The 55,905-nt window shown below is 67.0% G+C and carries 57 protein-coding genes, 4 tRNA genes and 1 pseudogene (1 of these 62 only partly in view); 41 read left to right on the top strand and 21 right to left on the bottom strand.

The annotated features are described in order from the left end of the window. From OSB52_RS14765 to OSB52_RS14730, 8 genes are all read left to right on the top strand, one after another. A protein-coding gene (locus OSB52_RS14765; RefSeq protein ID WP_266062483.1) for a class I SAM-dependent methyltransferase crosses the window boundary here: on the top strand, positions 1-322 show its end. Its footprint begins 932 nt before the window's first position; the window shows 322 of its 1,254 coding nt (coding positions 933-1,254); its start codon lies beyond the left edge, outside the window; its stop codon occupies positions 320-322. 13 nt (positions 323-335) lie between these two features. After that, complete coding sequence (locus OSB52_RS14760) at positions 336-1,265, top strand: 2OG-Fe(II) oxygenase family protein (RefSeq protein ID WP_266062481.1); 930 nt, start codon at positions 336-338, stop codon at positions 1,263-1,265. Between the two features lie 58 nt (positions 1,266-1,323). Next, positions 1,324-2,838, top strand: coding sequence for a lipopolysaccharide biosynthesis protein (locus OSB52_RS14755; RefSeq protein WP_266062480.1), 1,515 nt, complete (start codon positions 1,324-1,326; stop codon positions 2,836-2,838). Positions 2,839-2,907: 69 nt separating this feature from the next. Next, a complete protein-coding gene (locus OSB52_RS14750) occupies positions 2,908-3,669 on the top strand; it encodes a YveK family protein (protein ID WP_266062479.1) in 762 nt (253 codons plus the stop codon). Next, on the top strand, positions 3,666-5,417 hold the full coding sequence (locus OSB52_RS14745; RefSeq protein WP_266062478.1) for a WecB/TagA/CpsF family glycosyltransferase: 1,752 nt from the start codon (positions 3,666-3,668) through the stop codon (positions 5,415-5,417). Before OSB52_RS14750 ends, OSB52_RS14745 begins: the two co-directional genes overlap by 4 nt. Continuing rightward, positions 5,414-6,922 (top strand): O-antigen ligase family protein, encoded by a 1,509-nt coding sequence (locus OSB52_RS14740; protein WP_266062477.1) that lies wholly within the window; start codon positions 5,414-5,416, stop codon positions 6,920-6,922. Before OSB52_RS14745 ends, OSB52_RS14740 begins: the two co-directional genes overlap by 4 nt. Beyond that, positions 6,919-8,562, top strand: a complete 1,644-nt coding sequence (locus OSB52_RS14735) for a LamG domain-containing protein (protein WP_266062475.1) — start codon at positions 6,919-6,921, stop codon at positions 8,560-8,562. Before OSB52_RS14740 ends, OSB52_RS14735 begins: the two co-directional genes overlap by 4 nt. Then, positions 8,562-10,679 (top strand): glycosyltransferase, encoded by a 2,118-nt coding sequence (locus OSB52_RS14730; protein ID WP_266062474.1) that lies wholly within the window; start codon positions 8,562-8,564, stop codon positions 10,677-10,679. Before OSB52_RS14735 ends, OSB52_RS14730 begins: the two co-directional genes overlap by 1 nt. Positions 10,680-10,685: 6 nt before the next feature. On the opposite strand, the gene OSB52_RS14725 is transcribed toward OSB52_RS14730, so the two are convergent. Next, positions 10,686-11,600: a glycosyltransferase family 2 protein gene (locus OSB52_RS14725; RefSeq protein WP_266062472.1), complete on the bottom strand. Its 915-nt coding sequence runs from the start codon at positions 11,598-11,600 to the stop codon at positions 10,686-10,688. Positions 11,601-11,878: 278 nt separating this feature from the next. Between OSB52_RS14725 and OSB52_RS14720 the strand changes: the two genes are divergently transcribed. Then, a complete protein-coding gene (locus tag OSB52_RS14720; protein WP_266062469.1) occupies positions 11,879-13,036 on the top strand; it encodes an EAL domain-containing protein in 1,158 nt (385 codons plus the stop codon). Between the two features lie 41 nt (positions 13,037-13,077). On the opposite strand, the gene OSB52_RS14715 is transcribed toward OSB52_RS14720, so the two are convergent. Next, entirely contained in the window at positions 13,078-14,046 is a 969-nt protein-coding gene (locus OSB52_RS14715; protein WP_266062467.1) for a 1,4-dihydroxy-2-naphthoyl-CoA synthase, read from the bottom strand. 129 nt (positions 14,047-14,175) lie between these two features. Here OSB52_RS14715 and OSB52_RS14710 point away from each other — a divergent pair, with 129 nt between their 5' ends. The 3 genes from OSB52_RS14710 to OSB52_RS14700 are packed head-to-tail and all read left to right on the top strand — an operon-like array spanning position 14,176 to position 16,884. Then, positions 14,176-14,334 carry a hypothetical protein gene (locus OSB52_RS14710; protein ID WP_235724893.1) on the top strand — a complete coding sequence of 53 codons (159 nt, stop codon included), beginning with the start codon at positions 14,176-14,178 and terminating at the stop codon, positions 14,332-14,334. 24 nt (positions 14,335-14,358) lie between these two features. Further along, positions 14,359-15,015: a PaaI family thioesterase gene (locus OSB52_RS14705; RefSeq protein WP_266062464.1), complete on the top strand. Its 657-nt coding sequence runs from the start codon at positions 14,359-14,361 to the stop codon at positions 15,013-15,015. A gap of 42 nt (positions 15,016-15,057) precedes the next feature. Continuing rightward, positions 15,058-16,884, top strand: coding sequence for a hypothetical protein (locus OSB52_RS14700; protein ID WP_266062461.1), 1,827 nt, complete (start codon positions 15,058-15,060; stop codon positions 16,882-16,884). 147 nt (positions 16,885-17,031) lie between these two features. Here the strand turns inward: OSB52_RS14700 and OSB52_RS14695 are convergent, their stop codons facing one another. From OSB52_RS14695 to OSB52_RS14685, 3 genes are all read right to left on the bottom strand, one after another. Continuing rightward, positions 17,032-18,303, bottom strand: coding sequence for a saccharopine dehydrogenase family protein (locus OSB52_RS14695; RefSeq protein ID WP_235724890.1), 1,272 nt, complete (start codon positions 18,301-18,303; stop codon positions 17,032-17,034). Between the two features lie 124 nt (positions 18,304-18,427). Continuing rightward, complete coding sequence (locus tag OSB52_RS14690; protein ID WP_235724889.1) at positions 18,428-19,519, bottom strand: AbrB family transcriptional regulator; 1,092 nt, start codon at positions 19,517-19,519, stop codon at positions 18,428-18,430. A gap of 220 nt (positions 19,520-19,739) precedes the next feature. Next, positions 19,740-20,357: a class I SAM-dependent methyltransferase gene (locus tag OSB52_RS14685; protein ID WP_266062458.1), complete on the bottom strand. Its 618-nt coding sequence runs from the start codon at positions 20,355-20,357 to the stop codon at positions 19,740-19,742. An 84-nt stretch (positions 20,358-20,441) separates the two neighbouring features. On the opposite strand from OSB52_RS14685, the gene menD reads away from it, so the two are divergent. Then, entirely contained in the window at positions 20,442-22,106 is a 1,665-nt protein-coding gene (gene menD / locus OSB52_RS14680; RefSeq protein WP_266062457.1) for a 2-succinyl-5-enolpyruvyl-6-hydroxy-3-cyclohexene-1-carboxylic-acid synthase, read from the top strand. Positions 22,107-22,178: 72 nt separating this feature from the next. Here the strand turns inward: menD and OSB52_RS14675 are convergent, their stop codons facing one another. From OSB52_RS14675 to OSB52_RS14665, 3 genes are all read right to left on the bottom strand, one after another. Then, entirely contained in the window at positions 22,179-22,520 is a 342-nt protein-coding gene (locus OSB52_RS14675) for a hypothetical protein (RefSeq protein WP_266062454.1), read from the bottom strand. Positions 22,521-22,548: 28 nt separating this feature from the next. Next, positions 22,549-22,959: a hypothetical protein gene (locus OSB52_RS14670; protein ID WP_266062452.1), complete on the bottom strand. Its 411-nt coding sequence runs from the start codon at positions 22,957-22,959 to the stop codon at positions 22,549-22,551. 142 nt (positions 22,960-23,101) lie between these two features. Continuing rightward, the gene (locus OSB52_RS14665) at positions 23,102-24,046 is read right to left on the bottom strand and encodes a hypothetical protein (protein WP_266062450.1); all 945 of its coding nucleotides are present in this window, start codon (positions 24,044-24,046) and stop codon (positions 23,102-23,104) included. A 101-nt stretch (positions 24,047-24,147) separates the two neighbouring features. Between OSB52_RS14665 and OSB52_RS14660 the strand changes: the two genes are divergently transcribed. Then, positions 24,148-24,654 carry a DUF3592 domain-containing protein gene (locus OSB52_RS14660; RefSeq protein ID WP_266062449.1) on the top strand — a complete coding sequence of 169 codons (507 nt, stop codon included), beginning with the start codon at positions 24,148-24,150 and terminating at the stop codon, positions 24,652-24,654. Here OSB52_RS14660 and OSB52_RS14655 read toward each other — a convergent pair. Beyond that, a complete protein-coding gene (locus OSB52_RS14655; RefSeq protein ID WP_266062447.1) occupies positions 24,606-25,214 on the bottom strand; it encodes a Type 1 glutamine amidotransferase-like domain-containing protein in 609 nt (202 codons plus the stop codon). The genes OSB52_RS14660 and OSB52_RS14655 overlap by 49 nt on opposite strands. Positions 25,215-25,340: 126 nt before the next feature. Between OSB52_RS14655 and OSB52_RS14650 the strand changes: the two genes are divergently transcribed. Both OSB52_RS14650 and OSB52_RS14645 read left to right on the top strand, forming a co-directional pair. Beyond that, a complete protein-coding gene (locus OSB52_RS14650; RefSeq protein ID WP_266062446.1) occupies positions 25,341-26,483 on the top strand; it encodes a glycosyltransferase family 4 protein in 1,143 nt (380 codons plus the stop codon). A gap of 24 nt (positions 26,484-26,507) precedes the next feature. Then, entirely contained in the window at positions 26,508-27,206 is a 699-nt protein-coding gene (locus tag OSB52_RS14645; protein ID WP_235726325.1) for a demethylmenaquinone methyltransferase, read from the top strand. Here the strand turns inward: OSB52_RS14645 and OSB52_RS14640 are convergent. Together OSB52_RS14640 and OSB52_RS14635 are read right to left on the bottom strand one after the other, a co-directional pair. Continuing rightward, entirely contained in the window at positions 27,188-28,159 is a 972-nt protein-coding gene (locus OSB52_RS14640) for an oxygenase MpaB family protein (RefSeq protein ID WP_266062443.1), read from the bottom strand. The genes OSB52_RS14645 and OSB52_RS14640 overlap by 19 nt on opposite strands. 275 nt (positions 28,160-28,434) lie before the next feature. Beyond that, a complete protein-coding gene (locus tag OSB52_RS14635) occupies positions 28,435-29,736 on the bottom strand; it encodes a geranylgeranyl reductase family protein (RefSeq protein ID WP_266062442.1) in 1,302 nt (433 codons plus the stop codon). Positions 29,737-29,838: 102 nt separating this feature from the next. Here OSB52_RS14635 and OSB52_RS14630 point away from each other — a divergent pair, with 102 nt between their 5' ends. Beyond that, positions 29,839-30,858: a polyprenyl synthetase family protein gene (locus tag OSB52_RS14630; protein ID WP_266062440.1), complete on the top strand. Its 1,020-nt coding sequence runs from the start codon at positions 29,839-29,841 to the stop codon at positions 30,856-30,858. 121 nt (positions 30,859-30,979) lie between these two features. Here OSB52_RS14630 and OSB52_RS14625 read toward each other — a convergent pair whose 3' ends face one another. The 3 genes and pseudogenes from OSB52_RS14625 to OSB52_RS14620 form a co-directional block, all read right to left on the bottom strand. Next, on the bottom strand, positions 30,980-31,438 hold the full coding sequence (locus OSB52_RS14625) for a peroxidase family protein (RefSeq protein WP_266062438.1): 459 nt from the start codon (positions 31,436-31,438) through the stop codon (positions 30,980-30,982). A 215-nt stretch (positions 31,439-31,653) separates the two neighbouring features. Then, positions 31,654-32,052: pseudogene (locus OSB52_RS25160) on the bottom strand (peroxidase family protein); the annotation flags it as partial. 24 nt (positions 32,053-32,076) lie between these two features. Further along, a complete protein-coding gene (locus OSB52_RS14620; RefSeq protein ID WP_266062436.1) occupies positions 32,077-32,508 on the bottom strand; it encodes a peroxidase family protein in 432 nt (143 codons plus the stop codon). 207 nt (positions 32,509-32,715) lie between these two features. Here OSB52_RS14620 and htpX point away from each other — a divergent pair, with 207 nt between their 5' ends. The 3 genes from htpX to OSB52_RS14605 are packed head-to-tail and all read left to right on the top strand — an operon-like array spanning position 32,716 to position 34,261. Then, a complete protein-coding gene (htpX, locus tag OSB52_RS14615) occupies positions 32,716-33,579 on the top strand; it encodes a zinc metalloprotease HtpX (RefSeq protein WP_235723588.1) in 864 nt (287 codons plus the stop codon). A gap of 30 nt (positions 33,580-33,609) precedes the next feature. Further along, a complete protein-coding gene (locus tag OSB52_RS14610) occupies positions 33,610-33,840 on the top strand; it encodes a hypothetical protein (protein ID WP_235723441.1) in 231 nt (76 codons plus the stop codon). Beyond that, positions 33,833-34,261: a TA system VapC family ribonuclease toxin gene (locus tag OSB52_RS14605; RefSeq protein ID WP_235723442.1), complete on the top strand. Its 429-nt coding sequence runs from the start codon at positions 33,833-33,835 to the stop codon at positions 34,259-34,261. Before OSB52_RS14610 ends, OSB52_RS14605 begins: the two co-directional genes overlap by 8 nt. A gap of 56 nt (positions 34,262-34,317) precedes the next feature. Here OSB52_RS14605 and OSB52_RS14600 read toward each other — a convergent pair whose 3' ends face one another. Then, entirely contained in the window at positions 34,318-35,241 is a 924-nt protein-coding gene (locus tag OSB52_RS14600; RefSeq protein ID WP_266062434.1) for an oxidoreductase, read from the bottom strand. A 96-nt stretch (positions 35,242-35,337) separates the two neighbouring features. Between OSB52_RS14600 and OSB52_RS14595 the strand changes: the two genes are divergently transcribed. Further along, positions 35,338-36,000: a helix-turn-helix domain-containing protein gene (locus OSB52_RS14595; protein ID WP_266062433.1), complete on the top strand. Its 663-nt coding sequence runs from the start codon at positions 35,338-35,340 to the stop codon at positions 35,998-36,000. A 107-nt stretch (positions 36,001-36,107) separates the two neighbouring features. On the opposite strand, the gene OSB52_RS14590 is transcribed toward OSB52_RS14595, so the two are convergent. Next, positions 36,108-36,599, bottom strand: coding sequence for a YajQ family cyclic di-GMP-binding protein (locus OSB52_RS14590; protein WP_160900477.1), 492 nt, complete (start codon positions 36,597-36,599; stop codon positions 36,108-36,110). A 147-nt stretch (positions 36,600-36,746) separates the two neighbouring features. Here OSB52_RS14590 and OSB52_RS14585 point away from each other — a divergent pair. The 5 genes from OSB52_RS14585 (at position 36,747) to OSB52_RS14565 (ending at position 38,630) form a co-directional block, all read left to right on the top strand. Continuing rightward, positions 36,747-36,827: transfer RNA gene (locus tag OSB52_RS14585), tRNA-Tyr, on the top strand. Positions 36,828-36,955: 128 nt separating this feature from the next. Beyond that, a tRNA-Thr gene (locus OSB52_RS14580) sits at positions 36,956-37,028 on the top strand. 20 nt (positions 37,029-37,048) lie between these two features. Continuing rightward, positions 37,049-37,122, top strand: a tRNA-Met gene (locus OSB52_RS14575). Between the two features lie 82 nt (positions 37,123-37,204). After that, positions 37,205-37,372: a 50S ribosomal protein L33 gene (rpmG, locus tag OSB52_RS14570; RefSeq protein ID WP_003929651.1), complete on the top strand. Its 168-nt coding sequence runs from the start codon at positions 37,205-37,207 to the stop codon at positions 37,370-37,372. Between the two features lie 175 nt (positions 37,373-37,547). Further along, the gene (locus OSB52_RS14565) at positions 37,548-38,630 is read left to right on the top strand and encodes a fused (3R)-hydroxyacyl-ACP dehydratase subunits HadA/HadB (RefSeq protein WP_235723445.1); all 1,083 of its coding nucleotides are present in this window, start codon (positions 37,548-37,550) and stop codon (positions 38,628-38,630) included. A gap of 54 nt (positions 38,631-38,684) precedes the next feature. Here the strand turns inward: OSB52_RS14565 and OSB52_RS14560 are convergent, their stop codons facing one another. After that, the gene (locus OSB52_RS14560; protein ID WP_266062419.1) at positions 38,685-39,605 is read right to left on the bottom strand and encodes a putative endonuclease domain-containing protein; all 921 of its coding nucleotides are present in this window, start codon (positions 39,603-39,605) and stop codon (positions 38,685-38,687) included. Positions 39,606-39,947: 342 nt separating this feature from the next. On the opposite strand from OSB52_RS14560, the gene OSB52_RS14555 reads away from it, so the two are divergent. From OSB52_RS14555 to OSB52_RS14510, 10 genes are all read left to right on the top strand, one after another. Beyond that, positions 39,948-40,020: transfer RNA gene (locus OSB52_RS14555), tRNA-Trp, on the top strand. 38 nt (positions 40,021-40,058) lie between these two features. Beyond that, on the top strand, positions 40,059-40,505 hold the full coding sequence (secE, locus tag OSB52_RS25020; protein ID WP_266062418.1) for a preprotein translocase subunit SecE: 447 nt from the start codon (positions 40,059-40,061) through the stop codon (positions 40,503-40,505). Between the two features lie 66 nt (positions 40,506-40,571). Next, entirely contained in the window at positions 40,572-41,450 is an 879-nt protein-coding gene (gene nusG / locus OSB52_RS14545) for a transcription termination/antitermination protein NusG (protein ID WP_235723448.1), read from the top strand. A gap of 116 nt (positions 41,451-41,566) precedes the next feature. Then, a complete protein-coding gene (gene rplK, locus OSB52_RS14540; protein WP_235723449.1) occupies positions 41,567-42,001 on the top strand; it encodes a 50S ribosomal protein L11 in 435 nt (144 codons plus the stop codon). A 207-nt stretch (positions 42,002-42,208) separates the two neighbouring features. Further along, positions 42,209-42,925 (top strand): 50S ribosomal protein L1, encoded by a 717-nt coding sequence (rplA, locus tag OSB52_RS14535; protein WP_235723450.1) that lies wholly within the window; start codon positions 42,209-42,211, stop codon positions 42,923-42,925. Between the two features lie 134 nt (positions 42,926-43,059). Next, a complete protein-coding gene (locus OSB52_RS14530; RefSeq protein WP_266062416.1) occupies positions 43,060-44,013 on the top strand; it encodes an L-lactate dehydrogenase in 954 nt (317 codons plus the stop codon). A gap of 113 nt (positions 44,014-44,126) precedes the next feature. Continuing rightward, positions 44,127-44,402 (top strand): excalibur calcium-binding domain-containing protein, encoded by a 276-nt coding sequence (locus OSB52_RS14525; RefSeq protein ID WP_235723452.1) that lies wholly within the window; start codon positions 44,127-44,129, stop codon positions 44,400-44,402. 20 nt (positions 44,403-44,422) lie between these two features. Further along, a complete protein-coding gene (locus OSB52_RS14520; RefSeq protein ID WP_266062415.1) occupies positions 44,423-44,887 on the top strand; it encodes a helix-turn-helix domain-containing protein in 465 nt (154 codons plus the stop codon). Continuing rightward, entirely contained in the window at positions 44,884-45,336 is a 453-nt protein-coding gene (locus OSB52_RS14515) for a VOC family protein (RefSeq protein WP_235723454.1), read from the top strand. The genes OSB52_RS14520 and OSB52_RS14515 overlap by 4 nt, the downstream gene beginning before the upstream one ends. Before the next feature lie 119 nt (positions 45,337-45,455). Continuing rightward, a complete protein-coding gene (locus tag OSB52_RS14510) occupies positions 45,456-46,283 on the top strand; it encodes a DUF2786 domain-containing protein (protein WP_266062414.1) in 828 nt (275 codons plus the stop codon). Between the two features lie 5 nt (positions 46,284-46,288). Here OSB52_RS14510 and OSB52_RS14505 read toward each other — a convergent pair whose 3' ends face one another. Next, positions 46,289-47,239 carry a YhjD/YihY/BrkB family envelope integrity protein gene (locus OSB52_RS14505; RefSeq protein ID WP_235723456.1) on the bottom strand — a complete coding sequence of 317 codons (951 nt, stop codon included), beginning with the start codon at positions 47,237-47,239 and terminating at the stop codon, positions 46,289-46,291. A gap of 179 nt (positions 47,240-47,418) precedes the next feature. Between OSB52_RS14505 and OSB52_RS14500 the strand changes: the two genes are divergently transcribed. Beyond that, a complete protein-coding gene (locus OSB52_RS14500; RefSeq protein WP_235723589.1) occupies positions 47,419-47,859 on the top strand; it encodes a TIGR04338 family metallohydrolase in 441 nt (146 codons plus the stop codon). Here OSB52_RS14500 and OSB52_RS14495 read toward each other — a convergent pair. Then, the gene (locus OSB52_RS14495; protein WP_235723457.1) at positions 47,823-48,446 is read right to left on the bottom strand and encodes a TetR/AcrR family transcriptional regulator; all 624 of its coding nucleotides are present in this window, start codon (positions 48,444-48,446) and stop codon (positions 47,823-47,825) included. The two genes, OSB52_RS14500 and OSB52_RS14495, sit on opposite strands and share 37 nt — an antisense overlap. A gap of 72 nt (positions 48,447-48,518) precedes the next feature. On the opposite strand from OSB52_RS14495, the gene OSB52_RS14490 reads away from it, so the two are divergent. Further along, positions 48,519-49,454 carry an ABC transporter ATP-binding protein gene (locus OSB52_RS14490; RefSeq protein ID WP_235723458.1) on the top strand — a complete coding sequence of 312 codons (936 nt, stop codon included), beginning with the start codon at positions 48,519-48,521 and terminating at the stop codon, positions 49,452-49,454. Continuing rightward, positions 49,451-51,085, top strand: a complete 1,635-nt coding sequence (locus OSB52_RS14485; RefSeq protein WP_266062410.1) for an ABC transporter permease — start codon at positions 49,451-49,453, stop codon at positions 51,083-51,085. Before OSB52_RS14490 ends, OSB52_RS14485 begins: the two co-directional genes overlap by 4 nt. A 36-nt stretch (positions 51,086-51,121) precedes the next feature. Here OSB52_RS14485 and OSB52_RS14480 read toward each other — a convergent pair whose 3' ends face one another. Beyond that, positions 51,122-53,140 (bottom strand): CocE/NonD family hydrolase, encoded by a 2,019-nt coding sequence (locus tag OSB52_RS14480; RefSeq protein ID WP_266062408.1) that lies wholly within the window; start codon positions 53,138-53,140, stop codon positions 51,122-51,124. A gap of 173 nt (positions 53,141-53,313) precedes the next feature. Continuing rightward, entirely contained in the window at positions 53,314-54,504 is a 1,191-nt protein-coding gene (locus OSB52_RS14475) for a glycoside hydrolase family 76 protein (RefSeq protein WP_372512436.1), read from the bottom strand. Positions 54,505-54,799: 295 nt separating this feature from the next. On the opposite strand from OSB52_RS14475, the gene rplJ reads away from it, so the two are divergent. Beyond that, positions 54,800-55,330, top strand: a complete 531-nt coding sequence (gene rplJ / locus OSB52_RS14470) for a 50S ribosomal protein L10 (RefSeq protein WP_235723461.1) — start codon at positions 54,800-54,802, stop codon at positions 55,328-55,330. An 85-nt stretch (positions 55,331-55,415) separates the two neighbouring features. Further along, the gene (rplL, locus tag OSB52_RS14465; protein ID WP_235723462.1) at positions 55,416-55,808 is read left to right on the top strand and encodes a 50S ribosomal protein L7/L12; all 393 of its coding nucleotides are present in this window, start codon (positions 55,416-55,418) and stop codon (positions 55,806-55,808) included. The last annotated feature ends 97 nt before the right edge of the window (positions 55,809-55,905 follow it).

Raw genomic sequence — 55,905 nt, 5'->3', positions numbered from 1 at the left:
ACGCAACGAGCGGGTGATGGCCTACGGTGCGCCCGCCAAAGGGAACACGCTGCTCAACTACTGCGGCGTGGGGCGCGACCTCATCGACTGCACCGTCGATCGCAACCCGCACAAGCAGGGGCGGCACCTTCCCGGAACCCGGCTACCCATCAAGGATCCCGCGTACATCGCGACGGCGAAGCCCGACTATGTGCTGATCCTGCCCTGGAACCTACGCGACGAGATCGTCGAGGATCTCGCGTTCATCCGCGAGTGGGGCGGCCAGTTCGTCACACCCGTACCGCATCTCGAGGTCTTCGGCCCCGACGCCGTCGACCACTAGTGGAGGAGCTGTCATGTCATTTGTCGTATCCACCGAAGCGGGTCTGCCCGACCATCTCCGCCGTCGACAACTCTATGCCGGGACGGTGTTCTGCCTGCCGCCGCGCGATTCGATCACGGCCTTGGCCGAGTTCGCCTTGGAGATGGTGTCGCAGGCGTTCGACGGCCGGGACCCGCTGACCGCCCATCAAGACATGGGGGTCGAGGAGTATGTCGGCGTCCTCGCCGCCCTGAAGCCGGCGTTCACCCACCACCGGCGCTGCAAGGAATTGCTGCGAGAGATCCTGCTGGACCTCGGTGCCGACACGTCGAAGACCTATTTCGACGTGCCGAAGCTTCGGGTGGTGCCCACCGCGAGCTACCTGTCGTCGGGGCTGGGCTACAACTATGCCGCGCACCGCGACACCTGGTACGCGTCACCGGACTGCCAGAACAACTGGTGGGTGCCCGTCGCCGGCAACGCTGCGAACAAAGGCATGCAATTCCATCCGGACTTCTGGGGACGCCCGGTCGACAACAGCAGCTCCGGATTCGATGCCTACGAATGGAACCGTACGTCGCGCCGGGACGCCGCCAAGTACGTCACCCACGACCCCCGGCCCCACCCGAAGGCCGCGCCCGGCGCGGAAGGCTCTGCGGTGCGCGTGGTGGGCGATCCCGGTTCCATCCTGTCGTTCTCCGGCGCCCAGCTGCATTCCACGGTGCCCAACGAAACCGACACCGCACGTATCAGTTTCGACTTCCGCACGCTGCACATCGACGACTTGTTGTCCGACGCCGGGCCCGTCAACGTCGATTCGCGCTCCACCGGCACGTCGGTGCGGGACTACCTGCGTGCGGACACATTCGAACCGCTGCCCGACGAGGTGATCGCACGCTATGGCGCCGACGGCAGCGCCGACGGCGTCCTCGTGTTCGACCCCAAAGTCCTCGAAACCAACTGAGCGGGAGCTACTGCTTGTGGTCCGATCCCCGGTCGTCACCGGCGACGACAATCCCGACGTGACGGGGTCGCCGCCCACACAACAACACTCGCTGCGCGCAGGCACCACCGCCCAGATGCTGCCACTAGTGGCGGGATACGGCGTCAACCTGCTGGTGACCCCCTACATCGTGCTCCGGCTCGGGATGCACAACTACGGCATCTGGTCGGTGACCGGCGCGTTGGCGCAGTACGCCGCGCTGTTCGACCTCGGTGTGTCGCGGGCGGTCACCCGTTTCGTTGCGCTGCACCATGCGCGTGGTGAACGGCGCGACGAGCGCGCCGTGCTGGGTGTGGCGTTGGCGGTGACCGTCGGACTCGGCGCCATCCTGCTGGCACTGTGCGGGGTCGCGGCGTTCGCCTTCGAGGGTTCGCTGCACACCGGCTCGGTCGGGCTGGCGCGCACACTGCTGTGGGCCGCAGTGGTGATCCTGGTGACCGGCATGCTCGCGCGGGTGATCGCCGCAGCGGCCTTCGGTCGCGGCCGGATGATCGCCGGGAACGCCGGGCTGGCGGTGCAGACGGGGTTGATCGCGGTCGGGGGAGTCGTCGGCCTGATCGTGGAACCCGAACTCGCCACGTTCGCGGTCGCCAGCGCACTCGGCGGGATCATCGGGCTGGTTGTGGTGGTTGTCGCCGTCCTGATCGACGAGCGTCACTTCCCGGTCGGACTGCCGACCAAGCAGATCACCCGCGACGTCATCGCCTTCGGACTCAAGGGGCAGGTGCTCGGGGTGGGTGACATCGTGCTGTTCCAGTCGCCCAAGCTGATTCTGGGGTTCATCGTGGGACCGGCTGCGGCCGGCGCCTACGACCTGGGCAGCCGCTTGGCGCTGGGCGCTCGGGCCTTCGGATCGATCGCCTCGGTTGCGCTGACCACCCACATGACCCGGCGTTTCGCCGCCGGTGGCGACGGCGCCGTCCGCGATGCCTATCTGCCGCTGGTCCGGATCAACTGCGGGGTGTCGATCTTCGCGCCGTTCCTGCTGGTGGCGACATCGGTCAGCGCCATCCCCCTCTGGCTGGGTGAACCCAACAGCGACGTGCTGTGGGCGGCGGTCATCCTGTCGGTGGCGTTCACCTTCAACGTAGCGACGGGAGTCAGCACCGCGGCGACGCTGGCGATCGACCGCATGCGCATGCTGATCTGGTCTGCGGTCGCCTCCTGCGTGCTGGCGCTGGTGCTGGCGATTCCCGCCGGGTTCTGGTTCGGCTATCACGGTGTCGTGGTCGCCGCGGCGGCAGCGGTGATCCTCGGCGTCGCAGTGGGTGTCGTGTTGGTGCACCTGGCCTTGGACGTGCCGATCCGCGACTACCTGACCAATGTCGCGCCCGGTTATGCGGCCGCCGCGGTGGGCCTGATCGTCTCGGTGCCGATCGGCATCCTGGTGCAACCCACCACCCGAGAAGCAGCCGTCCTGCCGTTCCTGCTCTCGGCCGTCGTGTTCACGACGGCATACGTGGCCGTCGCCGCTGCGCTCAAGACCCTCCCACAGGTCCGCGGCCGAAAACAGCCAGATGGAGAGCCCACATGATCGACCGATTCCACCAGACCACCGCGCCGATCCCAACCGTCGAGGCGTTTCGTCAGAGGAGGCACAGCCATGAATCGTGGTGACCTGTACCGCGCAATGCGCAAGGGCAGTCTCAAATGGATTGTCGCGGCGGCAGTGTGCCTGCTCTGCGTGGCCGCCGCCGCAGTAGGCAACGCGACCGCGACCCGCGAGTACACCGCCGTGTGCCTGCTCTACGCGTCGCCGGCGGCGAGCGGAACACCGGGGGAGTCCTACCAGGGCTCACTGATGGCGCAGGACCGCGTGCTGTCCTATCGGGATCTTGCTCTCAGCGACCGGGTCTCGGAGAAGACCATCGCCTCGCTCGGGCTGGACATGAGCGTTCCGGAACTGCAGTCCCGGATCAGTGTGGAGACCCAACCACAGTCGGTGGCCATGGATGTGAGCGTCACCGGTGGCTCGGCCGCCGAGGCAGTCCGACTGAGCCGTGAGGTCTGCCAGCAGCTCGTGGAGGCCGCACGGTGGGGAGACTCACCCGACGATGGTGGCGGTCCGATCGTGGCGCTGCGCATCCTGCAGGAACCGTTGACCCCCGAAGGACCGTCGTCGCCGAACACCGGGCGCAACCTCGGCATCGGACTGCTGGCCGGTTTGCTGCTGGCGGCCGCGGTCGTCATCGGATGGGGTCGCGTCGAACGCCTGCTCGGCGAGGGCGCCACAGACTCCGGTGATTCCGAAACCGACTCCGGTGGAAAACATCTGCAGGCCGACGAACCGAAGACCGACGAGCTCAACGGTCATTCCTGGCCGAACGGGCACTCGCCCCTGGACCGAGAGGACGCACGGTCATGACAAGTGAGGCAACCGCCATCGACCTGCCGATCACCCCGGAGTCGACGGTGACGACCTGGCTCAACCACCACAGCGCGCTGGTCGCCGACTGGGACGCGGTGGCACAAGCCGACGAGGTGGGTGTGGACGGCACGTTCCTGCAACTGCTGCTGGGCCTGCAGGGCGCATCGGTCACCAGGTCCTCGGCCGACCTCGACCTGCCTGCCATCCTGCGGGAGCGGCATCGGGAGGGGCGGACGATCGCCTTCGTCGGTGGCGGTCCCGGCATCGCGAGAGCCGCCGCCGAACGCTTCTCCGGTGTGGTGCTCGCCGTCGACGGGTACGACGGCGTCGCCGACCATTCGCGACTCGTGCAGCGGCTGCGGGCATCCGGTGTAACGGTCATCGTGCTCGGCATGGGGTCACCGGCGCAGGACCGGATCGCGGTTCGCCTGCGTGACGATCTCCAGGGCGTCGAAATATACACCGCCGGAGGCTGGTTCGACCAACTCGCGCACGCCGAGAATTACTTTCCGCCGATGGTGCACGCACTGCGGCTCGGATGGCTGTGGCGGCTGCTCCACGAGCCGCGACGCCTGGCCGGACGCTACACCGTCGAACCGTTCGTCGCCGCGGTGCGGCTGCGCAATGTGGCCCGCCGGCTCGAGTCGTGCGGACTGCGGCTGCACGAGGACAAACGCTTCTTCGTACACCGGGACACGGTCGAGGAACCAGACGTCGTGCAGGTCGTCACCCAGCTCGAACGGGCGGGTGCACAGACCTTGTCGTGGTGGATCGAGAATCAGGCCAGCGCTACCGCCGGCTTCCGGTCGTACTTCCTGTACAACAAATCCGGCAGTGACCTGTTCAGCCGCTCACGGTGCCTCGCCGACTCCCGGCCGGGCTCGCCGCGCGCGCTGATGGCGATGCTGCGCAAGCTCCGCGACCTGATGCGGGGACGCGACGTGGTGATCGCGCACACCCACTACGCCATTGCCGCCGTCATCCTCATGTCGATGTCGCTGCGGCCGGCGCAACGCCCGAAGGTGGTGGCGGTGCATCACTGGCCGATCGAGCGGTATCCGCGACTGGCGGCGAAGGTGTACTCGCTCGGTGTGCGTAGGGAACTGATCGACGAAGAGGTCTTCGTCTCGCCGTCGGTGCGTCCCGACGCCGATCGGGGAGTGGTGATCGAGAACCCTGTCCCGCTGGCTGCCTACGGCGCTGCGGCCCGGCGCCGCGAGGTGGACCTGTTGATCGTGGCGCGGCACTCCGCCGAGAAATCGGTGTCCACCGCCATCGATGCCCTGCAGTTCCTGCCGGGCCGCACCCTGACCCTGGTGGGCGAGGGGCCGCTGACCGCCGAACTCGAGTCGCGGGCGCGGACGGCCGGCGTCGAGGACCGGGTGGTATTCGCCGGACCGCAACCCAACACCGAGGTCAGGAAGATGATGGAGCGTGCATCCGCGCTCATCCTGCCGTCGCGATGGGAGGCCATGCCGATGGTGCTGCTCGAAGGCGTCGCCTGTTCGGTTCCGTTGGTGGTCAGTGCAATCCCCGCCCACGGATTCGTCTCGGAGGCGGGTGCTGCGCTGGTCTTCGAGGTCGACGACGCACGTGGTCTGGCCGACTCGGTGCGGAGCCTCGATGAGGAGGCCACCCGAAAGTCTCTGGACGCCGGTGTGCAGGCGGTACGTGAACGCCTCTCCGAACCCGCCGTCGCCGAGCGGTGGCTGACTCTCGTCGACGACATCCTGGCGCCGACATGAGCAGTGCAGCACCGGCACTTGGGGACCTGCGATGGGTCGCCCTGGCCGGTGGTGCGCTTCTCGCCGTGCTGGTGCCGCTGGGCACGGGGAATGTCGAGGTGGCGGTGGCCATCGCGTCCGTCGTGGCGGTGGCGGCCTGCGTGTGGCGCCGACCGGCCACCGTTGTGCACGCGGTCATCGTGATCACCTTCATCACCGTGCCGGCATCGGTTCCCGACGGTATCCGCGTCGGCGGGCTGTTCGTCTACTTCCACGAATGTGCGCTGGTGGCCGCCGTGATCTACGCCGGTTACCGGCTTCGTTCGGCCGGGACTCTCCGACGTCGAATGATGGTGTCGCCGGCGGCGATCGCCTTTGCCGTGTTCGTGATGTCGCTGGTGGTCGCGGCGGCACACGGGGTGGTGTCGGGGTTGGCTATCCGCGACATCACCTACGACGTGCGGCCGGCGGTGGCGCTGGCCGGGGCGGTGTTCGTTGCGGCGGTGATCGTGGGCATCGGTGAGGTGGGCCGGTATGTGCCCGCGCTGTTGTTCACCCTGTCGGTGTCGGCCTTCGCCATGTTCGTGTCGTCGGTCACCGGCTTCGCCTTGGCCGGGCGCGAGGAGGCCGCGCAGCTCTACACCGTCACGGGTCGCCTGGTCGCCGGCGGGTCGGATGCGCACCGTCTGCTCACTTCCACCACCCCGTTGGCGCTGGCCGTCACGTTGATCGCGGTGGCGATGCTGCTCGTCGGCGCCGGCCGTACAAAGCTGATCAGTGCTCTGCTGATACCTGCGGTGGTGGTCGACTTCTTCAGCTTCTCGCGCAATGTGTTCCTGGGGCTGGCAATCATGTTTGTAGTCGTGCTGGTCGCTGCCGCGTTGAACGGGATGCTCACCAGGGTGGTGGTGCGGATATCGGTGACCGTCGCCGTGCTCGCGGCCGCGCTGGGACTGGCATTCGTAGGCGCGAGCGCCCTGGGTGCCGGCCAGTGGGCGCAGAGCCAGGTGTCCGGCTACTCCCATCGGGTCCTCGCCGGGCTCGACCAATCGACGCAGGCGGTCGACTCGTCCACGCAGGACCGACGTCAGGAGAACCGCTATCTCACCGAAAGCGTCGGCGACAAGGAGATTGTGGGCAACGGGCTCGGCTTCCGGTACAAGCCGCCGATGGGCGCGGCCGACGAGTTCGCGGCCAACGACGGCCAACTGTATGCACACAACTACTACGGCTGGCTGCGCACCAAGACGGGCCTGCTGGGGTTGGTCGCATTCATCGGAGTGCTCGCCATCTGCATTCTGCCGGTGGTGATCCGGCGCTGGCGCGACGGCCCCAGCATTGCGGTCGCCGCCACCACGGCGGGCTTGGCCGCGGTCATCGCGGTCTCCCCCATGCCGAATGACCACGGCGGCTCCATCGTCTTCGGCTGCCTGCTGGGCTATGCGATCGCCAGATACGCCCGCGGACAAACGCAGAAGGGGCCGCAGACGGCGCCGGTGGCGATCCGGACGGGTGCGGCGTGGTGAGGATCACCCGGCGCCGGCTCCTACAACTCGCCGCGGGTGCGGTTCCCGCTGCCGTCGTCGGATGTGCGCTGCCCGCACGTGATGTCACCGAGCCGAACGATCCCACCCGCATCCTCGACCTCGACGGTACGCAGGCATCGTTGGATCGCGTCGACGGGATTTCGATGATCAGAAATCAGGTCGCGGGCGGGGTGGGTGGTCCGGCCCAGGTGGCGAACTCGACGGTGCCCCGGCCGGCGGCGACCGGTTGGCGGTTCTCGCCCACGGATGCAATGGTGGCCGACGAGTTGCCGACGCTGACCGAATTCGGTCTGATGGTGGTGGTCGACGCGCGCAGCGGAGCAACCGGAACGATTTGCGCGCTGACCGACGCCCGGAACAACGAACTGAGAGTGGTGCTCGCCGCACCCGACACGCTGGCCGTGTGGTCGCGGACCACCGAGCTGATGCGGATCCGCGATCCATCGATCACGCTGCGTCCGTGCGCTTTCGCGATGACCTTCGATTCCTCGCGCACCGCATACGGATTCCTCAACGGCGCGTACGTGGCGAGCTTCACCGACCGCATCGGCCTGCAGGCGGTGCGGCGGCTGTCCCTGGGCGCCGACGGTGACAACCGGTCCTTCGCCGGGGTGCTGCATCAGCTGCGTTACTGGGATCACGCCGTGTCGGGTACGACCCTGCGGCGCAACTTCGACTCGCTGGGCGCGCGGTGGGAGGTCGGGATCGTCCCGCTGATCGGCGGCCGGGTGAGCGCCGCAGCCCCGGTTCCGACCGGACTCAAGGGGAGCTCCGTAGTGCCGCGTGCCACCGACATCGTGAACGGATCTGCCTGGCAGAACTTCTGGAGCCGCTGGGATTGGCCGTGGGTGCGCGAATCGATCGATCTGGCGATCGAGGTGGGTTCACGGTCGATCCGGATCATCGGCGACGTCGGCGCCGTGCTGCTCGGCCGGATCGATGCCGCCACCTACCTTCGCCGCCTCGATCAACTGCTGACCTACTGTCGGCGACGAGGGCTGACCGTCTACTACTGCCTGCTCGATCTCCGGCACACACCGCTGGACCGATTGGGGGAGGTGGAGTCGATGGCGCGGACGATTGCGCGTGGGTTGTCGCGGCATCCCAACGTGGTGGCCGTCGACCTGTGCAACGAGGTGTCGGTGATCTATCCGCAACTCCCCGAACCCGTCGCGTTCGGGTTCATCGCCCGATGGGCGTCGACGATTCGCAGCGAGACGAACCTTCCGCTGTCGGTGTCGGACATTCACACCGGGCAACTCATCGACAAGATCACCGACCGGGCGGCGATGAGTCGATGGCGTGAAGTCGTCGACTTCTTCGACATCCACGTGTACCGGCCGCCGATGATCCGGGCCGGCAGCAACTTTCTCGCACCCTATGAGCTGGCGACCGATGTTCCGCTGGTGTTCGGTGAGGCGGGGGCCAGCCGCGACGAGGACGCCGATCGGGTGGGTGTGTACCGAAGTATCGAGAACCTGGCGAACTCGTCGGATCGTGTTCGTGGTGTCTACCAGTGGGGGTTGATCAATGACGAGTACGGGCTCATGACCGAGAACGGCCGGGTGCGGCAGGACGACGTGATCGCGGTGTGGCGGTCGTTCGAGCCGAGGAACTGATGACCGACCGCAGACGGCGCGCCCCGCATGTGGCGATCGTCAACTACTTCACCTCTTCCTACCTGACCGTGCTGCTCCCGCAGCTCATGGCCGACGGGGCGGCGTCGGTGACCGTCCTGGACAACAGTTGCGACGACGCGGAGTGGCACGCGTTGTCGGAGGCCACTGCGGGCCAACCTGACGTCAGGGTGCTCCGGAGTCCGCGCAATGTGGGTTTCGGTGGCGGACACAACATCATCGCCCGGCACCTGGCCGACCTCGCCGATGATGAGGTGCTGTGCGTGCTGAACCCCGATACCTGGATGGAGCCGGGATGCCTGCCCGCCTTGTCCGATGCGCTCGACGAGATGGGCCCCGACTGCGTCGTCTCACCGGTCATCGTCACCGGCGCCCCGACGGTTCCGGTGGTCTGGTTCGCCGGCGGGGACATCGACCTGCGGCGCGGGGTGGTCAGTCACCGTGGCTATGGGCAGCCGCCGCCGGCGCCGGACGGTGCGGCGTACCTCACCGGATTTCTCAGCGGTGCGGTGATGGCGACGACGTTGCGGGTATGGCGCAGCGAGCCATTCGATGAGCGGCTGTTCCTGTATTGGGAGGACGCCGATCTCGCCCTGCGCTGGCAGGCGCGCGGTGTGGCGCTGGCCGTGGCGCCTCGCGCTCGCGTGTGGCACGAGGAAGGCGGCTCGCAGACCCACGTCGGCGAACAGCACGGCGCCGTCTACCACCGCTACATGAACCGCAACCGCACGGTGGTGCTCGCCGCGCACATGGGGCTGTTGTCGCTGCTGGTCGGCTACGGAGCGAAACGTACTGTCGGCCAGCTCCTGCGGCCGGCGCGGGAACGCCGATGGCGGGGCGGCGCCGCCGAGTGTGGCGCCGCGCTCGCCGGCCTGCTCGACGGCGTGCGCACGGCGCTGCTGCACGCGGTCGCGCGCCGCTCGGTGCGATGCTCGCACCGCCGCGCTGTGCGGTCGGGTGGCGATGCCGGCGCAGGTGCGTCGACCACGGTGGCGGTGTTCGCTCCTACCGCATCCGGCGGGCATCCGGAATACGTGCGCAAGGCGCTCGACGGTGTTCTCGACTCGGGCGACGACATCCGGTTCATCTGGCCTCGCCGCCCAGACCTCGAGGGCCGCTTCGTCTCCGACCGGATCAGCCAGCCCGTGGCGATACCGGCGCAACGGCCGAGATCAGATTTGGGATCGACGTGGCGATGGGTGGCCGAGCGCGCGCGACCCTGGCGTCGCCACGACATGGCGTTCTGCCTGTTCCTGTGGCGCGCCCGCGACGTCGATGTCGTCCTGCTGGAGGAGATCCAACGTTTCACGCTGCCCCTGGTGGTGTGGCTGTCCCGGCTGCGTGATCGACGAGTGGTGGTGCGGCTGCACAATATACGTCGCCACGATTACACCGGATCAACGGTCGACACCGTCGACGAATGGTTGACCGGCGCAGGGCTGCGGGCGGCCGACGCGGTGCTGGTGCACACGGAAGGAAACCGCGAGGTTGCCGGCGTACGTTACGGACTTGCGCGGGTGAGTGTGGTCCCGCATGGCATCGCGGTCGCATCGGGTGCCGATTCGTCGGCGGCCGGGGCGCCGACGTTTCTGTTCTTCGGTGAGATCCGGGAAAACAAGGGGGTCGACATCCTCGTGCAGGGTTACGCGAAGTACGCGGGCGAGAGCGCACTGGCGATCGCCGGTCGCGCCGAGCACTCGGTGCGGCGGGTCATCGACGATGCCGTCGATCGGGATCGTCGGATCGAATGGTTCGACGGTTTCGTCGAACCCGAACGGGTACCGGAGCTGTTCGCTCGCGCGCACGCTGTCGTGCTGCCCTACACCGACTTCGAAGCGCAGAGCGGCGTGCTGCACACGGCGATCGAGTACGGGGTGCCGGTGATCGTCTCCGACGTGGGTGGGCTCGGTGAGACGGTACGGGCGCTCGGTATCGGAATCGTCGTGCCGCCGCGGGATCCGGTTGCCCTGGCCGACGCGCTCACCGCAATGGACGAGCCGGAGCGCAACCACGGTTTCCGTCGCGCCGTCGTCGCGGCGCAGCAGTCGCTGGAGTGGCGCGCCATCGGGCCGGTGCTCTCGTCGATACTGCGCGGGTGAGGCGGGTCAGGATGTGCTGTCGCTGAACGTCAGCGGTGTACGCCGGGCCGTGGCGGCCAACTGCCGGCCGAGTCGTGTCAGCAACGTCCGACGCTGGTCCCTGGGATTGCGCATGACGTCTTCGGGGACATGCCGCAATGACCGCAACCACAGGTTGAACGCGTGTCTGCGCACCGATGTGTCGAGTTCTGGGCGCTGCATCAACCCGGTCATCACCCACATCCGGTCGATGGAGGGCGCGCCCTGGTGGATGTCGGTCTCCGAGCCGGCATGGTGCCATCGCACGGTCAACGGTTCGTCCACATAGGCGACGTCACCGAGGGCCATGACGCGCAGCCACGCGTCGATGTCCTGCAACTGCGGTACGTCGGCGCGGAATCCGCCGGCCGCGATCAGCGTCTCGCGTCGCACCATCACGGCGGTGGGTTCACCGACCGGGTTGCCGCCACCCCCGGCATCGAGGTGCCGGCGGATCAACTCCTGGCCGTCGTTGATCGTCGAGAGGGGAGCCAAGGGTGTCTCGAGTCGCGAAAACTGTGCTTTCCATTCGGTGTCTTCGCTTTCCACGGTGCGCGGGGCGAAAGCCAGACCCACGTTCGGGTCGTCGAAGAACGGGAGCAGTCGCTCGAGGCAGTGGGGCAGCAGCCAGTCGTCGCCGTGGACGAATTGCACGATGGCGCCGCGGGCGAGCTCGATGCACCTGTTGTGGTTGCCGACCAGCCCGACGTTGTGTTCGTTGCGTACCAACCGAATCCGCGGGTCGTCGAAATCCCGCACCCGCTCGGCCGTGTCGTCGGTGGAGGCGTTGTCCACCACCAGACACTCGAAATCGCTGTAGGACTGCGACAGAACGCTTTCCAGGCATTTCGCAACGGTGTCCGCGCTGTTGAACAATGGTACGCAAACACTCAGACGCTGCACTTCGACCTCCGTCTGGGCTGCATCGATGAACCAGTGATTTCCGCACCGATCATAGCGTGCGGGCGCCGAGATTTGTTGACGTGTACGTCCACGTGACCAGCTGCACCATCGCCGTGCGTGATTCGTTGAGAGTCAACCAAAATGCGTACCATTCACAAGAACAACAGCAGAGACGATGTCCCCAATTTGGGGGGACAGGTCTTAGACTGGGTGGACTGGCTGACCGGGGCCAGGATACAGGGACGGGGACGCCGGTGACGGAAAATGGATATGCGGCGATGACCGCGATCGCGGTGGCTGCAGACCCATATCACCGGGCTGCGGTGGCGTACGGGCGAGCGGAGGCGGCGGTGGTCGCCGACGAGTTCGTCGATCAAGTGTTGCGGGCGGTGATCCCCGCGGCGAGATTCGAGCAACGGTCGGCGTTCGAATGGCTGATCTGGCTTTCGGAGTCCGACGTCGGCCTGGCGGGGCTGGTCGACGCCGCGCGCGGCCACCTCGAGTCGCGTCTGCTGGAGTACGGTGACTCCGGCCGATTTCTCGACATCTGCATGGGTGTCGCGGTCGGAGCGGAACTGCCCGAAGCGGTGACGGGACGAGCCGTCATCGATTGTGCCGACGCTGCGCTGTCGACTGCCATCGTGGGACGCCACACCGTGGTGTTCGCCGATTCGGGGACAGCGGAGCAGATCCGCAGCGATGTCGACATCGCCACCCGACTGAGTCAGTCCGACGGGGACGACTTCGTCCTGCATTACCAACCGATCGTCACGCTGTCGGATCGCCGCACCGTCGGATACGAGTCGTTGCTGCGGTGGCACACCGAGGCCGGACTGTTGTCGCCCGAGGTGTTTCTCGCCGTGGCAGAGGACACGTCATTGATCGTGCCCATCGGCAGACACTCGATCGACGACGCCATCCGGACGCTGGCCACAGAGGTGGTACCGACGGTCGGCGCGGACGCCTTCGTGTCGCTCAACCTGTCGGCCCAACAGTTGTGGGACACCGCCATCACCGCGTACGTGGCGGACACCATCGAGGCGAATGCCGTGGATCCCGAACAGGTGTGGATCGAGATCAGGGAGAACGAGGCCGTCGAACTCGGCACCCCGGCAGAGCGCGCTGTGGCGCAACTCCACGAGATCGGTTGCATTATCTGCGTCGACGATCTCGGTAGCGGGTTCTCCGCGTTGCGTTACGTGAGAGACCTCCCGGTGGATGTGGTGAAGGTGGACAAGACGTTGATCGACGGGATCCTCGATGACTCGGCCAGTGGTGCGTTGGTCCATGCCATCCGCGACGTCGCGCAGTCGACGGGCATCGGCATGGTTGCCGAAGGCGTGGAGGACGAGAGCGTGGTACCGGCCCTGCAGGAGTTGGGTTTTCAGTTCGCCCAGGGGTATCTGTTTGGGCACCCGTCGCCGCACCCGCGGTGACGCGGCGCGTCGAGCGTGCTCATCGTCGGCCGCGCATCGGTTCAGTAGTAGTAGGGAAACGCATCCCAATCCGGAGAGCGCTTCTGCAGGAAGGCATCCCGACCCTCGACGGCCTCGTCGGTCATATAGGCCAACCGGGTGGCCTCACCGGCGAACACCTGCTGACCCATCAGGCCGTCGTCGGTGAGGTTGAACGCGAACTTCAGCATCCGCTGCGCCGTCGGTGATTTGCCGTTGATCTTGCGTCCCCAGTCGATCGCGGTCTCCTCCAGGTCGGCATGTGCGACAACCCGATTGACCGCACCCATCTGGTGCATGGTGTCCGCGTCGTAGGCTTCGCCGAGAAAGAAGATCTCGCGCGCGAACTTCTGGCCTACCTGTTTGGCGAGGTACGCGCTGCCGTAGCCGGCGTCGAAGGAGCCGACGTCGGCGTCGGTCTGCTTGAAACGGGCGTGCTCGCGTGATGCCAACGTCAGATCGCACACCGAATGCAGCGAGTGCCCACCGCCGGCGGCCCAGCCGTTGACCACCGCGATCACCACCTTGGGCATCGTCCGGATCAGGCGTTGCACCTCCAGGATGTGCAGCCGGCCACCCTCGGCCTTCACCCGGGCTTCGTCGACGCCCTCGGCGCCGGCCGCGGTCACATCTGAATCGTGCGAGGACGCGTACTGATAACCGGAGCGCCCGCGGATGCGCTGGTCACCGCCGCTGCAGAATGCCCAACCGCCGTCGCGGGGGCTCGGGCCGTTGCCGGTGAGCAGCACCGTGCCGACGTCGGGGGAGCGCCGCGCATGATCCAGCGTCCGGTACAGCTCGTCGACGGTGTGCGGGCGGAACGCGTTGCGGATCGCCGGCCGGTCGAAGGCGACGCGCACGATCCCGTGCCGGCGGCCTTCGCCGACATGCCGGTGGTAGGTGATGTCGGTGAGTTCGTCGAAACCCGGCACCGGAGCCCATTGGGTGGGATCGAACGGGTTCTGGGAGGTCGCGGAACCGGCGTCAGTCATGAATCGAGCCTAAGTGGTCGGGTCCGTGAGTTGTGTCTCGACGCCCTTCTGCGGATCGTGACCGCAGTGGTACCGACCGATATGCCCTAGTCGGCGGGGTTTCTGCCGCGATCGTGGCATCCTGGACATGTGGGCTGGGTCATCGTCGCGATCATCCTCACCGTGTGGGTCACGGTGGCGGTGGTGCTTGCGTTGGTGATCGGTCGCTCCGTGTGGCTGCGCGACCGCAACGAGAAGCCCGAGCCGATACCGCACGTCGATCCGCCGGGATCACGTCGCGACGGGTGAACGGCCGTTCTATACGGTTGATCCATGAGTGACGGTTCAACCAGCCCGGAGTCGACCACCGAGATCGGGGAGGACCCGCACGAGGGCGGGTTCCGGGCGCACACCGCCATCACCACCGAACGTGGCGGGCCCCGCTACGGGGAGTTCAGTGAGCAGGCGCGCACCCTGATGGACAACGTCCGCTACGCCTGCCCGACGCCGGAGTTGGCCGACGAACTGATCGCCGATCTGGAGAAGATCAACGCCAAGCTCGCCGCCGTCCGTATCGACGAGTGGCATTCGCCGTCGGGCACCCGCATCGACCTCCCGGCGCGCGGCAACATCACGCTGCCCCCGTTCGAGGTGACCGAGGTCAACGACGACGGTGTGTTCGCGTCGGTCACCTTCCGTGACTTCCACCTCGGCGGCAACAAGGCCGCGCACGGTGGTCACGTGGCCGTCGCCTTCGACGACCTGGGCGGTTACGCCTCGGCGGTGGCCATCCAGGGTGTCAGTCGCACGGCTTATCTCACCGTGCAGTACCGGTCGATCACCCCGCTCAACACGCCGCTGCAGGCGCATACCTGGGCCGAGAAAGTGGACGGGCGCAAGGTGTTCATCAAGGGCACCCTGCACGACGGCGATCGGTTGTGTGCCGAGATGGATGCCCTGTTCATCAAGCTGGATCCGGGGCAGCAGTAGCGGTTTCGGTAACGATCCGGCATCGGCGAGCGATCCACCGGTATGTCAGTCAAGAGAGTCCGACGAACTCGGGTCATCGTCGCCTCCTCCGGGATCGCCGCCGCGTTGCTGATGGCCGCGCCCGTCGGGGCCGCGGTTGCCGACGAACTCACCGGCACCGAACCGGCATCCCCGAGCGCCGACGACGGTGCGGCCAGCGCCACCTCCACGACGGCCCCCTCCACGACTTCACCTTCCACGACTGCACCGCCGGGTACCGGGGAGTCAGGAGCAGGGGACTCGGGAAGTGGGGAGCCGACCGAGACCACCGCACCGCCGGCCGGGGAGTCCGACGGTGCTACCACAGAAACCACGGATGACGACGAGTCGGCGCCGTCCGAAGAGACCACCGGAACCACGCAGCCTCCGTCGGAGACCGCGGCTCCGGAGACGTCCGAGCCCGCCGAGGCGCCGGACTCCGCGACGGAAACCCCGTCCACCGAGGTCGACGAACCGACCACCGCTCGAGAGGTTCCGACCTGGTCGTGGCCGACGGGCCGCCATCGCGCGGATGACGAGTCGACCGGGCGCCACCGCGCCGATGAGCCCGCGACGGGACGTCACCGCGCGGCCACCGATGACGCTCCGACGGAAGACGCGGTAGGTGACGGCGCGGTAGGTGATGAGGCGGCGCGGGTGATCGGCGAGGTCATCGGCGAGCCGGGCACGGCGGCCGCGGTGTCGGCGGGCGCCGACACGGAGCCGCCCGAGCAGCAGAGGCCGCGTCCGGGCGCGTTCTACGGTTTCGCCGGCGACGTCGGCGCCGGCGGTCTGATCTTCCTCAACCAGAGCCTCGCCGCGGGGGGTGCCTTCCTGCGTCGCAGCCGCGGCGACGGCAGTGACCTGCTCGGGTTGCTGAATCCCGGGGATCGGGTCACGGTGCCCGCCGCCAGTGTGGTGGGCACCCTGGTCGACTCGGCTGACGCCAACCCGGCCGTCGACGACACCGACGACTCGCTGATCGCGCAGGCCTTCGACGTGCTCACCGCGCGGCTGCAGTGGTGGATGATTGACCCGGACAACCGTTTCTACGACCCGTCCGACTTCCAGGTGCTGATCGGCGACAACTATCGCATCGCCGACGCCGACGACATCACCTACACCTACGATGCGGATGCAGACACCATCACGTTCACCAACACCGGTGACACCGACGTCGCGGTGATCGCGGTGGACCAATACAACGTGCCGCACGGCGATGGGCTGTACCTGGTGCCGGCCGGAGAGTCGACGACCATCGACGCCGGCGGCGACATCTCCGGATACGTCGTGCAGGGCGAGCGGGACGCCGAAGGTGGCGCCATCATCTACGGAATGGTTGTGGTGCAGGATGATTCGACGCTGAGCCAGAACTTCAATCCGTTCGGCGCCGCGATCCGCGACGCCGATCAACCGATCGTCGACCCCGACAACAAGTTCTGGGATCCGTCCGAGGGGCTCGCGACCGGCATCCTGTGGCCGCTCGACGCGGTGGGCGCCGACGGCGCCGCGGACGGCGTCTACTACTCCACCGATGCGAGCGGTGTGACCATCCACAACGACAGTGACGGCGACATCGCGATCATCGTGTTCAGCGGTACCGCCGACCGAAACCTGGTGCCTCAGAACAACTTCTACGTGGTGCCCGCCGGCGGTGCGCACACCATCGAACTCGACGAGGGAGGCTATGCCCTCACCTCGGTGCAAGGGGAGCGCGTCGTCGGCGGGCGGGACGACGGGAAGCCGCGCCTCTACGGCAGTTTCGTCGCGCTGAACAGTGGCGACGACACCGTGGTGACCGAGGTCGACAATGTACCGCAGGATGAGCTGCCGCCGCTGACGCGGGTCTGACACCAGCCACCCCGGGTGGCTGCGTTGGGCGCGGAAGCCGTGAGTACCTCGCAATGCAAAGGCCCGTCACGAAGGGCCCTTCGGCTCGCTCCTCAGGGATCAGTGGTGACGTTTGGCGGGGTTCACTCCGGTGCGGAGGTGTCGCACTCAGGTGAGTTCGACTGCCTCGAGCGTCGCTCCCGCGTCCTGTAGCCGCCGGGTGAGCACCTCGCCCATCGCTGCGGCCGGGGTGAGTACACCGGTCAAGGGGGACAGGCGATCCCGTTCGAGCGCCAACGACAGGGCACTCTCGCCGAGCATCACCGCGGTGGCCTTGTAGCCGGGGTCGCCCGACATCCGCATCGTCGAGCGGTAGCGGCGGCCGCTGGGGGTGGTGGTATACGTCTCGGTGACAAAAGAACCCTTCTCGCGGGCCTTTTCGCTCGGTCCCTCGCCCGGCTTGGGTAGCAGTCGGTCGAGGAGCTTGCGGGTCGGCCCGAAACTCATGGCGCCCAAAAAGACTCCGGTCCCGACCGCGACCGCTCCGGCGGTCACCGTGGACACACCCGGAATCCGGCCGACCGACATCGTCTCGGCGTAGTGGAAGTCCTCGCCGTAGGCGTTGTCCAACAACGCGTTGGTGCGCCGCACGATGCGGGTATTGGACGCGGCCATGAAGAACGGGGCCAGAGTGCCGCTCATCGACGGATCCACCTTCTTGGCCGAGATCATCGACATGTCGCTGGGTTCGGACTTGATGGCCGGCCGCGGCGTGTTGCCGGGCTCCCCGGACAGCGAATGCGGGTTGAGCACCAGGCGACGGGTCTCGGCGTTGCGCGACTCTTCGGCCATCACCCGCACCGAATCGAAGGTGCCGCCGGAGATGCCGCCCTTGAATGACTTGACCACGAAGGTGGTGTCGGTGAGCTCACCGGCGTTGTCGTCGGCGATCTTTTTGTACAGCAGGTACACACCGAGATCCGACGGCACGGAATCGAAGCCGCAGGAGTGCACGATCCGCGCGCCGGTGGCCTGCGCGGTCTCGTGTGCCTTGTTGATGGAGTAGTGCACGAACGGCGCCTCGCCGGTGAGGTCCACGTAGTCGGTGCCGGCGCTCGCGGCGGCCACCACCAGCGCCTCGCCGTAGCGCAGGTATGGGCCGACGGTGGTGCACACCACGCGGGTGCGGGCGACCATCGCGTCCAGCGAACTCGGCGACGACGAATCGGCGACGATCAGCGGCCAGTCGTGGGCGCGTGCGGGTAGTCGTTTGCGGGTGGCGGCCAGTTTGGTCTCCGACCGGCCGGCCAGCGCCACCTTGGTGCCGCGTGGCGCGTGCTCGGCCAGATAGCGGGCGGTGAGTTCGCCGACGAAGCCGGTCGCACCGAACACGACGACATCGAACTCGCGGGCACTGGTCGAATTGGGCTCCCCGTTCATGGTCTCGACTCTAGACAGCCGACCGGAACGGGTCGAGGGCCGACCGGCGCGTATCTCACTGCGGTGCCGGCAACCGCCCGCGACAACTATTGTCTCGGGTGACCGCTGAGACTGCAGCTGTAACTCACGAGGCGAGTCGTCGGGCGGCTGCGCGGGCCGCGAACGGGGCGACGAACAGCATCAGCAACACCCGCAGGATCTGCGCGGCCACCACGAACGCGACGTTGCCGCCGGCGGCGGTCGCCGCGGCGAGCACCGCGTAGATGCCGCCCGGGGTGGTGGCTAGGTAGCAGTCGAACATCGACTCGCCGGTCCACACCGACAGCAGCACTCCCAGCAGCGCGCAGCCGACGCCGATCGCGAGGATCAGCACCAACGCGGCCGGCAGCACTCGGCCGATGGCCCGTAGGCGGTCCATCGTGAAGCCGAGGCCGGCCTGCCAGCCGATGATCGCGTAGGCGACGGTGAGCAGGATCGTGGAGACCGCGGCGTCGCCGGCCAGGCCGGTGAGTTCGGCGACGGTGGCCAGCGCCATCGGACCGAGGAGCCCAGCCGCGGGCAGCCGGACCAGTCGTCCGACGGGGATGCCGATACCCAAGCACACCGCCAGCAGTACGAGGCCCCACCCCTGATCGGTGGCGCTCGGCGGCGCCTCGTGCACCGCCGTCGACTGTGCGTCGAACACCAGCGAGGCCACCAGCGGGATGGTGATGGTGACCAGCGCGACCCGCAGGTACTGGATCACCGCGACCATGCGTTCGTCGCCGCCGAACTCGCGGGTCAATGCGACGAGCCCGGACGCCCCACCTGCGACGAGCGCCAGCGAACCGGTGAGCGGGTCGACGAGGCGGTGCAGGCCCAACATCGCGCCACCGGCCACCGACAGCGCGAGTGTGCCGAGGCCGATCACCAGCACCGGGAACCACGACGACCCGAGCCCCGACAGCGTCTCGGGCTCGGCCATGGTGCCGATGAACACACCGAGCACACCCTGGGCGGTGTGCATGATCGGCCGCGGGATGGCCGGTGGATCGGTGTCTTCCGGGTCGTCGTCGGTGGTGTCACGCGACCTGCGCAACGGTGGCGCGAATCCGGCGATCGCCAGCATCCCGGCGACGACGAGCGCCGCGAACAACGCCGCGGCGTCCACATCGAGAAGTTCGAGAAGATACGTCGCGGCTGCGGTCAGGACGGCCAGCAGTATCCAACGACGCACTCGGTCGAGGATATGGGGTGGTCTCGATCTCGACGAGCTCGATCCGGCGGATACGCCTCGTCGCAGGCTCCTCGGCTACTCCTTGGATCGAGTAGTAACGAACGAAGTGAGTTACGTGTCGAGATCGACCAGCGGTCGTCAGCCGGTGATCGAGTAGCCGCGAACGAAGTGAGTGGCGTATCCGCCGGATCGAGCTTGTCGAGATCGAGATCACTTGTGGCTAGCCCACTTGCGCGACGCCGAGACTCATCGCTGCCATCGGTTTGGGGGTGTGTTCCTCGTAGAAGGTGTCCAGGGTGGTGATGGTGAGGCCGGCGTCGCGCAGGGCGGCCGGGATGTCGCGGGTGAGGTGGCAACCGCCGGCGACGCGTTTCTGGATCGGCTCGAGTCGTCGCTGCCACTTACGGACCGACTCGTCGGGAGCGTTGCCGTGCTCGAGGAAGTGCAGGGTGCCGCCGTCCTTCACGACGCGCTTGACCTCGGCGAGTGCGGCGGCGAGATCGGGGATGGTGCACAGGGTGTAGGTGCTCAGGGCCGCGTCGAAGGTGTCGTCGTCGAAGGGGAGTCGTTGACCGTCGAGTCCGGCCCGTTCGATCGGCACGGGCGAGGCGTAGACGCGGTCGGCGGCGATCTTCCACCCGGTGTTGGATGGTTCGATCGCCGCGACCCGCGTGACGGCTTCCGGATAGAACGGCACGTTGAGGCCCGAGCCGAAGCCGAGCTCGACCACTTCTCCCGACAAGCCCGCGCAGGTGCGGCTGCGCAGCGGCAGGGTGTCCTTCATGCCGCAGGTGATGTTGATCAGGTACGGCAGGATTCTGTCCTCGTAGAAGCCCATGACTCCATGGTGCGCCGATGACGTGACGGGCACCATGTCCTTACGCCGTGCGTAGGAGATCGGGTGTCGTCCTAGGCTGGAGGGATGAATCCCTCGACTCTGCAGGCGCGTGTGATCGTCGACGAGATGATCCGCTGCGGCGTGACCGAGGCCGTGCTGTGCCCGGGTTCGCGTAACGCCCCGTTGGCGTTCGCCCTGCACGCGGCCGACGTCGCGGGTCGACTTCGGCTGCATGTGCGAATCGACGAACGGTCGGCGGGGTTCTTGGCGCTCGGATTGGCGGTGTCGTCGGGGCAGCCTGTGCCGATCGTAATGACCAGCGGCACCGCGGTGGCAAACATGGGTCCGGCGGTGTTCGAGGCCAATTACGCCCGCGTGCCGCTGGTGGTGGTCAGCGCCAACCGGCCTTACGAGCTGCTGGGTTCGGGCGCGAACCAGACAGTCGAACAGTTCGGCATCTTCGGCACCCAGGTGCGTGCGGCCATCAGCCTCGGTCTGGCCGAACAGGATCTCGACACCAACAGTCAGTGGCGCTCGGCCGTCGGCCGTGTGCTCGCGGCGGCTCGCGGTGCGCGCACCGGCAACGCGGGCCCGGTGCAGTTCGACATCCCGCTGCGCGAACCGCTCGTCCCGGACGCCACCGACGATGATCTGGGTGCCTTCGCCGGGCGGCCCGAGGGCCTGCCATGGACGCAGGCGCCCGTCGGCAAGCTCGACGTCCCGCTGCCCATCGACCTCTCGTTGGACACGGTGGTGGTCTCCGGGCACGGCTCGGGTGTGCATCCGGCGCTCGCCGGCATTCCGACCGTCGCCGAACCGACCGCACCGCACGCCGACACGCCGCTGCACCCGTTGGCGTTGGACTCCATCCACCCGCAGCAGGCGATCATCTGCGGGCGGCCGACACTGCATCGCGGGGTGTCGCGCCTGCTGGCCGACCCGAATGTGACGGTGTATGCACTCACCACCGGCCCACGTTGGCCCGATGTGTCCGGCAACGTCTACGCCACCGGCACCCGCGTGCAGCCGACCGGCGAGCCGCGCGAGGAGTGGCTCAAGGAGTGCGCCGACGTGCAGGAACGGGTGCTGGGGGCGGTCGACGCGGAACTCGACGGCATGCTCGACGACCCGGCCGCCACCACCGGACTGCATGTCGCGCGGGTGGTGAGTGCGGCGATGCGGCCCGGCGATCAGCTCGTCGTCGGCGCCAGCAACCCCATCCGAGACGTCGCGCTGGCCGGCCGGGTGACCGACGGGGTGCGCGTGCTGTCCAACCGGGGCGTCGCCGGGATCGACGGCACCAACTCGACGGCCATCGGTGCGGCGCTCGCGCTGGACCGGTCGTCGCCGGGTGCGCACACCATCGCGCTGATGGGGGACCTCACCTTCATTCACGACGCCACCGGTCTGGTCATCGGACCGGGCGAGCCGCGGCCGTCCTCGTTGCGGATCGTCGTCGCCAACGATGACGGCGGCGGCATTTTCGGTCTGCTCGAGCAGGGCGATCCGCGCTACAACACAGGCGCCTATTCGGGTGCCTACGAGCGGGTCTTCGGCACGCCGCATTCCGCCGACCTGGCATCCTTGTGCGCCGGATTCCACGTGCCGCACCGGCGGGTGTCGATCGGCGAGCTGTCGTCGGTGCTGGCCGAGGACGCGCCCGCGGGTGGTGTGGAAGTGATCGAGGTGCCCACCGACCGCGACCGCCTGCGCGCCGTGCACGCGGCGATCGCCGCGCGGTTGCGTTAGTTGCCGCGGCACGGTTGCGGTAGGGAGCAGGACGGCGGCGAGAAACTGCGGCGGCGCGGATGTTGGGAGGCGTCAACCTGGCAAGGGCTGATTGCCAAGTCCGTTCAAGGATGTCGCAATGCGGCTGATCCCCTCGGCAGTGGCGTCGTTGGTGCTCTTGATCCGGTTGGCAGCTGCGACGATACGCTGGCCAGTCGACTGCAATTCGTTGATTGTCGAGTCGAGTTCCGACCGCATGCTGTTGGCGAACGCCACGAGCGCAGGCCCCGTGGCAAAGCCGTCATTTCCGTCGGTCGCCGGTTGGGCAGAGTCGAATAGTGCTAACAGCCCAGCACGTGCCTCACCGGCTTCATTTTCGATGATGGCGCCAGCGTTCTTGACACCAGATGGATTGATGTCGATTCGGTCGGTCATCTCCTGCCTTCCGTACTTGCTGTCATCGCTAGCCGCTGCCGCACGGAAGCCCGCTCCCATCAACTCCGTGGTAGGGCGAAGACGGTGCATCGATGACGGTCACAATGCCATACAGCGCCAACCCAGCGGCGACGACGAGCATGGCGAGTGCGATCAGAACCAGCCATGTCGGTGGAGAACTCCGTGTCCACCCGGCCACGATCGCCGCACACGCAAGTATCGAGAGAACGATTGCCAGTCCCCCGAAAAGTGTTGCCGACGGAAGCGGTTGGAGGTCGCGACAACCAGCCTTCACGGCCTGCTCCACCCAAATGTCGCGTTCGTGTTGTAGCACAACAATACTGGCGAGCGCCGCTGCAATGGAGATCAGGGCCGTTGCAGCGGCTGGCAGCATAACCACTCGTGAGCTCTTGGTTCGGTCGTGATGCAGGGTCACCATGTCTCCTTTGGCCTGACGATCGTGATCGTTTGCGCGCCCTCGCCCTGTTCGATCATCGGGAGTCGATCCTGCACGCTGTAATTTGCTGCACCGGGGGTGTGCTGGGTGTACAGCACCTGACCGTCTGGCAGCACTCCTGTCACTACCGCTGCGTGGTGGCTGAAGTCGCCTGATTCATGTGGCTGCGCATAGTTGGAATAGACGACGTCTCCGGGCATCGCCTGATCCAAGCCGACTGTTTGCCCGCCGTTACTGAGGAAGAACTCCCGCTGGGCGTCAGAATTGAACCAAAGATGTCTAGCTCGTCGTTCTCAGCGTTTGCGATGGCAAACCGAACTGTCTCTACCGGGTCGTACCCGCGGCCGCTGTCGGTAAGTTCGCGTTTAACGTCCTTTGATAGGCCATCAAGATCGGCGAGCTCAACCGGCACCGCGCGTTTAAGTTGCAGCTGCTGCTCAGGTGTCAGCCCTGCCCACCAGCGCCGCACTTCCTCTGGCGGTTGGCCGTCCGGCAACAGGTTTCGCATCTCCTTCAAGGCTGCCTGCACCGCTTGCGCCTGTTTCTCGCGAGCAGTGTCCGATGACACGGAATCCGGGTCGACGCTACATGCGGTGATCGCGTCGAGACACGACCGGTCCGCCTGAGAAGCAGCCTCGACAGCGTCGTCGATCATGGACTGAGCCTCGTCTCGCCATAAAATCGCGCGGGAGTAGTCTTCGGCCGAAGTGTCATCGGGAACAGCGACCGTGCCGTTCTCATCTACGGTGAGATTTCTGGAGGTAGCGAAGGTGGTCGCAGACACCAGCATTCGTTGGGCGATACCGATCGCGTCTTCCAGAGTGTCGAGTGCTGTCGCAACCCCGCGCGCCAAGATTCCGGCGTTGACCATTCTACTGGCGCAGCTCGCCAAGGAATCGCGGGCTAGCGTGCCGGTGTGATCTGGCCAGTGATCCACCAACGGATCGACGCCGTTGGCATGAATGTTGTCTGCCGTGCGTTCCGCCTGTTTGCTGACGTCGAGGATGTCGTCAGCAGCAGACTCCCATAGGTTGGGTCGAGCATCGCGGAGCTCAGCAAACGTGACCATGACTTTTCCCCGGCGTCATATCAGATGTCTGGAATCGAACGACCCTGCGATTCCCCACGCAGTGTACGTCGCTGCTGATCACAACCATTAGTCTGTCATTCGTGAACCCGACCATCCTGCGCCGCACCCAGTACGTCTTGGTGCTGTTGGGCATGGTGGTCACCACGATGGCGTTGGTGCTGGTCGCCGGGTGTCACCGCAATGACGCACAGATCGACGAGAACATGGCGACGGTGATGGCCGACGTCGTCTCCGCCGACCGGCTGCACGCCGCAGTCAATTTCCAGACCCCGGACGGCGACTTCCACAGCCCCCGCCTCGGCCTGCTGTATCCCACCGAGCTGACGCAGGGCCAGCGGATCAGCGTCGAGTACGACGTCACCAACCCCGACCTGGCGCGGCCCGCAGGCCGCAGCTGGACTTTGGCCATCGTCCCGGCGCTGTCGATCATCGTCGTCGGTTGGCTGATCGTGGGTGTGGTGATGGTGTTGCTTGCCGAGATCAACCGGCGGCGCAACGCTCGGCGCGCCCGGGCCGAGTCCGATCACGACGAGCCGGATCAGGACGAGATGACCGAACGTTCGGAACCCGAGACCAGCAACGCCTGATCGTCGGCGAGCATTCGCAACGTGAACCGGCTGCCGTAACGGATGCGCAGCTCGTCGACGACCGCGCGGCCGGACACGATGCCGTCGGCGTGCGGCACGATCACCTCGTCGATCCAGCCCAGGCCCGTCGTCGACGTGAGATCTGGTGCTTCGGTTGGATCGTCGAGCAGGCCGAGCGGTTCGATGTCGGCGCCGACGACGCAGGCCCCGGCGCTGGCACCCAGATACAGCATCCCGGCGTGGACTCGGTCGGTGAGCAGGCGGTCGACACCGGTGCGGCGCAGGACGGAGAGCAGGTGGAACACGTTGCCGCCGGAGACGAAGACGGCGTCCACATCGTCGAGCGCGGCCGCGGTCTCCGATGCGGACAGGATTTCGAGTTCGATGTCGGTGACGGTGAACCCCTGCTCGCGCAGCGTCCTGCGGTCGAGGTCCACCCAGGCGCGGTCGGGGTAGATCGACGACGCGGTGGGGATGAACCCGATCCGCGCGCCACCGCGGCCGGTGACGAATTCGGGAACGGCACCCAGCCAGCGACTGAGCAACAACAGGTCGGCCACGTCTGAAGTGTGCCCGACGCCCGGGGAAACAACCGAGGGCGCCGTGTCGGATGCGTTCACCCGATCTTCGGGACGTGGTCACGTGTTCGGACCAACCGCGCAAGACGCCGGGCGGAGGATGGCGGCATGCGGGTCGCGATCGTCGCCGAGAGTTTCCTGCCGCAGATGAACGGAGTCGTCAATTCCGTCCTGCGGGTGGTCGACCACCTCGAACGCACCGGACACCATGTCGTGGTGATCGCGCCGGACACACCGCGTGGCGAGCTGTCGGCGCCGCGGATGGTGGGCCGCAGCACCCCGGTGCACCTGGTGCCGTCGGTGATGGTGCCCAAGGTGACGTCGCTGCCGATCGGTGTGCCCACCCCGGCGCTGTACCGGGCGTTGCGTGACGTCGAGCCCGACGTGGTGCACCTGGCGTCGCCGTTCGTGATCGGCGCGGCCGGTGCCGTCGCCGCGCGCCGGCTCGATGTCCCGACCGTGGCAGTGTTCCAGACCGACGTGGCCGGGTTCGCCGCCAGCTACGGCCTGGCCATCACCTCACGCTTGGCCTGGCGCTACACCCGCCGGCTGCACGAGATGTGCGACCGTACCCTGGCGCCGTCCACCGAGACGATGAAAGACCTTGGCCAGCGGGGTGTTCCGCGGTTGTTCCGGTGGGGTAGGGGTGTCGACATCGAACAGTTCGATCCGGCGCACACCGACCCCGACCTCCGCGCGGCCTGGGCCGGCGGCGGTCGGCTCGTCGTCGGGTTCGTCGGACGATTGGCGCCGGAGAAACACGTGGAACGACTCGCCGCCGTGGCCCACGATCCGTCCGTGCAACTGGTCGTCGTCGGCGACGGGCCCGAACAGTCCCGGCTGGCGACGCTGATGCCCAACGCGGTGTTCACCGGGGAGCTGCGCGGCGCCGCGCTGGCCAGGGCTTATGCGAGTTTCGACGTCTTCACCCACGCGGGTGAGCACGAGACGTTCTGCCAGACCATCCAGGAGGCCATGGCCAGCGGCCTGCCGGTGGTGGGCCCCGATGCAGGCGGGCCGCGCGACCTGGTGTCGCAGTTCCGCACCGGTTATCTGCTGCCGCCCGACCAGTTCACCGAGCGGCTGCCGGCGGTGATCGATGTCCTGCGGGACGCGACGTTGCGGGCGGAGATGGGTCGGGCCGCGCTGAGCGCGGTGCGGGCGCGGACCTGGCCGGCGGTGTGCGACGAACTGCTGGGTCACTACCGCGCGGTGACCGGACTCGACGAGGTGCGGACCCTCGCAGGTTGAGTCCCGCCGGGTAGCGTGGTCCCCATGGAATCCGGCTCGCAGGATCGCGCAACTCTGGACAAGGATCCGGCCGAGGTCGCCGCGATGTTCGACGGCGTAGCGAAGCGCTACGACCGCACCAACACCGTCCTCTCGTTCGGCCAGGACCGCGGCTGGCGGCGCAAGACCCGCAAGGCCCTGGACCTGCGACCCGGCGACATCGTGCTCGACCTGGCCGCCGGGACCGCGGTGTCGACCGTCGAACTCGGGACGTCGGGGGCGCACTGCATTGCGGCCGATTTCTCCCTGGGCATGCTGAAGGCCGGTGCGCACCGCGACGTGCCGAAGGTGGCCGCCGATGCGATGTCGCTGCCTTTCGCCGACGAATCATTCGACGCGGCAACGATTTCGTTCGGCCTGCGCAATGTCCACGATGTGCCGACGGCGTTATCGGAGTTGCGGCGGGTACTCAAACCCGGTGGCCGGCTGGTGATCTGCGAGTTCTCGACTCCCACCTTCCGTGCCTTCCGCACGGTCTACATGGAGTATCTGATGAAGGCGCTGCCCGCCGTTGCAACCAAGGTGTCCAGCAACCCGGCCGCGTATGTCTATCTCGCAGAATCGATTCGGGCATGGCCGGACCAGCCGCATTTGGCGGCATTGATCCGGATGGCCGGTTTCACCGACGTGGCGTGGCAGAATCTGACCGGCGGTATCGCGGCGATTCATTCGGCGGTGCGCTGACCCTTCGTGACTTGCGGGTCGACGGTCGCCACCGCCGACAACCCGTGCGGCACCGGACATCCCGGGGCAAACGTGCCCAACTCCTCGATACGGTATCCGCGCGGATAGCCGCACACCTGCGTCATCTCCCGACCGTACAGCGGTTCGGAACGAGGTCGCGCGCCGAACCGGATCGCCAGGCCGCGTGCTCTCAGTCCACCGCGCACAGCATTACGTTCGAGCGCCGTGGGCTTCGGGTAGCCGAACGCCTCGAGTAGCCGATCATCCATGAGCGCGAACGACATCCGGCGCACCACGGCACGCGGCAACAGTCGGTAGGGCAGGAAGGTGCCCAACAGATCCAGGGTCGCGTCGGCCACGGCGAGCGACTTCGGGCTGAACGCGAAATGGCGGCGCTCGTAGTCCTCGTAGAAGCGTTCGAAATCCGCGTAGGTCTCCGGGATGTCCTTGATGGCCATGTGCTTGCCGAGTCGGCGGTAATAGTTGGTGAGGCCGTCGATCTCGTGGTCGGTGAGCCTGCGCCATTCGTAATTATTGACCCACTGCACCGGGCACACCACGAACGTCGACAGCACGTAGAGCATGTCGTCGTTGGAGATGTCGTACATCGCGTGCATCTGATTGATCCGCCGAATACCCGCGCGGCCGGCGGGGCTGTCGAAGCCGTGCTCGATCGGGGCGTCGAGCAGCAGCACGGTGTCGTCGTAGCGTTTCTGCGTCTGTTCGGTGAACTGTCCGGTGGCGTAGAGCAATTCGCCGATCGACGGCACCGCGTACGTCCGGAACAGTGCGAAGCTCAGCGCCTGGGTGATACCCCACGGGAACTCTTGGGTGCCGAGCATGCGGGTGATGGCGACCGCGTCGTCGACGCGTGCGATCTCGCCGCGGTGGCGGTAGCGGGCGGCCGCCCGGTTCTGGATGGCGTCACGCGTGCGCTGCAGGGCGTTGGACATGCGTTGAAACATATCATTCATTTTGTTCCAAATGCGGGTGGCGTGATCTCGATACGGCTCCTCGCTGCGCTCGTCGCCTACTCGATCAGCAGGTGGTGTGGTTTCTCGGTGTGGTTGTCGTGTGCTCGATCAGCGGGTGGTGTGGTTTCTCGGTGTGGTTGTCGTGTGCTCGATCAGCGGGTGGTGTGGTTTCTCGGTGTGGTTGTCGTGTGCTCGATCAGCGGGTGGTGTGGTTGTCGTGCTCGGTTGGCGGTGGGGACGGAGACGGGGCCGGCTCAGCTGAACGGCGGGCGGTCGTCGATGCGGGTGGAGACCCGGCCGGCGGTGCGCCAGGCGCGCGCGACGAGGTCGGCGTCGTCGGGGGTGATGAGGTTGCCCATCACCCGCACGACCATCGACATCAGCCGGGCCGACCGGATGCCGGGGCGGCCGAGGGCCGGCACAGTCTGCGGCATGGTGAGCAGCCCGGCCAGGCGGCGGGCGGCGGAGAAGGCCAGACCGTAGTGCTCCACCAACAGGTCGCGCCATCGGGTGGTGTGGTCGGTGGAGTCGGCGAGGAGCTCGACGGCCAGCCGGCCGGTCTCCAGCGCGTAATCGATGCCTTCCCCGTTGAGCGGGTTCACGCAGGCCGCGGCGTCGCCGATGAGCATCCAGTTCGGTCCGGCAATGCCGGTGACGGCTCCGCCCATCGGCAGCAACGCGGAGGTGAGTAACTGTGGGGTGCCGGTGATGGCCCACTCGTCGCCGACCATCGCCGCGTAGTGCTCCAGGATCGGGCGCAGCGCCATGTGTGCCGGACGCTTCGCGGTGGCCAGCGCGCCGACACCGACGTTGAGCAGCCCGCCCGACAGCGGCAGCGGGCCGGGCGCGACGTCGCCGAGCGGGAACACCCAGCCGTAGCCGGGGAGCAGCTCGCCGTCGGGACCGCGTAGTTCCAGGTGCGAACCCATCCAGTGATCGTCGGCGCGACCCGACGGCACATACGCGCGGGCGGCGACGCCGTAGGCGGTCTCCCGATGCCACTCACGGCCGAGTTTCTTGCCCAATCCCGACCGCACCCCGTCGGCGACGATCACCTCATCCACCGCGATCGGCGTCCGGCCGGACTCGCCCTCGACGACGACCTCGGCGATCCGGTCACCGGTCATTGTGACGTCGACGGCCTTGGCGCCCTGCACCATTCGCGCTCCGCGGGATACCGCGAGAGCGCGGATGGCGTCGTCGAGCTCCATCCGCGACACGGCACTGCCGTAGGCCGGGAACCGGCCTGAGGGCCATCGGACCAACTGGTGGGCGCCCCACCCGTGCAGCGCGAGTCCGTCGATACGCGGGCGATGGGTGAGGAAATCTCCGAGACCGAGGTGACCGAGTTCGGCCACCGCGCGCGGGGTGAGACCGTCGCCGCAGGTCTTGTCGCGCGGGAACGTCGCAGCATCAAGCAGCACCACGTCGCGACCGGCGGCCGCGGCATACGCTGCGGCCGCGGAACCGCCCGGACCTGCGCCGACGACGAGGACGTCGGTGCGCTCGGGAACCGTGTGCCGGGCATCGAGCGGTGGGGAGTCGTCGCTACTCACCCGACCAGTATGTCGGGCCGCCACAACGACTAGGCTCGGCAGCACGGCAGCCGACCGATGGTGGTCGGTTGTAGAAGACGACGAGATGGAGCGGCTAGCGCAGTGAAGTCCACATTCGCCGGGCTGGACCTGGGCACCGACGAGTTCGCCGAGACGGTCCGGACGTCGTTGGCGCAGGTCGAGGATCTGTTGCTGGCCGAACTCTCATCGGGTGACGAGATCATGACCGAGGCGGCGACGCACCTGGCCAAGGCCGGCGGCAAGCGCTTTCGCCCGATGTTCGCGATCCTCGCCGCGCAGTTCGGCGGGCGGCCGGACGCGTCGGAGGTCATCACCTCGGCCACCGTGGTGGAGATGATCCACCTGGCCACGCTGTATCACGACGACGTGATGGACGAGGCGCAGCTGCGGCGTGGTGCCGCGAGCGCCAACTCGAGGTGGACCAACTCGGTGGCGATACTGTCCGGCGACTTCCTGTTTGCTCGGGCGTCGCGGCTGGTGTCGACGCTGGGCCCGGATGCGGTGCGCATCATCGCGGAGACCTTTGCCGAACTGGTGACCGGTCAGATGCGGGAGACCGTGGGCGTGGCCGACGGCGGCGATCCCATCGAGCACTACCTGAAGGTGGTGTGGGAGAAGACCGGGTCGCTGATCGCCGCGTCGGGCCGGTTCGGTGCGATGGCCGCCGACGCCACCACCGACGACGTCGAGCGGTTGTCCAGGCTCGGCGACATCATAGGCACAGCCTTCCAGGTGTCCGACGACATCATCGACATCAGCTCGGTCAGCGGCGACTCCGGGAAGACGCCCGGCACCGACCTACGCGAGGGCGTGCACACGCTGCCGGTGCTGTACGCGTTGCGCAGCGACGATGCGGCGTCGCAGCGGCTGCGGCAGCTGCTGCTCGACCCGCAGACCGGCAAGGCGCGTCCGGTCACCGACGACGCCGAGGTGGCCGAGGCCATCGAGGTGCTCAATGCGTCGTCGGGGATGACGGCCGCGCACGACCGGTTGCGGGCCTACGCCGACGAAGCCGAGGCGGTGCTCGCGCAACTTCCCGACAGCCCCGCCCACGGCGCTCTCAGCTCCCTGGTCCGCTACACCATCGACCGCACGGGCTAGCCGCACGAGGCTAGCCGCACGAGGTTGGTCGCGCGGGGTTGGCCGAAAGTTCTGGCGGCACCCGCGGTGTCTGGCCGCAGTTTCGACTCCAAGCCGGAATCGGGAGCTGCGGCCAGAACCGTCAGGGGCCGACCGGGCCGACGCCGGCGTGGTTGAGGAGGTCGGTGAGGGTGCGAATCACAGCGGTGCCGACGTCGACTCCCAGCGGTGTCACGGCGAGGTCGTTGGCGTTGAGGTAGCTGTTCGGATCGAACTTCAGCGAACCGATGATGGTCTCGCAGACGATGCGGCTGCCGAGTTCGCCGAGCCGTTCACCGTTCTGCTGCACTGCGGCCTCGCGGAGGATGTAATACCAGAGCGGGGTGCGCTGGCCGAGAGCGGTGGTCTCCAGGATGTTCTTGACGTTCGCGGATTCACCGGCACCGCCCATCTGCATGATCGTCATCGGTTCGACGCCCATCGCCTCGCAGCATGCTTGCGCGGTGGGTATCGACAAGCTGTAGCCGCGCACCAGGTTCGACTTGGCCAGGTGGCCGAGGATCGGATCGCCGGTGCGCGGCCCGAGTGGCAGCGAGCCCAACCCGGCGGAGATGTTCGAGTCGATCTTGCGGGCCTTCTGGACGTTCGGGCCGCTGCCGGCGAAAAAGGTGAAGTCGAGGATCGCCGAGGACCGCAGTTGATGCGGGGTCGCGTCGCCGGTGTCGAAGAAGGTGGCGTTCGGTTGCCGGCCGCATCGGGGCGGCTCGGCGCGAGGATGTCCATCACCGCGATCGGACTCTGGCCACCGCGAAGCCGATACTCCGGCCGGATCATCGTGTGCCCGAAGCGGAACGCCGCCGTGGAGAACTCAAGCGGCATGAACGTCTGGCCGTGTCCGGCGGACACACCGTAATAGCGCGGCCCGTTGGCGAGCGTGTCGATGACGACACCGAGGTCACACACGCGGGCCAGATAGTCCTGCACGACGATGTACTGGTAGGCCCAACGGGTCAGCTGGCGTGCGCGAATGTGCTTGCACGCGGGCGTCCCGGCGACCTGCGCGTCGTAGATCTTGTTGTAAAACAACAGGAATGCGCAGTGCAGCGCCGAGATGTTGGGGTTCTCGTCGTTGCGGGCGTCGGCGATGACCGCGACGCGGGTCGCCGGATCGCGCGGGACGTCGCGCCGAGTCGACGACGGTTGGAAGACCGTCATTTTCAGGTCGATGGCGTACAGCACCTAAGACGTGGTCTCCGATACGCCGACCAGCGACGGCCCGTCCCCGAACACGCTGTCGAGATCGAGTTGCGGGCGTCGCCCGTTGTGCAGATTCGCCACCACCTCGTCGGGATCGCGTGGCGTCACCGGTTCACCCCGGCCGATCGTGGACACCGCCGACTCGCGATCTGTGCGCGCGGTGAGGTCGTGATCGATGAACTGGCCGAGGTAGGTGAGGATCGCCGGCAGCGTCGTCGAGTCGTTCGGCAGCCCGGTTTCATCGGTCGCCATCGCATCGCCGAGTTGTTTGAGGGCGGTGATCGTCTCGCAGGACTGGGGCAGTAGGCACGACGCAGAGTGCGCGGCGTCGCCGAACATGTAGCCGAAGGGTGTGGTGAACAGGAGTTCGTCTTGGGTCGCGACTTCGCCGGTCTGGCTGAACTTGGTGAACATCAGGGGCCTCGTGATCGTCGTCGGGGGGTGGAAATCCGACGCTACGGAGCGCAGAACCCCAGGTCATGAGTAGTTCGCTACCTCATATCGGGGTGGCGAAACGCCCGCGCGGGTGCGGTGTGGAAACTCTGCCGACGCCTCGGACGTTTGGAAGAGTGAAAGCACCCTGACGACGTACGTCGGGTGATGCGCGAGAACGAGGGACTGATGCACTTCAATGGTCTGAAGACCGCTGCGTTGATGGGCCTGATGTCGGCGATCATCGTCGGTATCGGGGCGATGTTCCAGAGCCCGACGATCCTGCTGTTCGCGGTGGTGATCGCGATCGGCACCAACGCCTACGTCTACTTCAACTCCGCCAAGCTGGCGCTGCGGTCGATGCATGCACAGCCTGTCACCGAGGTGCAGGCGCCGGTGCTCTACCGCATCGTGCGGGAATTGGCGACCAGTGCGCGCCAGCCGATGCCGGCCCTCTACATCAGCCCCACCGAGTCGCCGAACGCGTTCGCGACCGGCCGCAACCCGAAGAACGCCGCGGTCTGCTGCACCGCAGGCATCATGCGAATACTCGACGAACGAGAGCTGCGGGCGGTGCTGGGCCACGAACTGTCGCACGTCTACAACCGCGACATCCTGATCTCGTCGATCGCCGGCGCGATGGCCTCGATCATCACCGGCCTGGCCAACTTCGCGTTCTTCTTCGGCGGCGGCCGCAACGGCAACGGCCCGGGAATCCTGGGCGTGCTGATGATCACCCTGCTCGGTCCGCTCGCGGCGTCGGTGATCAAGATGTCGGTGTCGCGGTCGCGGGAGTACCAGGCCGATCAGTCGGGTGCCGAGCTCACCGGCGACCCGCTCGCACTGGCCTCGGCGCTGGCCAAGATCAGTGGCGGCATCGACCGCGCGCCGTTGCCGGAGGACCCGAAGATCGAGTCGCAGTCGCACCTGATGATCGCCAACCCATTCCGTGGCGGCGGGGTGGCGAAGCTGTTCTCCAGTCACCCGCCGACCGAGGACCGGATTGCACGGCTCCACGAGATGGCGAGGCGGGGACCGCACGCGGGACGGTGATGCGTGATGCGTGATGCGCTACCCTGAGGCATGCGCACCACGCTGGACATCGACCCACGAGTGCTGGCCGCTGCGCGTGCTCGCGTGAACGACGGACGCAACGCGAGCATCGGCCAAGCGGTCTCCGAACTCGCGATGGCAGGTCTGTCCTCTGAGAATCCGCGACCGGCCGAACCGGAAGGGCTCGTGCTGCTGCCCTCTGAACCGGGCCACGTGGTGACCGACGAGATGGTCGCCCGTGCCATGCTCGACGATGAGTGACCTCGACCTGCCCGACGTCAATGTGCTGGTGGCGCTCCTTGCGCCCTCCCACGTCCATCACCGATCTGCGCAGGAATGGTTCGCCGCCACCGGACGATTCGCGACGACGCCGATCACGGAGGCCGGCCTGCTGAGGACGGCGCTCAACCGGTCGGTGATGGGCCGAGTGGTGGAGGCGGAGACGGCGTTGACCACGCTGCGCTCACTGCGGGCGCATGAGCGTTCGGTATTCCTGCCGGACGATTCGTCCCTGGCTCACGCAAGTATCGGCCTCACCGGTCTCGTCGGCTTCCGTCAGGTCACCGACCTACACCTGGTAAATCTGGCCGCACAGAATTCTGCGCGCCTGGTCACCTTCGACACGAAGATCGCACCGGTGCTGGCCCCCGACGACCAGCAGCGCATTCACACGTTGGGATGAGGGCAGCACCACCGCATGCTGACCACGCAGATCGGGGTCCTCGGCGACTCGTCGGATCAGCCGGCCGCGATGGCGTCGAGCGTTGCGAGGTCGGCGTCGTCGAGTCGCAGTGATGCGCTCGCGATGTTCTGCTCGACATGTGCCGGGTTGCCGGTGCCGGGGATGGCGAGCACATGCGGGCCCCGATGCAGCGTCCACGCGAGTCGGATTTGGGCCGGCGACGCGTCGTACTTCTCGGCGATCGAACTGATCTGCGCCTGTCCGGTCGTGTCCGGGCCATCGGGGGAGGCGCCGCTGGCGGTGGCGACCGCGAAGAACGGGACGAAGGCGATGCCCTTCGCGCCGCACAGTTTTAGCAGATCGTCGTCGCCGCGGTCGGTGAGGCCGTAGCGGTTCTGCACGCTGACGACCGGCGTCACCGTCAGTGCCTCGGCCAGCTGGTCGGCCGTCACGTTGGAGATGCCGATGTGACGCAGCAGCCCGGCGTCGCGCAGTTCGGCGAGCGCGCCGAGATGTTCGGCGATCGACGCATCGGTCTTGTCCATGCTGGTGCCGCAGCGCAGATTCACCACGTCGATCGTGTCGATCCCGAGTTGACGCAGATTCTCCTCGACCTGCCCGCGCAGCTGCTCGGGACGCGCCATCGGCTCGAACTCGCCGTCACGCGACCGGCTGGGTCCGACCTTGGTGACCAGCGTCAGATCATCGGGGAAGGGCTGCAGCGCGGTGCTGATCAGCTCGTTGGCCAGCCGGGTCGGCGTGAAGTAGAACGCGGCCGTGTCGATGTGGTCGACGCCGAGTTCGACGGCCCGGCGCAGCACGGCGAGTGCGTCGTCGCGGTTACGGGGTGGCTCCCAGGGCATACCGCCCAGGCGCATCGCGCCCAGGCCCAGACGGTTGACGGTGCGGTCGCCGAGTCGCCAGGTGCCCGCAGCGTCGGCGGTCGGGGTCGGGGTGTGGAGGTGGTGATCAATGGTCATAGGACCACTGTGGCGAGTCCGCGGCCGCGGTGTTGTGCTCTGGCAACAAGCTGCCACACCGTCCGTGAATCGCTCTGCGGGCGCACACTGGAGGTCATGACCGACACCGACTCCGTCACCGTCGTGCGCAGCGAAGAGGAATTGTTCCGCCGCACCGAGCATCTGTTCGCGACCGCGACCGAGGTGTCGTGCGCGGCCAACGACCTGTGGACGTTCGCGTGGCAGCACGGAACGTCGGATACCCCGGAGAGGGTGGTCGGGACACAGCATCGCGGTCCCGTGCGTGTCCGCAAGATCTACCGGGCGGCGACCCTCCTCGACCCGGTCGCGGCACACCATCTGGCAGTGCGGCGCGATCAGTACGGCGCCGACATCCGGGTGACCGCCGACGAGATCAACGAAACCATCATCCTCGATCGCCGGATCGTGATCCTGGCCGGCGACCGCACGGGAGGGCAGCGCAGCTACAGCGTCATCACCCAGCCGGACGCGGTGCACGGGGTGTCGTCGCTGTTCGAGGCCGCCTGGCGCTCGGCGACCGACCTCGCCGCCTACGACGCGGGCATCGCCGACATCCGCGCGCTGGCCCCGCAGGTCCTCGACCTGCTGGGGCAAGGGGTCAAGGACGAGACCGCCGCACGCAGCCTCGGGCTCGGCGTGCGGACCTACCGTCGGCGCGTCGCCGAGCTGATGGATGCACTCGGCGCGCGATCGCGGTTTCAGGCCGGCGTGCGGGCGCGTGAGATCGGGATCGTCTAGGCGAACCTGATCTCGATACGCTGCCTCGGCTGGCGCCTCGGCGGCTACTCGATCAGCGGTTGGGGCGTCGTGTCGGGTGGGCCGGTGGTTACTCGATCAGCGGTTGTCTAGCGGTAGTTCACGAACTGCAGCGCGATCCCGAAGTCCTCACCCTTGAGTAGTGCGATGACGGCCTGGAGGTCGTCGCGCTTCTTGCTCGACACGCGCAGTTCCTCGCCCTGGATCTGCGCCTTGACGCCCTTGGGGCCCTCGTCACGGATCTTCTTGGAGATCTTCTTGGCGTGCTCGGAGTCGATGCCCTCGACGATCTTCCCGGAGATCTTGAACGTCTTGCCCGACGCCGCGGGTTCGCCGGCGTCGAACGCCTTGAGTGAGATGTCGCGGCGGATCAACTTCTCCTTGAACACCTCGAGCCCGGCCTGCGCGCGCTCCTCGGCGTCGGAGGTGATCACGATGGTCTCCTCGCCGGACCACTCGATACCGGTGTTGGTGCCGCGGAAGTCGTAGCGCTGCGACAGTTCCTTCGCCGCCTGATTGAGGGCGTTGTCGACCTCCTGGCGGTCGACCTTGCTCACCACGTCGAACGATGAATCAGCCATGACCGACAGCCTATCGTCGTGCTGCGCCGACTCCGGACCGAACCCGCGATGAGCCTCTGAACAGCCGATTTGCGTGGATGCGGGATGCTCGTTGTATTCTTCACGGCGTTGTTCTTACAGCCGTGTGAACGGTTGGCGGAGCGGCACGGCAGGTTGCCCGAGCGGCCAAAGGGAGCGGACTGTAAATCCGTCGCGCAAGCTACATAGGTTCGAATCCTATACCTGCCACGACGTGGTAAATCGCTGATGATTCGGCGCTCGCCACCGGTCGCGACCAGCGATTTGGTGAGCGCCTGCTTCAGTGTGTAACCTCGTTAAGGCTCTCGAGCAGATCCGATCTGGGTCTGATCGGGCACGCCCCCTTAGCTCAGTCGGCAGAGCGTTTCCATGGTAAGGAAAAGGTCGACGGTTCGATTCCGTCAGGGGGCTCGCTGGACCCCAGTCCACATGGCGGTGTAGCTCAGCTGGTTAGAGCGCACGACTCATAATCGTGAGGTCGAGGGATCGAGTCCCTCCACCGCTACACATCGGTGCCGACCAGCTCGGAGCCGAACACGCAATAGGGCAGCCGAGCCCGCCACGTACCACCGAAAGAAGGCAACGAAGTGGCCTCCTCAACAGATGTTCGCCCCAAGATCACCTTGGCGTGCGAGGTGTGCAAGCACCGTAACTACATCACCAAGAAGAACCGCCGCAACGATCCCGACCGCCTCGAGATCAAGAAGTTCTGCCCGAACTGCGGCAAGCATCAGGCACATAAGGAATCGCGCTGAGCGCATCACCGGCGATTCCGGTATGAACGACTAAAGCGGGCTGCCTCTTGATCCAAGAGGCAGCCCGCAGCCGTAGGGCGAACCCGGTCGGAGCCGACCGGCCATGCTGACGGCGACAGCTAGCAGCGCACGGGGAACGGCGCCACGGGTTGGCGCAGTGAAGGAGCGGTATCCGATGTCAGTGACCGAAGCGGAGATCCAGCAGCGGATCGAGGCACTGAAGAACGGCGTCAAGCTGACGCCGGAGGAGATCGCCGCCCACACCCAGGCGATGGTGGGCTACAACTACACCGTCGACGACTACTACGAGGTCGGTCGCGAAGAGGTCCGCAAGCACGCCCGTGCCGTCCAGGACGACCACCCCGTCCACTGGAACGAGCAGGCCGCCGCCGAGCTTGGTCACGACACCCTGATCGCCGCACCCACCTTCGTCTCCGTGCTCGGCATCATCGCTCAGCGCCGCCTGTTCGAAGACGTCGTCACCGGCTACGACCTGTGGCAGATCATGCAGACCGACCAGCGTCTGGTGTTCCACCAGCCGGTCAAGGTCGGCGATCAGCTGATCTGTGACGTCTCGCTCGAGTCCTTCCGTCAGATGGCCGGCACCGACGTGATGGTGACCAAGAACATCATCTGGAACCAGCACGACGAACCGGTGATGACCACCTGGACCAGCCTGGTGGCCCGCCCGGCCGTGGAGGCCGATCCCGACGTCCTCGACAAGCTCGAGCACGTGATGATGAAGGTCGACCGGGAAGCCGTCATGCCCAAGACGGTGCACGGTCCGTTCGAGCGGTACTCGCTGCCCGACCCGCAGGTCGATCCCAAGCCGTATTCGGCGATCGACTTCGACGACCTGACCGTCGGTCAGGAACTGCCGGCGATGACCAAGACACTCACCCGCGGCAATCTGGTGAACTACGCCGGGGTGGCCGGCGATCCCAACCCCATCCACTTCTCCGACGAGGTCGCCAAGGTCATCGGGCTGGAAACCGTCGTCGCGCACGGCATGCAGTCGATGGGGCTGGGCGCCAGTTTCGTCAGCAGCTTCGTCGGAGATCCGGCCGCGATCTACGAGTACAACGTGCGCTTCACCAGCCCGGTGTACGTCCCGGCCGAGGGCTACGCCCAGGTCGACTTCACCGGCAAGATCAAGTCGCTGGATCCGGAGACCCGGCGCGGCGTGATCGCGATCGTCGCAAAGCAGGGCGACCGCAAGATCTTCGGTCGCGCGCTGGCGCACGTGCAATTCAACTGAGTGCTGCCGTCCGCGTAATCGGTGGCCCGCCGACCCCGAACGTGTCCGCGGACATCACGACTCAGGGCACTCGCGCGGATTATCCAGCTCGCACCGCTGTGCGGTGATGTCGGCGGACATCTTTCGGTGGCGCGGGGACAGGTGGTGGCCGCCGCGGACCGCATCGAGCACTTTCTCCACGGTTGTCGGCCACTCGTAGACGACGTTCTTGTACGTCAGGGGCATCCGAAGCAATCCCAGGCTGGTGGCGACCTGATCGCGCCGATGATCCTCGTCGTAGTTGTGGACCCCGGTGTGATGGGCCAAGCTGTCGATCTCGATCAGTAGCCGATCGCCCACCTTGAGGTCCACGTGTCCGAGTCCGGGGACGTACGCCTGCACCTCAACCTTCAGGCCGAGGCCGCGCAGCCGCACCCTGCCCATCGTCTCGGTGCCCGACGCTGCGCGCTCGTCGCACCTGTTGAAGCACGCCACGATGTGCTCCGGCGCGCCGTCGAATGCGGATTCCACCTCGCCGGGCGTCAGGACCTCGGCTGCGAGCAGCCCGCTGCGCATCCGCAGTGACATGTTGAGCAGCGAATCGCACACCACGGTGATGCCCTCCGGATCGAGGCAACGTAAGGCATGGCGCAGCGCGGTGTGCGGGTCGTCGAGGATGGTGGTCACCGGCAATGGGCGGCCGAAGTGGCGGCAATAGCGTCCCGGGTGATCGCGGTTGGCCTGCGAGTTCCCGCGCAGATGAACCTTGTCGACCTGCGGCGGGAGCCAGACCCCATAGTGTTCGAGGGCGGTCACGCAGCTCAGTGCGCCGTGCTTGCGGACCGCCGCCAGCGCGGTGGGATCGGCCGATGGGATGGAGTACCAACCGTTGCCCTCAGGGGTGTAGATCTCGCGACGGACGTCGCGTCGCAGATCGGAATCGGTGACATTCCTGCTGCGTAGTTCCCGCCGGGTGTAAACGCCGAAATCGTGCATGCCGGTAGATTGTGGTGCGGATCGGACGAGCTTCGATTTCGGTGTCCACAGATCTCCGATGGCCTGTGGAGTGTCCGCCGGGATCACCACTGAGCTCGCTCGACTGGATTATCCGGTCGGTGAGGCCCAGCGGTGATGCTCGCGGACACGCGGCATCGGCGCGGGGGGCGTTCGGACCCGTTTTGGGTTCCAGGGCGCACGTGATCTACACTGAGGTGTCTGGTTTGACTTGAGACTTGCGCGCTGCCCATAGGGTGGCGCGTTGGTTGTGTGAGGAGCTTTCCTCTCAGGGTCGGGTCAGATGGCAGCTGTAACGTGGCGAGAGCCGCGGCACAGTCGCAAAGGGGCGTAGCTCAACTGGCAGAGCAGCGGTCTCCAAAACCGCAGGTTGCAGGTTCAAGTCCTGTCGCCCCTGCCCTGGTGAGGGCACACGTTGACGAGAGGACCTCGAAGGTGAGCAAGCGAGATCGAGCTGCCCGCGCCAAAGGTGCGGACGACACCGCTGCCGAATCGGTAGAGGGGCTCGAAGGTCGCGAGGACGTCGAGGAGACCGGCGCGGAGTCGAGTGAACTCCGTCCTTCGGGCAAGCGCTCGTCGCGCCGTCGTTCGTCGACGAGTGCCTCCAGCACCGGCAGCGACGCGGAGACCGGCAGCGGTTCCGCGGTCGCGGTCAAAGAACGCAAGAAGAAGGCCGATGCAGGCCAGAGCCGCAACCCGTTCGTTCGGATCTGGGTCTTTCTGCAGCAGGTCGTCGCCGAACTGAAGAAGGTCATCTGGCCCACCCGCCGGGAGATGATCACCTACACGATCGTCGTGCTGGTTTTCGTGATCATCATGACCGCATTCATCTCCGGTCTCGACCTGGTCTTCGCCAGGGGAGTCCTCTGGCTCTTCGGCTGACGATCCACGCGAGTGGACCGCGGCCGAGCCTGGACGACCGGAAACGAAAGAGGAGCGTGGGCTGCAGTGAGCACCCCGGAGAACGAGATCGAATCGACCACTGAGTCGGCCGACGCCGTCGATGCGTCGGCGGTCGATGCTGTCGACGAGACCAACGACCCGGGTGTCGAGGCTCAGGTCGAGGCTGCCGCAGACGATGAGGCAGCTGTCGACGGCGGCGAGGTCGCCGTGGAAGAGGCCGAGGCAGTCGAGGACGCCGTCGCCGACGAAGCCGAGGTGGCCGACGAGGTCGCAGCCGAAGAGGCCCCCGCCGAAGAAGCCGACCCGGTCGAGGAACTGCGCAAGCAGCTGCGTCGCGCGCCCGGCGACTGGTACGTCATCCACAGCTACGCCGGCTACGAGAACAAGGTGAAGGCCAACCTCGAGACCCGCGTGCAGAACCTCGACGTGGGTGACTACATCTTCCAGGTCGAGGTGCCGACCGAAGAGGTCACCGAGATCAAGAACGGCCAGCCCAAGAAGGTCAACCGCAAGGTGCTGCCCGGCTACATCCTGGTGCGCATGGACCTCAACGACGAGTCGTGGGGCGCGGTACGCAACACCCCCGGTGTGACCGGATTCGTGGGAATGACCTCCAAGCCGTCGCCGTTGTCGCTCAACGAGGTGCTGCAGTTCCTGATGCCGCGCGTCGAGGCCAAGAAGCCGGCCGCGCAGAAGGGCGCGGCAGCGGAGGGCGTCGAGGCTGCTGCCGCTGCGGCGACCGCGGTCGTCGAGGTCGACTTCGAGGTCGGCGAGTCGGTCACCGTCATGGACGGCCCGTTCGCGACGCTGCCCGCGTCGATCAGCGAGGTCAACGCCGAACAGCGCAAGGTCAAGGTGCTCGTGTCGATCTTCGGTCGCGAGACACCGGTGGAGCTCGGCTTCAACCAGGTCGAGAAGATTTAGCTCGGTTCGGTCCCTGAGGAGCCCGCGAGGAACGAGCGGGCGTCACGAAGGGCCGAACGAAAGACTTCCACGTCTCCAGCGGGCGTGGATATGCAAGGAACAAACAAGGAACAAGGATGCCTCCCAAGAAGAAGAAGCTCGCCGGCATCATCAAGCTCCAGATCCAGGCAGGTGCGGCCAACCCGGCTCCGCCCGTGGGTCCGGCGCTCGGTCAGCACGGCGTGAACATCATGGAGTTCTGCAAGGCGTACAACGCGGCGACCGAGTCGCAGCGTGGCAACGTCATCCCGGTCGAGATCTCGGTCTACGAAGACCGTTCGTTCGACTTCAAGCTGAAGACCCCGCCGGCCGCCAAGCTGCTGCTCAAGGCCGCCGGTCTGCAGAAGGGCTCGGGCGAGCCGCACACCAAGAAGGTCGGCAAGGTCTCGATGGATCAGATCCGCGAGATCGCCAAGACCAAGCAGGAAGACCTCAACGCCACTGACATCGACCAGGCCGCGAAGATCATCGCCGGTACTGCTCGGTCGATGGGCATCACGGTCGACGGCTGATCTCGCTGGATCTCGATACGCTGCTCGCCTAGCGGCTCGCAGCTACTCGATCAGCAGGGATTCTCGATACTCGATCGGCAGGGATTCTCGATACTCGATCGGCAGGGATTCGCTCTACTCGGTCAGCAGAGAAGAACACCGCGTGGGAGGGCCGGCTCGGCCCACTAACCACCAACCCGAATCAATTCACGGAGAAAGAACAGAGCAATGGCACAGAAGAGCAAGGCCTACCGCGCCGCCGCGGAACAGGTCGATCGCGACAAGCTGTACAGCCCGCTGGAAGCTGCACAGCTTGCCAAGGACACGTCGTCGAAGAACACCGATGCGACCGTCGAGGTCGCCATGCGCCTGGGCGTCGACCCGCGCAAGGCCGACCAGATGGTCCGCGGCACCGTCAACCTGCCCAACGGCACCGGTAAGACCGCCCGCGTGATCGTGTTCGCCGCCGGCGACAAGGCCGCCGAGGCCACCGCCGCGGGCGCCGACGAGGTGGGCGCCGAGGACCTGATCGAGAAGATCCAGGGCGGCTGGCTGGAGTTCGACGCCGCGATCGCCACCCCGGACCAGATGGCCAAGGTCGGCCGCATCGCACGTGTCCTCGGACCGCGTGGCCTCATGCCGAACCCGAAGACGGGCACCGTGACCACCGACGTCACGAAGGCCGTCAACGACATCAAGGGCGGCAAGATCACCTTCCGCGTCGACAAGGCGTCGAACCTGCACTTCGTCATCGGCAAGGCGTCGTTCGACACCGAGAAGCTGGCGGAGAACTACGGCGCAGCGTTCGACGAGATCATGCGCGCGAAGCCGTCGGCTGCGAAGGGCCGCTACATCAAGAAGATCACCGTCTCCACCAACACCGGCCCGGGCATCCCGGTCGACCCGGCGGTGACGCGTAACTTCACCGAGGCGCCGCAGGCCTGACGCCACGACGTCACCACGAAACCCCCGACTGTTCGTCGGGGGTTTCGTGCTGTCTGGGTCGTCTCCGGTGCAGATCGGGGGCGGGGCGTGAATAATCGCGGGGAGGACGACCCACGAGACCAGGCGGTGACTTGATGGACGTACGACCGACAAAGCTGGCGATCATCGGAGCGGGGGCGGTCGGTACCGCTGTCGCCTATGCGTCATTGATCCGCGGCGTCGCGCGGACGGTGGCGCTTATGGACATCAACACCTCCAAGGTGACCGCCGAGGTGCTCGACATGTCACACGGCCTCGAGTTCATCCCGCGCGCAGACATCATCGGCGACGACGACGTGTCGGTGTGCGCCGACGCCGACGTCGTCGTCTTCACCGCGGGCGCGAAGCAGAAGCCTGGGCAGTCGCGGCTCGAACTGGCCGAGGCGACCATCGGGCTGACCAAGAAGATCATGCCCGGGGTGCTCGAGGTGGCGCCGAATGCGGTCTACATCATGGTCACCAACCCGGTCGACATCGTCACCTATGCGGCGTTGAAGTTCAGCGGCCTACCGAACAACCAGGTGTTCGGGTCCGGCACGGTGCTCGACTCGTCGCGATTGCGCTTCCTCATCGCGCAGCACTGCGACGTCGCCGTGCAGAATGTGCACGCCTACATCGTCGGCGAGCACGGGGACACCGAGATTCCGCTGTGGAGTTCGGCCACCATCGGCGGTGTGCCGCTGACGCATTGGAAGCCGCTATCGGGCGGGGAACCGATCGACGCGGCGGCCCGCGAGCGCATCCAGCACGAGGTGGTGCACGCCGCCTACAAGATCATCGAGGGCAAGGGCGCCACCAACTACGCCATCGGACTCGCGGCGACCCGCATCGTCGAGGCAGTGCTGAACAACGAGCACCGGGTATTGCCGGTGTCGACGGTGGCGCAAGGTTATGAAGGGCTCGACGATGTGTGTCTGTCGCTACCGACCATCGTCGATCGCGGCGGGGCGCAGACACGCCTCGAGATGCCGCTGTCCGACGAGGAACGTGCGGGGCTGATGGCATCGGCCGAGACCTTGCGGGGGATGCAGGCGAAGTTCGGCCTCTGACGGCGATCGCCTGTACGCCGTTCGGAGTAACCGCGCACGGATTGGCCGAGATCAGGTCACCGCGGTGACTATCCTCGAGCCGTTCGACGACGACGGTGAGATGAGGTCTGGTCATGCGGTGTTCGCGGAGAACGGTGGCGGGGATGCTCGGTGCTGCGGCGATGGCGGTCGCGCCGCTGGCGGTTGCGGCGCCCGCACAGGCGGTCACCGTCTACAGCAATTGCGACGAACTCAACGTCGACTATCCGCACGGTGTCGGCCAGCCGGGTGCGGTCGATCACACGTCGGGTACGCCGGTCACCGACTTCGCCATTGATCAAGCGGTATACGACGCGAACAAGTCCGGGCGCGATCGCGACAAGGACGGCATCGCCTGCGAGCAACACTGACTCGCGTGCAGAATTGAGCGGTGTTCACCCCGTGCGAAGACGAGAATCGTCGACTGCTGCGGGCCCGTGACGCCATCGACCGTCACTACGCCGAGCCGCTCGACGTGCCGACGCTGGCCCGGATCGCGGTGATGTCACCGGCACATTTCAGCCGACGGTTCCGAACTGTGTTCGGCGAGACGCCGCACCGGTATCTGCAGCGCCGTCGGATCGAGCGGGCGTGTGCCCTCCTTCGGGAGGGATCGCTGTCGGTCACCGACGTCGGGTTGGCGGTCGGTTACGACAGTCTCGGCACCTTCAGTCGGACCTTCGCCTCGATCATCGGGCGCAGCCCGAGCGTCTACCGGTCGGCGTGGTCCGGAGTTGCGGGCGTGACGTCGGCGCAGGTGCCGGCCTGCTTTGTGCGCGCCTGGACGAGACCGGCTGCGTTGAGCAGTTTCGGAGAAGCGTCGGCGCCGACCTCGTCCGTAGTGTCACCGCCATGATCAACGGCATCAGCATCCATTCCGTCTATGTCCTCGATCAGGACGCCGCCCTCGACTTCTACGTCGGCACGCTGGGATTTACCGTCGACACCGACGTCGACATGGGTTTCATGCGATGGCTGACCGTCGCCCTGCCCGCACAGCCGGACCGGTTGATCCTACTGGAGAAGCCGAGTCCGCCTGCGTTGTCGGAACAGGCCGCGGCCAGGGTGCGCGAACTGGTGGCGCTGGGTGCGATGCCGGTGACCATCCTGTCCACCGACGACTGCCGCGGTACCTACGCCGACCTCGCGGCCAAGGGCGTCGAGTTCACCCAGGAACCCATGGACCAGCCCTACGGCATCGACTGCGCGTTCCGCGACCCGTTCGGAAACCAGCTCCGGATGACGCAGCCTCCCGCGCAGGAGCGACCCATCACCGACGAGGACATCGCCCGCTGGGCGCCGTGACGGTCCAGCAGGCCGGGCAGGTGATCCCGCCACTCTGCGCAAGTTCCGGGGGAGCTGCGGATTTCGGGGGGACGAACAAAAAAGTGGAACCGAATGAGGCGCTGGATAGTCTCATATATATGCGCGACGACAAGCTGCTCACCAAGATCGCGGCCCTGCTCCGGCAGGCCGAGGGCACCGACAACCCGCATGAGGCCGAGACCTTCATGCAGGCGGCGCAACGGTTGGCGACCGCGGCGTCGATCGACCTCGCCGTGGCCCGGTCGCACGACCCGGCGGGGCGCAAGTCGACCGTTCCGGTCTCCCGGCAGATCGCGATCGGGGAGAAGGGCAAGCGTGGTTTGCGGACCTATGTCCAGCTGTTCGTGGCGATCGCACGCGCCAACGACGTCACTGTCGACGTCGCGGGCAATTCGACGTTCGTACTCGCCTACGGATTCGCCGACGACATCGACACCTGCGAAACCCTCTACACGTCGCTGGTGGTGCAGATGGTGGCGGCCAGCGACGCCTACCTCCGGTCGGGTGCTTACAAGGGGGAGGAATTCTCCCGAGTGGTCACCCGTGGCAGTGGGTGGCGCAGCCGCAAGGTGATAGAAACCAAGCCACTGTCACCGATCACCGCGCGTCTGAACTTCCAGTCCGCTTTCGCCGAACGGATCGGCAAGCGGCTCAACGAGGCCCGGGAGCAGGCGCGCGCCGACGCGCTGAGTGCCGATCCCGACGAGGCGACCCGGCCGTCGTCCACCGCGGTGGCTTTGCGGGACAAGGAGATCGAGGTCTCCGATTTCTATCGCAGCGAGTCCAAGGCGCGCGGCACGTGGCAACCGTCGAGCGCCTCGGCGGGCTATTCGGAGGCCGCGCGTAGAGCGGGAGATCGGGCGGGTCGGCGGGCCAGGATCGGCGCCGACCGCGAATTCGGTGGAACGCGGGGCGCGTTGGAGTGAGTGGCTCAGTCGTCCGACGCCGGGCCGGGCTGTGCCTCGATCAGGTCGTCGAGGGCCTCCGGGCGCGGTGGGTACGGTCGGGGCGCGCCGAAGTGGCGACGAATCCACGCGCCGACGGGGCCCTGGTCGCAGGTCAGCGAGTGCGTCACGATGGTGCAGACCACCACGATGCCGGCGAAGAAGAACAGCCAGCTGATCGCGGCGAACACCAGTCCGAGGGTGCCGAAATGCTGGGTGGTCTCGCTCATGATGGTCGGCAGCGCGATGCGGGTGCCCACCAGGAAGACGGTGATGAATGCGCCGGTCACCACTCCGTTGAGGGCGAGCAGACGCATGGGCACCTGACCGGACACCAACAGCCGGGGCAGCAAGGTGAACATGAGCGACCAGATCACGAACGTGGCGGCCACCTCGAGGATCACGCCGACGACACCGTAGGCCCCGAACGTGATCCCGGTGAAGTTGATGCCGTGCAGGTTCGCCGAAAAGCCCTGGGCGACAACCCCGACGGGAAGCAGGAGGATCACCACCACCCAGCGCCACCAGCCGGACAACGGCAGTTTGGTGACCTGCCAGATCGACGTGTACATCCGGCCCATGGCCCGCGACAGCGATGTCGCGCCACCGATCACCATCAACGCACCCAGCAAACCGAAGGCGGTCACCGAGTCGGGTGCCGTCGTATCGGCGACATCGACCTGATCGGTGTTGATGCCCAGGTCGCCGAGGGCGTCGGTGACGAGATCGTTGTCAGGGAAGGCCGCCAGCAGGATCACCATCGGCAACACCGCGGTGAAGGCCTGCGCGGCCAGCGTCATCGCGCGGTCGGTGATGTCGTTGACTGCGAGGTCGCGCAGAACCCGCAGCACCAGGCCTGCGCCGGGGACGGCGAGTGCGCGTTCGGTGACGGTGGCCGTGCGCGCCCGGACCCGGGTGCCCAGCGATGGAGAGCTCACCGCCCACACCTCCGTTCCGCGCGGCCGGGTGACATCGGGTCCGCCGGTCAGATGGTAGTTCGTCGGGGCCGCTGGCGACCGGTGGGCCGACCGGAGACGCGGTGACCGGCCAGTCGGGGCACACCCCCCGCGACGTCGGTCGGGCGCGTTTCTACGCCGCGGAGCGGCTCGTGCTCGGCATGTTCGACCGGGCGGGATCGAACCGCACCGTGCAGCTGGCGGGCACTGAACTCACCCTGCCGGCCGAGGCCCGATTCGCCTCGGTGGAGTCGGTGCGCGACCACGTGATCCGGGTCCTCGACCTGCCCGGGGTGCGGGAGCGGTTCGATCGGGCGAGCCAACCGGTCACGGTCCGCGAACGGCGCGGGCACCGCTCCGCGCACTACGAGTCGATGTCGGGGCAGGTGCCCCAGATCGCGATCCCGTCGGCGACCGGGGGACGCTGGGCGTTGCGCGAACTCGTCGTCCTGCACGAGATCGCCCATCACCTCGACGACCCGGCCACCCCGGCACACGGCCGGAGTTTCGCGATCACGCTGACCGATCTCGTCGGACTCGTGCTGGGGCCCGAGGCCGGGCTCGTCTATCGCGTTGTGCTCTCCGACAGCGACGTGCTGTGACGCTCGCCGAAGCCGGCGTCGAGCACGTCGACGGCGCGCTCGAGCTGGGTCCACAGCGAGCCGTCGGCACCCTCGCGGAACCACTGCTCGATGCCGACGGTGAGCGCGTCGGCCACGCAACGCCCCTGGATGCGGGCGGTCAGCGGTGCGGTGCCGGCGGCCGCGATCGCATCCCCTAGGGCGGTGCCGATCGAGGCGACCAGCTCGGCCAGCGCGGCGCGTAGCTCACGGTCGGAGTCGATGATGCGTAGCTTGCGGACCGCCAGGTGCATCGCCGCGTCGTCGACCGCGACGTCGGCCTCGCGCAGCGCCAACCGGATCGCGTCGAGCACCGGCCGGGACCGCACGAGCTCGCCGAAGGCGGCGATCGCCACCTCATCCATCTCGTCGTAGAGCACCACGCCCTGTTTGCTACCGAAGTACCGGTAGACCGACCGTTCGCCGACCTCGGCCGCCTGCGCGATCTCGGTCATCGTGACCGAGCCGTAGCCACGTTCGTCGAACAGGTCCAGCGCGACTCGCTGGATGTGCGCCATGGCGCGGACGCGGTTGCGGGAGCGCAGATCGTGCTGAGGGGATCGGTCCATCGGGTTCCTTCTGTCTGCCACCTACCGTACAGTCACTGCCAAGTGGCGGGCACTGCCAATTGGAGGTCGGAGATGGATCTGGTCGTCGATGTCGAGGGGTTGACCAAGTCGTTCGGGCGCGCGCGTGCGCTCGATGGCCTGGATCTGGCCGTGCAGCCGGGCCGTGTGCACGGCTTTCTCGGTCCCAACGGGGCCGGCAAGTCGACCACCATCCGGACCGTGCTCGGGCTGATCCGCGCCGACACGGGCCGGGTGCGGCTGTTCGGTGCCGACCCGTGGTCGGATGCGGTGCGGCTGCACCGCCGGATGGCCTATGTCCCCGGTGACGTCGCGCTGTGGCCGGATCTGACCGGTGGCGAATGCATCGACATCCTGGCCGCCGGCGGCGCGGGTCTGGACGAACGCCGTCGAGCGGACTTCGTCGAGCGCTTCTCTCTCGACCAGAGCAAGAAGGTCGACGAATACTCCAAGGGCAACCGGCAGAAGGTCGCGCTCATCGCCGCGCTCGCGTCGGATGCGGAGTTCCTCATCTTCGATGAACCGACCTCGGGTCTGGATCCGCTGATGGAAGAGGTGTTCCAGGAGGCCGTTCGTGAGCGGGTCACCGCGGGCGCAACGGTGCTGCTGTCGAGCCACATCCTCGCCGAGGTGGAGGCCCTGAGCGACGAGGTCACCATCATCCGCGACGGAAAGACGGTGCGCTCGGGGGGTCTCGACGAACTGCGGCGCGGATCGCGCACGCACGTGCAGGCGCGGACGCGGCGTCGCCCCGACGGCCTGGGCACCCTCGACGACGTGGTGCACTTGCAGGTCACCGAGTCCGGCGGTCATCAAGCGGACGCCGGCATCGACGTTCGCTTCGACGTCGGCAGCGCCTCGCTGGAGTCCGCGCTCGATGCGGTGCTGGCTGCGGGCGTCACCTCGATCACGGTGCGCCCACCCAGCCTCGACGAACTGTTCCTGAGCTCTTACAGCGCCACCGGCGACACCGCAGACGCACCGTCATGACCGCCACACTCGACACGCGCCCGCACGCCCCCACCCCACGAGTCCCGGGCGGCGGCGTCGGGGCGATGCTGCGGCTGCAGGCGCGCACCGGATGGAAGGTGTATCTCGCGTGGGTCGCCGGCCTGATCGCGGGATATGCCGCCACGATCGTCGCGATCGACGGGCTCTACGGCACCCCCGAACTGCTGGCCACCTACGGTGCCGCGGTCGGTGACGATGCCGCCATCGCAGCCATCAACGGGACCCCGTACGGCGCCGACACGCTAGGCGGTGTGGCCGCCAACGAGTTCGCGTTCATCGCCGCGATCGCCTTCCCGCTGATGGCGACGCACCTCGTGGTGCGGTTCACCCGCGCCCCGGAGGAGTCCGGCCTGCTCGAACTGATGCGGTCCCGATCGGTCGCCTCGTGGGCACCGCATGTGGCGGCCGTCATCGGGTCGATCGTCGCTTTCGGGTTGGTGGCGGCCGGTATGTTCGTCACCCTGCTCGCCGAAGGGGTGCCCGCCGAACGCGGGCTGCTCTACGTGCTGTCACTGTTCGGGCTCGGCGCAGTCTGGACCGGGCTCGCACTGTGTGCGGCGCAATGGTTACGCCGCGCGCGTCGCGTCTACACCGTCAGTCTGATCCTGTTGGGACTGGCATATGCGGCCCGTGCCATCGGCGACGTCGGCGACAACGCGTGGAAGTGGTTGTCGCCGTTGGCCTGGCAGCAGGAGACCCGGCCCTTCGCCGACGACATGCGATGGTGGCCGTTGCTGCTGGCCGCGGCGGTCGCCGCGGTGCTGATCGCGTTCGGCGTGCGGAGCTCGGCCACCCGGGACCTCGGTTCCGGTCTGGTGGCCGCGCGTCCCGGTCCGGTGCGGGCCACCGAGCACAAGCGGTCGATCCCGTTGCGGGCGATCGGAGAGCACCGCGGAGCGATCATCGGCTGGACCATCGGGGGTCTGGCCGTGGCGGTGATCTTCGGCAGTCTGGCCCAGCAAGTCGCCGACGCGGTGGCCGGCAATCCGCAGATCGCACAGGCCTTCGGTGCCGACGACGACTCGCACGGCATCGACACCTACCTCTCGTTGACGATGCTCATCCTCGCGCTGATGGCCGCCGGATACGTGATCACCGCAATCGGTCGCCTGCGCGGCGACGAGCGCACCGGGCTGTTGGAAGTCGTGCTGGCCCAGGCGGTGTCGCGGGTGCAGTGGATCGGCACACAGCTGGCGGTGATCCTGGTCGGGCTGGTGCTGGTGCTGCTGGTGCCGAGCGTGGGGCTCGGTGCGGCGGTCGCGGTGCAGGTCGACGATGCGGGCGAGATCGGCCACAACCTGCTGGCCGGGCTCGCCTATCTGCCGGCGGTGGCCGTCTTCGCCGCGGTGTCGGTGGCACTGTTCGGCTGGCTGCCACGGGCGCAACCGGCCGTGTGGGGGCTGCTCGGGTACGCCACCTTCATCGGGTTTCTCGGCGGCAGTCTCGACTGGCCGGAGTGGCTCCTGCGGATCTCGCCGCTCTACGCGGTGGGGGCGGTACCGGCCGCCGATGCGTCGGGTACCGCCGTCGTGGTGCTCACGGTGCTCACCGTGGCTCTGCTGGCCGCTGGGGTGATCGGTTTCCGACGGCGCGACGTGCCACATCCGTGACACGCCGCCCGCCGGGACGTCGGTGAACCCGGGTTGTTACAACTGCCCGCCCGCGCAGAACGTCAGGTAGCTCGGGTGGCGCGGATCGAGGACGAGGCGCTGGCGGCGGCCACGGGCCTTGATCAGGTCGGGCACCACGGTGAGATACCGGGGGAAGCTGGCCGCGTACACATCGACCCGCAGCCGGTGGCCGGTGTCGAGGATGGCGTCGGTCGGCACCAGGTCGACATCGATGCGCACCGGTTCGTCGGCAGGAACCGGCAGCTTGCGCTTGTACGACAGGTAGTGATGCGCCGACAGCAGGCTACCGTCGGCGGCGTAGGTCGACTTCGATTCGTCGAGCGCCCGATTCGACGCCGACAAAGCGCCGTTGGTCAGCACCGTCGATGTCCCGTCGGGGGCGACGTCGTTCACCGTCACCGCCCAGATCGCCTCGTGGGCGGTGGTGGCCACGTTGAGCCGCAGGTTCATCGGTCCGCTGATAGTGGTGGGTTCGGCGACCGGCTCGGTGCTGAACGAGAGCCCGCCGCGTTCCTGATACCGGGCATCGACGGTGAACGTCGGTCCCAACGCCATCGCCGCGCCCGCGGTCACCTGGGTCATGTCCCGCGACATCGCGCCACGGATGTCGGCGCGCACGTGCAGCGACGTGAGATGGTCGACGGGTTCGTGGCTCAGCGTGCCGTCGTGCACTGCATGCTCGGCCGAGCCCGACGGACTGTTGTGCAGGTAGAGACGCTGCGTGCGCACCCCGGCCCGCGGGAAACTGTGCCCGGAGGTCCACGAACCGCCCTGCTGCAGCATGGTCACCGGGCCGTAGTACTCGACCCCGTTGCGGTGTCCCTTCAGCCACCGGTCGAACCAGGCGCGTTCGAGGACGTCGAGCCGTGGTGGCGAGCTCTTGCCGCCATAGCCCGATCCGACGTCGAGGTGGTAGCCGTCGCCGACCAGCATCTGCTTGCGGCCCGGCTCCATCTGTAGCCGTTCATAGATCCCGGTTGCGCTGCGTCCGAACAGGTCGTGCCAGGCGCCGACGGTGAAGGTGGGCACCTCGATGCGGTCGACCTGCGGATCGCGTTCGTCGAAGTAGGGATCGTCGAAGATGCGGTCGTCGCGGGCGGTGAGGAATCCCCACAGTAGCGATCCGATCTCGGTGGCCGGTGACTTGATGCGGTCGCGCGCCCATCGCGCGGTGTCGCCGCGCAGGAGGTCGCGGATGGGACTCGATGGATTGGGCACCCATTTGAGCAGGTTCACCGCCGACAACCAGGTCGGGATGAACGCCGACGGCATGCCGCCGGTGATGTAGATGTCGCGGACGATGTCGTCGCAGCCCTCCACGGCGAAGACGGCCTTCAACGCGGCGGGGCGTTTGTCGGCGGCCTGCAACGAGTTGATCGCCGAGTACGACCATCCGGCGAGGCCGACGGTGCCGTCGCACCAGTCCTGCTCAGATGTCCAGTCGATGATCTCCACCGAATCCTGTTGTTCGCGCTCACCCAGGATCTGCCACTTGCCCTGGCTGGCGCCGGTGCCACGGACGTCGACGATGACCTGGACGTAGCCGCTACGCACCAGGTTGCGGTTGATGCCGAAGACGTCGAAGACGCCGCCGGACAGCGTCTTGGTGAGGGTGGTCAGCCCTTCCAGGCCAGTCCCGCCGGCGTCGATGGAGGCCGACGCGGTGCGCAGCGCCTTGCCGAGCAGCGGGGCGTGCAGCGTGTGGTCGAGGGCGTCGACGGCCAGCCGGTTGTAGGGGTTGATGTTGATGACAGCCGGATACGGGGTCAGCACGGTCTGACCGAAGCGGTTGGCCGGACGCACGACGGTTGCCCGCAGCCGGACTCCGTCGGACATGGTGAGCACGACGTCGCGCCGGATGGACACCCGCGGATAGAGAGGCTTCCCGTCAACCTGCTCACGCCACCGGATGGCGTCGGCGCCACCCGTGGGATCGCCGAGCGGAAGGGAACCGAAATGCGGTGCCCCGAGCCGCCCGGTCCGGGGCCGCGCCGGTTGTACGGTCTGTTCTGGCTGGTCCAACCGGTACGTCATGGTGCATCACCCTGCCTCCGGCGTGATGCACCCCCGATGTCCCGCGGGCATCATCGCCTGCTCGTCGTCGACACCTGCTGTGTGCCGAACGACGAGGTGAGACCCACACCACTGGTGTGGCGTTCGTCACCTCGCCGGACGAGAATAGCTCAGCGCTGATATCGGATCGCTAACTAGGGTGCGTCGGTTTCATCATGCTCGGATGCGTTGAGTGTCACCGCTGCCGCCGCCTCGAGGACCATCCAGCCCGACAGCTGCACCGACAGGTCACGTTCCGGAATCTGCGACGACCGTACCGATCCGGCGCTGAACTGCGATTTTCGTCCCTCATCGCGTGGCGGGTGGGCCTGCTGACGCCAGTCGGGGCCGAATACCGGGCCCTGATCGGTGTCGTGGCGGTGCGTCCAGGCGGCCGCGGCGCTGGTGGTCACGATCGCTGCGGCCCGCGAGCGGATTGCGTCGCCGTCGGCGGAATCCGGCAGATCGGTGGCGATCAACGCGAGATTGCGGGCGAGGATGCCGGCGAACAGTCCGCCGTCCCCGCCGCCGGCGCCGGGGATTACCCCGTCGTCGCACACGTGGTTCTCGACGGCATGCAGCAGGCGGTCGAGCCGCTCGCGATGCACCGCGTCGCCGGTGCGGCGCAGCAGCTCCAGTTCGCTACCCAGCACCACGCCCTGGCAATAGGTGTAGACGTCGGGCACCAGACGGCGGGGGCTGTCGGCCAGCGCGGGGTGAACGCCGTCGAGGATCAGCCCGGTGGTGTCGTCGACGAGGTTGACATCCATCCAGTCGGCCATCTCGACGGCCCGGTCGACATGTCCCGTACGGGCCAGCAGGATGGCGGCCGGCCCGTTGGCCGGGGCATTGAAGAACAGGTCCATCGTGCGCCACGGGATGCCGCCACCGAGGTGTGGCACCCACGCGTCGTACACGCGCGACGTCAGGGTGCGAAGGGCCGCGTCGCGAGACACCCCCAGATGACGATCCGCGCGCTCGAGTGCGAGGCCGAGCCAGGCCATGTCGTCGAAGTAGTTGTTGGTCCATCGACCGAAGTTTCGCGCGACGATGCCGCGCAGCAGGCGTTGCGCGTCGTCGGCGAGGGCCGTGGGGCGGTGGATGGCCGCATCGACGAGCAGGTCGACGAGGTGCGCCTGCCACCAGTAATGCCATCGCCCCAGCGCACCTGGGAACATCGACGACGGCCAGGCGATCGCAGCCAGCCGGGTGCCGGGAAGACACGCGAATCGTTTCAGGTGGCGGGCTCCGATTGCCTCGGCGGCGGTGCCCGCCCGGCCATTCGCGGTGGCCTCGGTCGGCTCGTGGGGCCTGCCTGCGCCGTTGGATTTGGATGCATCGACCACAGTCGGGTAACCTACTCGCTTGGTGTGGCACACAACCGTGTGCCGTATCGGTTCAACCAGAGACCGTCGGTCATCGGGTACTCCCGATCGAAGGTCCGGCTCACGTCACCGTGGTGGCGACAGGGTCGGCGGCCCACGCAGGGAGAACGAGGAATGACGGTGCCAACGTGCGCCGATTCACGCCCCGGACCTCTGCGTGCCGGGGCGTTTGTCGTATCTGCACGACAATCTTTCCCGCCTCTTCGGCTCCGGTTGGGTCTGAACCCAACTCTAGTGATGAGAGAGGAGGCGAAGTATGGCCAAGTCCGAAAAGGTCGCCGCTGTTGCGGAGATCGCCGAGCAGTTCAAGGGCTCATCGGCAGCGGTGGTCACGGAATACCGTGGTCTGTCCGTCAGCCAGATCACCGAACTGCGACGTTCGCTCGGTGAGGGCGCAACCTACTCCGTCGCCAAGAACACCCTCGTGAAGCGTGCCGCTGCCGAAGCGGGCGTGGAGGGACTCGACGAGCTGTTCAGCGGTCCGACCGCCATCGCCTTCATCGAAGGCGAGCCGGTGACGGCCGCAAAGGCGATCAAGAACTTCGCCAAGGACAACAAAGCACTCGTGGTCAAGGGCGGGTACATGGACGGCCGTGCGCTGTCCATCGGCGAGATCGAACAGATCGCCGACCTGGAGACCCGAGAGGTGCTGTTGGCCAAGCTCGCCGGTGCCATGAAGGGCAACTTGGCAAAGGCCGCCGGACTGTTCAACCAGCCGGCCTCGCAGGTGGCGCGTCTTGCCGCTGCTCTGCAGGAGAAGAAGAACGAAGCCGGCGAGACCGAATAGTTCGGCCCCGCTGCACACAAGCAATCCCCGATCCGTACGGGGATGAACCAACCCCCGTACGGGGACTGACAGGAAGGACGCCACCATGGCGAAGCTCACCGCTGACGAGCTCATCGATCAGTTCAAGGAACTGACCCTGCTGGAGCTCAGCGATTTCGTGAAGAAGTTCGAAGAGGTCTTCGAGGTCACCGCTGCGGCTCCGGTCGCCGTCGCCGCTGCCGGTGCCCCGGCTGCCGGTGGTGCCGCTGAGGCTGCCGCCGAGCAGGACGAGTTCGACGTTGTGCTCGAGGGCGCGGGCGACAAGAAGATCCAGGTCATCAAGGTGGTCCGTGAGATCGTCTCCGGCCTGGGCCTGAAGGAAGCCAAGGACCTCGTCGAGGGCGCTCCGAAGGCTCTCCTGGAGAAGGTCGACAAGGAAGCCGCCGACGCTGCCAAGGCCAAGCTCGAAGAGGCCGGTGCTTCGGTTTCGGTCAAGTAAGACCTCCCTGCCCGATCTCGTAGTACCAACCGCGCAAAAATCGCCGGTTGGTACTACAGATCGAGAGGATACAGCGGCCCGTGGGACATTTTGTCCC

The sequence above is a fragment of the Gordonia aquimaris genome (genome assembly GCF_026262595.1).
Classification (GTDB): Bacteria; Actinomycetota; Actinomycetes; order Mycobacteriales; family Mycobacteriaceae; genus Gordonia; species Gordonia tangerina.
Note: the sequence above shows the minus strand (reverse complement) of the source record. Positions and strands in the feature narration are given on the sequence as shown.

Bases quoted from the DNA above. Each gene is read 5' to 3' on its own strand.
- rplK (WP_235723449.1), top strand. From the start codon at position 41,567: ATGCCTCCCAAGAAGAAGAAGCTCGCCGGCATCATCAAGCTCCAGATC.
- OSB52_RS14490 (WP_235723458.1), top strand. From the start codon at position 48,519: ATGGATCTGGTCGTCGATGTCGAGGGGTTGACCAAGTCGTTCGGGCGC.
- OSB52_RS14500 (WP_235723589.1), top strand. From the start codon at position 47,419: ATGTTCGACCGGGCGGGATCGAACCGCACCGTGCAGCTGGCGGGCACT.
- menD (WP_266062457.1), top strand. From the start codon at position 20,442: ATGAATCCCTCGACTCTGCAGGCGCGTGTGATCGTCGACGAGATGATC.
- rplA (WP_235723450.1), top strand. From the start codon at position 42,209: ATGGCACAGAAGAGCAAGGCCTACCGCGCCGCCGCGGAACAGGTCGAT.
- OSB52_RS14685 (WP_266062458.1), bottom strand. From the start codon at position 20,357: ATGGGCTTCTACGAGGACAGAATCCTGCCGTACCTGATCAACATCACC.
- OSB52_RS14650 (WP_266062446.1), top strand. From the start codon at position 25,341: ATGCGGGTCGCGATCGTCGCCGAGAGTTTCCTGCCGCAGATGAACGGA.
- rplL (WP_235723462.1), top strand. From the start codon at position 55,416: ATGGCGAAGCTCACCGCTGACGAGCTCATCGATCAGTTCAAGGAACTG.
- OSB52_RS14695 (WP_235724890.1), bottom strand. From the start codon at position 18,303: ATGAACGGGGAGCCCAATTCGACCAGTGCCCGCGAGTTCGATGTCGTC.
- OSB52_RS14705 (WP_266062464.1), top strand. From the start codon at position 14,359: ATGAGTGACGGTTCAACCAGCCCGGAGTCGACCACCGAGATCGGGGAG.
- rplJ (WP_235723461.1), top strand. From the start codon at position 54,800: ATGGCCAAGTCCGAAAAGGTCGCCGCTGTTGCGGAGATCGCCGAGCAG.
- OSB52_RS14620 (WP_266062436.1), bottom strand. From the start codon at position 32,508: ATGTTCACCAAGTTCAGCCAGACCGGCGAAGTCGCGACCCAAGACGAA.
- OSB52_RS14610 (WP_235723441.1), top strand. From the start codon at position 33,610: ATGCGCACCACGCTGGACATCGACCCACGAGTGCTGGCCGCTGCGCGT.
- OSB52_RS14560 (WP_266062419.1), bottom strand. From the start codon at position 39,605: ATGCACGATTTCGGCGTTTACACCCGGCGGGAACTACGCAGCAGGAAT.
- OSB52_RS14670 (WP_266062452.1), bottom strand. From the start codon at position 22,959: ATGGTGACCCTGCATCACGACCGAACCAAGAGCTCACGAGTGGTTATG.
- OSB52_RS14700 (WP_266062461.1), top strand. From the start codon at position 15,058: ATGTCAGTCAAGAGAGTCCGACGAACTCGGGTCATCGTCGCCTCCTCC.
- OSB52_RS14730 (WP_266062474.1), top strand. From the start codon at position 8,562: ATGACCGACCGCAGACGGCGCGCCCCGCATGTGGCGATCGTCAACTAC.
- OSB52_RS14740 (WP_266062477.1), top strand. From the start codon at position 5,414: ATGAGCAGTGCAGCACCGGCACTTGGGGACCTGCGATGGGTCGCCCTG.
- OSB52_RS14525 (WP_235723452.1), top strand. From the start codon at position 44,127: ATGCGGTGTTCGCGGAGAACGGTGGCGGGGATGCTCGGTGCTGCGGCG.
- OSB52_RS14590 (WP_160900477.1), bottom strand. From the start codon at position 36,599: ATGGCTGATTCATCGTTCGACGTGGTGAGCAAGGTCGACCGCCAGGAG.
- OSB52_RS14485 (WP_266062410.1), top strand. From the start codon at position 49,451: ATGACCGCCACACTCGACACGCGCCCGCACGCCCCCACCCCACGAGTC.
- OSB52_RS14510 (WP_266062414.1), top strand. From the start codon at position 45,456: ATGCGCGACGACAAGCTGCTCACCAAGATCGCGGCCCTGCTCCGGCAG.
- OSB52_RS14565 (WP_235723445.1), top strand. From the start codon at position 37,548: ATGTCAGTGACCGAAGCGGAGATCCAGCAGCGGATCGAGGCACTGAAG.
- OSB52_RS14750 (WP_266062479.1), top strand. From the start codon at position 2,908: ATGAATCGTGGTGACCTGTACCGCGCAATGCGCAAGGGCAGTCTCAAA.
- OSB52_RS14480 (WP_266062408.1), bottom strand. From the start codon at position 53,140: ATGACGTACCGGTTGGACCAGCCAGAACAGACCGTACAACCGGCGCGG.
- OSB52_RS14760 (WP_266062481.1), top strand. From the start codon at position 336: ATGTCATTTGTCGTATCCACCGAAGCGGGTCTGCCCGACCATCTCCGC.
- OSB52_RS14715 (WP_266062467.1), bottom strand. From the start codon at position 14,046: ATGACTGACGCCGGTTCCGCGACCTCCCAGAACCCGTTCGATCCCACC.
- OSB52_RS14595 (WP_266062433.1), top strand. From the start codon at position 35,338: ATGACCGACACCGACTCCGTCACCGTCGTGCGCAGCGAAGAGGAATTG.
- OSB52_RS14645 (WP_235726325.1), top strand. From the start codon at position 26,508: ATGGAATCCGGCTCGCAGGATCGCGCAACTCTGGACAAGGATCCGGCC.
- OSB52_RS14640 (WP_266062443.1), bottom strand. From the start codon at position 28,159: ATGTCCAACGCCCTGCAGCGCACGCGTGACGCCATCCAGAACCGGGCG.
- OSB52_RS14515 (WP_235723454.1), top strand. From the start codon at position 44,884: ATGATCAACGGCATCAGCATCCATTCCGTCTATGTCCTCGATCAGGAC.
- OSB52_RS14600 (WP_266062434.1), bottom strand. From the start codon at position 35,241: ATGACCATTGATCACCACCTCCACACCCCGACCCCGACCGCCGACGCT.
- OSB52_RS14530 (WP_266062416.1), top strand. From the start codon at position 43,060: ATGGACGTACGACCGACAAAGCTGGCGATCATCGGAGCGGGGGCGGTC.
- OSB52_RS14605 (WP_235723442.1), top strand. From the start codon at position 33,833: ATGAGTGACCTCGACCTGCCCGACGTCAATGTGCTGGTGGCGCTCCTT.
- OSB52_RS14665 (WP_266062450.1), bottom strand. From the start codon at position 24,046: ATGGTCACGTTTGCTGAGCTCCGCGATGCTCGACCCAACCTATGGGAG.
- OSB52_RS14495 (WP_235723457.1), bottom strand. From the start codon at position 48,446: ATGGACCGATCCCCTCAGCACGATCTGCGCTCCCGCAACCGCGTCCGC.
- htpX (WP_235723588.1), top strand. From the start codon at position 32,716: ATGCACTTCAATGGTCTGAAGACCGCTGCGTTGATGGGCCTGATGTCG.
- OSB52_RS14675 (WP_266062454.1), bottom strand. From the start codon at position 22,520: ATGACCGACCGAATCGACATCAATCCATCTGGTGTCAAGAACGCTGGC.
- OSB52_RS14745 (WP_266062478.1), top strand. From the start codon at position 3,666: ATGACAAGTGAGGCAACCGCCATCGACCTGCCGATCACCCCGGAGTCG.
- OSB52_RS14720 (WP_266062469.1), top strand. From the start codon at position 11,879: ATGACCGCGATCGCGGTGGCTGCAGACCCATATCACCGGGCTGCGGTG.